This window comes from Paenibacillus sp. J31R122 (assembly GCF_056269185.1).
Map to the genome: position 1 here is coordinate 1 of NZ_JBWDNM010000009.1, position 57,671 is coordinate 57,671.

At 44.7% G+C, this 57,671-nt stretch carries 39 protein-coding genes (1 of these 39 running past the window's edge); 10 read left to right on the forward strand and 29 right to left on the reverse strand.

The features are described 5' to 3' along the window. Positions 1–1,055: 1,055 nt before the first annotated feature. Both AC0YN7_RS15870 and AC0YN7_RS15875 read right to left on the reverse strand, forming a co-directional pair. On the reverse strand, positions 1,056–1,847 hold the full coding sequence (locus AC0YN7_RS15870; RefSeq protein ID WP_475810995.1) for a Cof-type HAD-IIB family hydrolase: 792 nt from the start codon (positions 1,845–1,847) through the stop codon (positions 1,056–1,058). A gap of 283 nt (positions 1,848–2,130) precedes the next feature. After that, positions 2,131–2,580 carry an SRPBCC family protein gene (locus tag AC0YN7_RS15875; RefSeq protein ID WP_475810996.1) on the reverse strand — a complete coding sequence of 150 codons (450 nt, stop codon included), beginning with the start codon at positions 2,578–2,580 and terminating at the stop codon, positions 2,131–2,133. Between the two features lie 135 nt (positions 2,581–2,715). Between AC0YN7_RS15875 and AC0YN7_RS15880 the strand changes: the two genes are divergently transcribed. Both AC0YN7_RS15880 and AC0YN7_RS15885 read left to right on the forward strand, forming a co-directional pair. Then, positions 2,716–3,540: a DUF6597 domain-containing transcriptional factor gene (locus AC0YN7_RS15880; protein ID WP_475810997.1), complete on the forward strand. Its 825-nt coding sequence runs from the start codon at positions 2,716–2,718 to the stop codon at positions 3,538–3,540. Positions 3,541–3,688: 148 nt separating this feature from the next. Continuing rightward, positions 3,689–4,510, forward strand: coding sequence for a hypothetical protein (locus tag AC0YN7_RS15885; RefSeq protein WP_475810998.1), 822 nt, complete (start codon positions 3,689–3,691; stop codon positions 4,508–4,510). Between the two features lie 4 nt (positions 4,511–4,514). On the opposite strand, the gene AC0YN7_RS15890 is transcribed toward AC0YN7_RS15885, so the two are convergent. The 3 genes from AC0YN7_RS15890 to AC0YN7_RS15900 all read right to left on the reverse strand — a co-directional run bounded on the left by AC0YN7_RS15890 (position 4,515) and on the right by AC0YN7_RS15900 (position 8,276). Beyond that, entirely contained in the window at positions 4,515–6,098 is a 1,584-nt protein-coding gene (locus AC0YN7_RS15890) for an ATP-binding protein (RefSeq protein WP_475810999.1), read from the reverse strand. A 173-nt stretch (positions 6,099–6,271) separates the two neighbouring features. Continuing rightward, the gene (locus tag AC0YN7_RS15895; protein ID WP_475811000.1) at positions 6,272–7,393 is read right to left on the reverse strand and encodes a copper amine oxidase N-terminal domain-containing protein; all 1,122 of its coding nucleotides are present in this window, start codon (positions 7,391–7,393) and stop codon (positions 6,272–6,274) included. A gap of 121 nt (positions 7,394–7,514) precedes the next feature. After that, a complete protein-coding gene (locus AC0YN7_RS15900) occupies positions 7,515–8,276 on the reverse strand; it encodes a helix-turn-helix domain-containing protein (protein ID WP_475811001.1) in 762 nt (253 codons plus the stop codon). Positions 8,277–8,381: 105 nt separating this feature from the next. On the opposite strand from AC0YN7_RS15900, the gene pyk reads away from it, so the two are divergent. Continuing rightward, the gene (gene pyk, locus AC0YN7_RS15905) at positions 8,382–9,797 is read left to right on the forward strand and encodes a pyruvate kinase (RefSeq protein ID WP_475811002.1); all 1,416 of its coding nucleotides are present in this window, start codon (positions 8,382–8,384) and stop codon (positions 9,795–9,797) included. A gap of 64 nt (positions 9,798–9,861) precedes the next feature. On the opposite strand, the gene AC0YN7_RS15910 is transcribed toward pyk, so the two are convergent. The 4 genes from AC0YN7_RS15910 to AC0YN7_RS15925 form a co-directional block, all read right to left on the reverse strand. Next, entirely contained in the window at positions 9,862–10,311 is a 450-nt protein-coding gene (locus AC0YN7_RS15910) for a pentapeptide repeat-containing protein (protein ID WP_475811003.1), read from the reverse strand. Between the two features lie 32 nt (positions 10,312–10,343). Beyond that, positions 10,344–10,745, reverse strand: a complete 402-nt coding sequence (locus AC0YN7_RS15915) for a VOC family protein (RefSeq protein ID WP_475811004.1) — start codon at positions 10,743–10,745, stop codon at positions 10,344–10,346. A gap of 57 nt (positions 10,746–10,802) precedes the next feature. Further along, positions 10,803–11,714, reverse strand: a complete 912-nt coding sequence (locus tag AC0YN7_RS15920; RefSeq protein ID WP_475811005.1) for a DinB family protein — start codon at positions 11,712–11,714, stop codon at positions 10,803–10,805. Positions 11,715–11,902: 188 nt separating this feature from the next. Continuing rightward, positions 11,903–12,700, reverse strand: a complete 798-nt coding sequence (locus AC0YN7_RS15925; protein ID WP_475811006.1) for an arylamine N-acetyltransferase family protein — start codon at positions 12,698–12,700, stop codon at positions 11,903–11,905. A gap of 171 nt (positions 12,701–12,871) precedes the next feature. Between AC0YN7_RS15925 and AC0YN7_RS15930 the strand changes: the two genes are divergently transcribed. Further along, positions 12,872–13,168, forward strand: coding sequence for a hypothetical protein (locus AC0YN7_RS15930; RefSeq protein ID WP_475811007.1), 297 nt, complete (start codon positions 12,872–12,874; stop codon positions 13,166–13,168). Positions 13,169–13,337: 169 nt separating this feature from the next. Here AC0YN7_RS15930 and AC0YN7_RS15935 read toward each other — a convergent pair whose 3' ends face one another. The 9 genes from AC0YN7_RS15935 to AC0YN7_RS15975 all read right to left on the reverse strand — a co-directional run bounded on the left by AC0YN7_RS15935 (position 13,338) and on the right by AC0YN7_RS15975 (position 29,351). Beyond that, positions 13,338–14,765, reverse strand: coding sequence for an MDR family MFS transporter (locus tag AC0YN7_RS15935; protein ID WP_475811008.1), 1,428 nt, complete (start codon positions 14,763–14,765; stop codon positions 13,338–13,340). Positions 14,766–14,772: 7 nt separating this feature from the next. Continuing rightward, complete coding sequence (locus AC0YN7_RS15940; RefSeq protein ID WP_475811208.1) at positions 14,773–15,192, reverse strand: helix-turn-helix domain-containing protein; 420 nt, start codon at positions 15,190–15,192, stop codon at positions 14,773–14,775. 137 nt (positions 15,193–15,329) lie between these two features. Beyond that, positions 15,330–18,284: a GAP1-N2 domain-containing protein gene (locus AC0YN7_RS15945; RefSeq protein WP_475811009.1), complete on the reverse strand. Its 2,955-nt coding sequence runs from the start codon at positions 18,282–18,284 to the stop codon at positions 15,330–15,332. Then, positions 18,284–19,543, reverse strand: coding sequence for a TRAFAC clade GTPase domain-containing protein (locus AC0YN7_RS15950; protein WP_475811010.1), 1,260 nt, complete (start codon positions 19,541–19,543; stop codon positions 18,284–18,286). Before AC0YN7_RS15950 ends, AC0YN7_RS15945 begins: the two co-directional genes overlap by 1 nt. A gap of 230 nt (positions 19,544–19,773) precedes the next feature. Beyond that, positions 19,774–20,409 (reverse strand): beta-mannanase, encoded by a 636-nt coding sequence (locus AC0YN7_RS15955; RefSeq protein ID WP_475811011.1) that lies wholly within the window; start codon positions 20,407–20,409, stop codon positions 19,774–19,776. Positions 20,410–20,431: 22 nt separating this feature from the next. Next, positions 20,432–21,718: a vWA domain-containing protein gene (locus AC0YN7_RS15960; RefSeq protein ID WP_475811012.1), complete on the reverse strand. Its 1,287-nt coding sequence runs from the start codon at positions 21,716–21,718 to the stop codon at positions 20,432–20,434. Positions 21,719–21,786: 68 nt separating this feature from the next. After that, positions 21,787–24,159, reverse strand: coding sequence for a transcription initiation factor TFIID (locus tag AC0YN7_RS15965; protein ID WP_475811013.1), 2,373 nt, complete (start codon positions 24,157–24,159; stop codon positions 21,787–21,789). A 2-nt stretch (positions 24,160–24,161) separates the two neighbouring features. Further along, positions 24,162–27,551: a tubulin-like doman-containing protein gene (locus AC0YN7_RS15970; protein ID WP_475811014.1), complete on the reverse strand. Its 3,390-nt coding sequence runs from the start codon at positions 27,549–27,551 to the stop codon at positions 24,162–24,164. A 24-nt stretch (positions 27,552–27,575) separates the two neighbouring features. Beyond that, positions 27,576–29,351 (reverse strand): vWA domain-containing protein, encoded by a 1,776-nt coding sequence (locus AC0YN7_RS15975; RefSeq protein WP_475811015.1) that lies wholly within the window; start codon positions 29,349–29,351, stop codon positions 27,576–27,578. A 300-nt stretch (positions 29,352–29,651) separates the two neighbouring features. Here AC0YN7_RS15975 and AC0YN7_RS15980 point away from each other — a divergent pair, with 300 nt between their 5' ends. Then, a complete protein-coding gene (locus AC0YN7_RS15980) occupies positions 29,652–30,590 on the forward strand; it encodes a hypothetical protein (RefSeq protein ID WP_475811016.1) in 939 nt (312 codons plus the stop codon). A gap of 781 nt (positions 30,591–31,371) precedes the next feature. Here the strand turns inward: AC0YN7_RS15980 and AC0YN7_RS15985 are convergent. Continuing rightward, positions 31,372–31,764 (reverse strand): hypothetical protein, encoded by a 393-nt coding sequence (locus AC0YN7_RS15985; protein WP_475811017.1) that lies wholly within the window; start codon positions 31,762–31,764, stop codon positions 31,372–31,374. A gap of 171 nt (positions 31,765–31,935) precedes the next feature. Further along, entirely contained in the window at positions 31,936–32,454 is a 519-nt protein-coding gene (locus AC0YN7_RS15990) for an acyl-CoA thioesterase (protein WP_475811018.1), read from the reverse strand. A 154-nt stretch (positions 32,455–32,608) separates the two neighbouring features. Here AC0YN7_RS15990 and AC0YN7_RS15995 point away from each other — a divergent pair, with 154 nt between their 5' ends. Next, complete coding sequence (locus AC0YN7_RS15995) at positions 32,609–33,817, forward strand: MFS transporter (RefSeq protein WP_475811019.1); 1,209 nt, start codon at positions 32,609–32,611, stop codon at positions 33,815–33,817. Positions 33,818–34,501: 684 nt separating this feature from the next. Here AC0YN7_RS15995 and AC0YN7_RS16000 read toward each other — a convergent pair. Beyond that, positions 34,502–34,642 carry a hypothetical protein gene (locus AC0YN7_RS16000; RefSeq protein ID WP_475811020.1) on the reverse strand — a complete coding sequence of 47 codons (141 nt, stop codon included), beginning with the start codon at positions 34,640–34,642 and terminating at the stop codon, positions 34,502–34,504. Between the two features lie 296 nt (positions 34,643–34,938). Between AC0YN7_RS16000 and AC0YN7_RS16005 the strand changes: the two genes are divergently transcribed. Both AC0YN7_RS16005 and AC0YN7_RS16010 read left to right on the forward strand, forming a co-directional pair. Beyond that, positions 34,939–36,585 (forward strand): SWIM zinc finger family protein, encoded by a 1,647-nt coding sequence (locus AC0YN7_RS16005; RefSeq protein ID WP_475811021.1) that lies wholly within the window; start codon positions 34,939–34,941, stop codon positions 36,583–36,585. Beyond that, on the forward strand, positions 36,582–39,533 hold the full coding sequence (locus AC0YN7_RS16010) for a DEAD/DEAH box helicase (RefSeq protein ID WP_475811022.1): 2,952 nt from the start codon (positions 36,582–36,584) through the stop codon (positions 39,531–39,533). Before AC0YN7_RS16005 ends, AC0YN7_RS16010 begins: the two co-directional genes overlap by 4 nt. Positions 39,534–39,631: 98 nt before the next feature. On the opposite strand, the gene AC0YN7_RS16015 is transcribed toward AC0YN7_RS16010, so the two are convergent. The 4 genes from AC0YN7_RS16015 to AC0YN7_RS16030 all read right to left on the reverse strand — a co-directional run bounded on the left by AC0YN7_RS16015 (position 39,632) and on the right by AC0YN7_RS16030 (position 49,014). Then, on the reverse strand, positions 39,632–39,892 hold the full coding sequence (locus AC0YN7_RS16015) for a zinc ribbon domain-containing protein (protein ID WP_475811023.1): 261 nt from the start codon (positions 39,890–39,892) through the stop codon (positions 39,632–39,634). A 112-nt stretch (positions 39,893–40,004) separates the two neighbouring features. Next, positions 40,005–40,625 carry a hypothetical protein gene (locus tag AC0YN7_RS16020; RefSeq protein ID WP_475811024.1) on the reverse strand — a complete coding sequence of 207 codons (621 nt, stop codon included), beginning with the start codon at positions 40,623–40,625 and terminating at the stop codon, positions 40,005–40,007. Positions 40,626–40,956: 331 nt separating this feature from the next. Beyond that, a complete protein-coding gene (locus AC0YN7_RS16025) occupies positions 40,957–42,006 on the reverse strand; it encodes a copper amine oxidase N-terminal domain-containing protein (RefSeq protein WP_475811025.1) in 1,050 nt (349 codons plus the stop codon). Between the two features lie 405 nt (positions 42,007–42,411). After that, positions 42,412–49,014, reverse strand: a complete 6,603-nt coding sequence (locus AC0YN7_RS16030) for an S-layer homology domain-containing protein (RefSeq protein WP_475811026.1) — start codon at positions 49,012–49,014, stop codon at positions 42,412–42,414. 133 nt (positions 49,015–49,147) lie between these two features. Between AC0YN7_RS16030 and AC0YN7_RS16035 the strand changes: the two genes are divergently transcribed. After that, positions 49,148–50,008: a helix-turn-helix domain-containing protein gene (locus AC0YN7_RS16035; protein WP_475811027.1), complete on the forward strand. Its 861-nt coding sequence runs from the start codon at positions 49,148–49,150 to the stop codon at positions 50,006–50,008. Between the two features lie 247 nt (positions 50,009–50,255). Here AC0YN7_RS16035 and AC0YN7_RS16040 read toward each other — a convergent pair whose 3' ends face one another. The 3 genes from AC0YN7_RS16040 to AC0YN7_RS16050 all read right to left on the reverse strand — a co-directional run bounded on the left by AC0YN7_RS16040 (position 50,256) and on the right by AC0YN7_RS16050 (position 53,959). After that, on the reverse strand, positions 50,256–52,010 hold the full coding sequence (locus tag AC0YN7_RS16040) for a type 2 periplasmic-binding domain-containing protein (protein WP_475811028.1): 1,755 nt from the start codon (positions 52,008–52,010) through the stop codon (positions 50,256–50,258). Between the two features lie 91 nt (positions 52,011–52,101). Then, positions 52,102–53,007, reverse strand: coding sequence for a carbohydrate ABC transporter permease (locus AC0YN7_RS16045; protein ID WP_475811029.1), 906 nt, complete (start codon positions 53,005–53,007; stop codon positions 52,102–52,104). Between the two features lie 13 nt (positions 53,008–53,020). Next, entirely contained in the window at positions 53,021–53,959 is a 939-nt protein-coding gene (locus tag AC0YN7_RS16050; protein ID WP_475811030.1) for an ABC transporter permease, read from the reverse strand. Between the two features lie 562 nt (positions 53,960–54,521). Here AC0YN7_RS16050 and AC0YN7_RS16055 point away from each other — a divergent pair. After that, positions 54,522–56,819, forward strand: coding sequence for a helix-turn-helix domain-containing protein (locus AC0YN7_RS16055; protein ID WP_475811031.1), 2,298 nt, complete (start codon positions 54,522–54,524; stop codon positions 56,817–56,819). Positions 56,820–56,883: 64 nt separating this feature from the next. Here AC0YN7_RS16055 and AC0YN7_RS16060 read toward each other — a convergent pair whose 3' ends face one another. Beyond that, positions 56,884–57,671 carry the final stretch of an extracellular solute-binding protein gene (locus AC0YN7_RS16060; protein ID WP_475811032.1) on the reverse strand. 838 nt of this gene lie beyond the right edge of the window, so only the last 788 of its 1,626 coding nucleotides appear in the window; its start codon lies beyond the right edge, outside the window; its stop codon occupies positions 56,884–56,886.

Genomic DNA, 57,671 nt, shown 5'->3' on the forward strand with positions numbered 1-57,671 from the left:
TTGTGTTGTCCTGCAGTTCCTCAGTACTATGAGCCCCTCGGACTCCCTTCCTGCAAGTAGATCATTTCATCTTTTGGACTTATAGATCACTTCGTTACGGGTTAAAAAAAATTTCCGTGCAGGGGAGGGTCTCCCCAGTTCACTGCATCCTCTTTCATACCATGCCGATCCCCTTACGCCGGAGGATTCTTCACTACCGCTCCAAGTTCTTAGCAGTTTCCGTGGCCTTCACCCATTAAGCCGAGGTTCGGCTTCCCCTTGTCCCTCTTGCGAGGCCATTTTAACGACGCGGCAAGATTCACTTGATGTTACGGCCTGGCATGTTGCTCGCCCTGTCTCAGACAGGACTTTTGTCGATACGCTTCTACGCAAAGCTTTCACCGTACGCAGGCATCCTAGCTACATGGGGGCTTGGCCCCTCCCATGACCGGACTTTCACCGGCTAGAAGATGCGTGCTTCTGGGCACGCGCATAATGAAAAAAAGCCGACATCACAATATGTGCTGTCAGCTTTGTATTTAGGTACAAATATTACTGTTTATTAACCAATATAAGGAATTCAAAACCGGAAATGAATGCCGAGTTCCAAGGACAAAAGAATAGTCTCGACTATTCTTATCTTGACCGACAAGATATCGCTGAAAAGGTATATATTCATTTCTGGTAGTTTTGAGGCAACGTTAAATTAGCTCCAAAATGTGAAACTAATGAGAGGTATTATGGAAATATTGACGATTTAGTTTCAGAATATGCAGCTAATTCACCTAAAGGAGGGAGCAAATCGAGCTGACCCAGCAATTAAGTTCATCCCCTGAAACTAAATCGCAGCTGACCTTTTTGCATACTCCATTAATTACAAATATTGAAACTAGTCGGGCTCAGAAAAAGCATCTAATAGAGTAGATTCTGTGTTCTTCCGCTTCCGCTTCCTCTAACTTAGTTAGGCGATCGTGAGATACCAGTTGGTCGACGAGATGGTCGACGTCAAAAGTCGGTTTTGTCATCGCTCTTCCCATCTCCACTCTTAATCTCTTACGGATTTTATACAGAGGAGCTTACTGCTTAACTTTAATGCTAAGCAGGCCCGCTCTAACTAAGCCATTACGAATGCCTTGCTCATCCACATGCGTGGTAACATAGTCGGCAAATGGCAGCAGATCCGTGTGAGAATTGCCCATCGCAACACCAAAGCCAACGACATCCAGCATTTCTTTGTCGTTCAGACCATCACCAAAAGCAACTGCATCCTCTGGTGTAAGTCCCAGCTCCTTAAGCAACGCCTCAATCCCTTGTGCCTTTGATCCGCCTGCCGGGAGCACATCGATTGCTTGCGCATGCCAACGAATTAGCTTCAGCTCGGATAATAAATTATCATACAAATGCTCATCGTTGCTTTCACAGTGCAGGAATACTTGATAAATGCTGTCCGTCTTCCAAAATTCAGGGTTGTAACCAGGCAAGTCAACCTTCAATGAATTGACAGAATCAATGATGAAGGGATGATCCTCTCTATCGGCAAAGAAGCTGTGCTCCCCTTCAAATACAAGACCATGATCATGCTCTGCTGCTACTTTCACAAGAGCCTCTAGGCTGCTCTTAGCAATTTCTCGTTTATAAAGCGGTGTTCCCTTGTAAACAACGTATGCACCATTCATGCATACGAAAGATTCAATCCCAAGCTGCTCCGCTAATGGTTTAATGAAGTAAGGCGCTCTGCCTGTTGCAATAACTGGCTCGACACCTTGCTCCTTCAGCTCTGCAATAGCTTTAATCGTATCCGCCGGTATTTCCTTATTCTCATTAATTAACGTGCCGTCGATATCAAAAAATACTATTTTGTAACCCATGCGCTTTCTCTCCAATCCGTTATCGCAGACGTATGCCGCCTGTCCTTTTTATACAGTATAAAGAATTAGCCACCCAAAGGGAATCTTTCGTTGCCGCTTCGTTGATCAGATCAACCTATTGCTCATAAATAAGTGTGGAATCGAAAAAAATCCAAGCTAATAGATGAATGACAGCCCTATTCATAAGGCTGCTGCTCATCATCAACTTGGATTAAAACCTTTCAATTAGCTTTTAAATTGCGGCAAATAGGATATGTGCTTTTTTTTCAATTTACTCGCTATTTTACCACCCAAAATCGAGTGTCTTGCCCGATTCAACATAGGTTTTAACATTGCTTAGAATGATCCACCAGCTGTTATTCGTTCTCTCAATGGAGGGATGATTTTCGGTAAATTGATTATTGATTAAGGTCAGCTTCGTAGTCGCCCCCACCGTTTCTAGCGTGAAGGTGATCTTCGACTCCAGCTCCTTATGGTTATCATTATAGGAAGGACCCGGATGTTCAAGGACACTGAACAATTGCTGAGGCTCATAAGCTAAAATAGTACCGTAAACATGAACAGTTTCATCCCCCTCAGAGCCGGGACCTACATACGCGTAAGAGCTTCCCACTTCAAAGGTAGAATCAATCACGCATCCAAAAAATATTTGCCTTGTTCCCTCAGGTGAAACCAATGCATGCCATACCTGCTCGGGTGTTCCGCCTATATAAAACTCGTATTTCAACTCCATACCATTCATTCCTCCTATTATTAAACGATCATTTTCATTGCTGAGTCTCTCATCTCTTGCTATGATCAGTGTATCTCAAGTTAAATGGTTGGTATTGTAAAAACACGACAATTCGAGCGACTGGAGTGATTATTTATGCAATCAGCTGCCCAAAAGCCGAGTATGGGTATTTTGCAATTAAACGAAGGCGAGAAAAAGTTTCAGCTCTCCCGCTTTGCTCCATCTACGGCTCTCATTCCCTTCATCAAGCATTTCTGGATTATAAACTGGAATTTAGAGGGACAAGCTCCCTATTTGCAGGATGTTCTCCCCAACCCTTGTGTCAATATGGTTATTGAAGCACATAGAAGCGGCATTTATGGGGTCTCGAGCAGCAAGTATACGAAGCAAATTCAAGGTAAAGGGACCGTGTTTGGCGTCAAGTTTAAGCCAGGCGGCTTCTATCCCTTTATAAAATCTCCTCTCTCCGCGCTTACCGATCAGTCCATCGCCATCGATTCTGTTTTTGAGACCGACCCTGCAGCGTTCTCACAGAAGCTTCTCGCTGAAGAAAACCCGGCCAATATGATCGCGTTGGCTGAGGCCCTGTTCATGGAGAAGCTCCCAAGTACGGATGATCAAGTTGTTCTGATCAATGAGATTATTGATCACATTCATATAAATCGCGACCTAACGAGAGTAGAGCATATAGGCGAACAATTTACTATGAACACAAGAAAGCTTCAACGTTTGTTCAGCCAGTACGTTGGAGTGAGTCCTAAATGGGTTATCAAGCTCTATCGGCTCCAAAATGCAGCTGCGGCTATGGATACGGGGAAGCATGAGGATTGGCTGACATTGTCCACCGAGCTTGGTTATTACGATCAATCCCATTTTATTAAAGACTTTAAAGCCATAATCGGCAAAACGCCGGATGAATACGCCAAGGCCGCAATAAATAATTTACAGTCGGATACTTGACTCATTCAGGCATCATCCTGTATATTGGTAGAAATTAGTTATATACGAGCGGCTTACGATGGAAGCACCCGTAAGAGAAGGCGTACAACGCCTATCTTGCAGGTGCTTTTTTTGTGTTATTTGCCGTTAATTTGAGGAGGCCTAGCTAATGATGTATTCTGTCCAGAAGCTGCTTGTATCACTGTTTATCGTAGTATTGGTTGTCAGCAGTCCTATTGCCGTAATTGCCGCGTCATTTGATTTTACGATTACCGCCAAAACTGCTTTCGACAAAATGACAGCCGCCGCTACCAATACAACGGCAGCCAAGCTGACCCAGCAATATGCTGAGCTGCAAAATCTTCAGAAGCAAGATATTAATTGGGATACGACTATTAATGATCTCCATTACCGAAATGAAGAAGCCATTCTGTTAGCGCGTAAACACATCAAGGAGATTGACGCCGATAAGCTGCTAAAGCTCGCGGCTGAGGTTGAGCAAACAAAGAAAAAGTATGAGACGTTATTCAACACTCACGATACTTTGAATCAACAGCTAAAAATAGCAAAGTCCATTAAGAACAAGGGCTTAGTCAGCATTTTATCCCCACAGGTTGAAACGGTGAAAGCTGCCGTTCAGATTGCTAAGCTAGATATTCGCAACAAAGAAGCTATTCTTAAGTCAGCTAAAGCAGATACCGCTAAAACGATGAAGAATGCAAAGGATATACTTGCGGGCATTGATCCCCTCAAAGTAAAGATTAAAGCGGAGAAAAGCTCGGTTAGCAGCACAAAAAAATATTTCTCAACCGAAGCAGCTGTCATTAATCAGGTTACTAGAAAAGGAGATTCAACAGCCACTCTCAGCTCCTTCGTCAGACTAATCTCACTCCAGCGTCAAATTATTGCACATAAACAAAAAATGTATGCTTACGAGCAGCAAATAGCGGCCGTCATTGTGAAAACAAATGCTCATATAGCAGGGAAATGATATTTTACACACCAGGCAGAAAAATATCGACTGTTGTTCCTAAGCCTAGGTGACTTGCAATGACCAAGTTTCCATTGTGTGAATTCATAATTTCTCTGACGATCATCATGCCTAAGCCATTGCCATCCGGTCTGGTAGTATGAAACGGTTCACATATCCGCTGTAATACTTCATCAGTCATGCCCTCGCCATTATCGACGAACCGAATTAGCTGACAGCCATCTTGTACATCTAAATGAATATCTATAACGCCTCCAAAAGGCATTGCATCCATTGCGTTTTTCAACACATTAAGGAACACCTGCTTGATTTGATTGCGATCACATCGAATCGTAAGACCATCAGATGTTTTTGGGTGATTGATAATAATGCCATTCATACTCGCCTGCATATCAATTATACTCAGTACCTCATTTAAAATAGGCAAGCACAGTTCAGCTCTGAATTTTTCGGGCTGTGGTTTTCCTAAAATCAAAAACTCACTTACAATGGCATTCATTCTTTCCAGTTCAGACATAATTAAGTCGTAATGCAGGGACGTATTCTGTTTGCTGGACAATTGAAACATGCCTTTGACTGTTGTAAGCGGATTTCGAATTTCATGGGCGATGCTAACCGCTAGCTGTCCTGCTACTACGAGCTTTTCTGCATTACGCATCATTTCTTCTGCCATTTTCATCTCAGTGATGTCACGCAGACTGCCTGCCACACGAATGAGCGTTTGCTGACAACAATAGATCGGCACAACGTCTAGCATATAGTAACGAGTTAAATCGCGGAATGGAATGGAGAGCTCTACACCGATGCATTGTTCGTTGTGTACAATAACGCGTTCAAAGTATTCACCAATCGGAACCATTTCAAATACACTAAAGCCTAGACAGCCTGCTTTGTTGGTATGACCATCACATAAGATCTTAGTGCTATTTTCATTCATCTCAATGATGGTTCCAAGCTCATCCGTAATAATGACACCATAATAATTGGTTTCGACCAGCACTTGGTTCAAAATCTGAAGCTGGGTATTTTGCTTCCGCAGCAGAAGTTCTCGCTCGATTGAGTCAACAATCGTACATAAGAGTGCGCGCATATGAGGATGCGCAAAGCGAATATCCATCAATAATGTAAGCGACCCAATTACTTCTTCGTTAGTCTTGTTCAGCAGAGGGACGGAACAGCAAGCGATACTGTGCAGAACCTTATGATAGTGGTCATCTCCTAGCAGTAGAATTGGCTTCTTATAACGAAGGCATAAGGCAATCGAATTAACACCAAGCTCTTCATTAAATTGTACGCCTTCTATAATTCCCAGCTGTCGTATAGTGTTTATAATGGAGGGATCACCTTGAAACCCTAATATATATCCCTCTCTATCTGTTATTGCGATAAGGAACGGATCTCCAGAAATCGTGGAAAGAAACTTGTCCATGAAGAAATGTATAACATCAATAACCTCTTTATATTTGGCTTGCTGTGCTTCCAAACCTTTTGCGGAAAAACGTTCTGTATAAATAGGAAGCTCATTTGGATCAAGACCTCTAAGCAGGTCTTGCTGCTTAGAATTTTTAATTAATATCTCTTCCATCATGTGAGTACACCTATTTGCCTTTCCCTAGTATTAATACCCATTTTTTGCTTGCTAATCTTAATTCTACCTATAGCAGCCACTTTCCTTCTCATTTCTTCGAACTCAAGAAAAAATAAAGCGATTGCTAATCGGTTAAACACCGTTTAGCAATCGCTTTTTATTAACTCTTGTATTTAAGGAAGCAGTTCCAGTTTTATATCGTCTAGATAAAAGGTAGTTAATCCCTCATAGCCTGAATCACTCCCAATTATAAGAAAAAGCTCCCCTTTATCATTTGATTTTATAGTTGTAGAGTAGCTCATAGCAACTGGTTGATAGCCCTTGAGCTCATCGTTTGGCTGAACCATGGTACCCACGATTTTCATATCCTGACCTTCGTTGCGCTGATTGCCTTTATCTAGGTTTAAACGAAAATAAGGTTCTCCGCCATCATTCAGCTCAATGGCCTCAGGCTGCTTGCTCACAATTCCCGCTTTAATGCTGACAGCCTCGCCCGGCGCACCGCCCACACCCATCATCCCGCCTGCTTGATCCGTGTAGAGTTTAAAGGAAAGCTCTGCTTGGTAAGTGGTGTTTGGCGTTAATCCATCAACCTTCTTCGAAACGAACATGAACAGATCATCACTGCGATTCATCCCTTTAAGCTTTAAACCAAAGTTGGTTTTATTATCGGCTATAGGGAGGAGTTCACGAGCAAATTGCAGCTCGTAAATGTCTGGATTGTACTTAACCGGTAAGTCGGCGAAAGCACCCTTCCAGCCATCCTCGCTTTGATCAAACGTATAGCTAAAGGAAATCGCATCACTGCTTTCCCCAATAAGAACCTTCTTCTCTTTTTCATTCCAAGCAGTATTAGCCCCGAGCAGCTGTGCTACCATTTTGGCCGGAACGAAAGCATTGCCTTTAATAATTTTTACTTTCTCGGGAAGCTTAACGTTTTTAATAAACGTTCCAACTACCGCGTTGCTGTCAACGGTCAAATGAACGGTAAGACCACTTTGCGCCAGATCAATTTCTCTCGCAGCAGCATTCCACTCGATATCCGCTTGCAGGCCTTCAGCTAACGCTCTCACTGGCACCATTGCACTGCCATTTTGAAGATACGGTGCCACATCCAAATTATGTTCACCGCGATAATCACTTATTTTACTGCTTCCTATTTGAAATTGTACCCAAGGTGCCGCACTGGCTGATTCTCCATACGAAGTGCTCGTTGGAACGATTGTCGCAAGAAGCGCGGCTGCTATTATTGAAGATAAAGCTGCTCTTTTGCCCACTAAATGTTTAAAAGCCATAGGTACCATCCTCTTTCGTTAAAATGATGAATATACCTAATAACGTGTTAATGCCGTAATAGGTTGCGATATTAGGCTTCGTTAACAGCTTTTACAATTTATCATCTAAAGTATTAATGCCTTATAGAAATTCAGAAGGCGGACTTCCCAAAATGCGCTTGAATATACGATGAAAGTAGGAGACATCGCTATAGCCTAGAAAATCTGAAATCTCGCTTATTGTCAGCTCCGATTCCGTCAGCATATAAATGGCTGTTTTCATTCTTAGATGATGTACGTATTCGCTAATTGTTTGATTAGTGACTGCTTTGAACAGAGTAGCCGCATAGTTCGGTGTTGTATGGATCACATCACCAAGCTCCTCCTTCGTCACTCTCTCCCGATAATGCGTCTGAATATATTGCTTCATGCTATCGATGCGTCGATGCTTTTCTGAAGTAATAACACCCCGGTCTGTCTCCTGATTCAAAAAAATTAGAACCTCTGTCAGCAGTGCCTCTGCCATTATTTCATAATAAGGCGGACGATCCTTCCATTGACCCAGCATCCCTCTCATTCGTTCATGAATGATTTCGTAGCAGCCCAGCTTCCGCTTGAGCGGCTCCTGCAGCTGAAGGATGGGCAATCTTGCATCTATGCTGGTCTTCCTGAAATTAACGACAAACTTCGTATGTACAACAGTAGGTATACTCTTCCCATAGTAAGGAATATGCCCCGGGATGAGCAGCAAATCACCTTTTTCCAAAATAACCTTCTCATGATTTATCCAATAAACACATTTCCCATAAGTCATTAGCGTGAGGTGAAAAGCTAGATTATGATCGATCCCCTCCTCATACCAGTCAGCCCCATTATCTTGGTGCACATCTGAAATGACAAGCATGCTTTCGACTCCCTTAAATTGTACTATAGTACACTCATTATACTATAGTTCATAGTTACATTCGAGAATACACGCTACAATGGAAAAAATGAGGAGGCCTACAACATGCTGAAAACAAAAATTATTTGTACAATGGGTCCCGCTTGCGATTCCGTTTCGACCATTAAAGAAATGATCCAGGCAGGTATGACTGTTGGTAGATTGAATATGGCTCACGGCGAATTAGAAGATCACATAATGCGAATGGAAAACATACGGCAGGCAGCTCGTGAGCTGAATACGTTTGTCCCTATTTTGATGGATATAAAAGGACCCGAGGTACGAATCGGCAAGCTGAAGGCAGCTTCCTGCGAGCTGGTAGTTGGTGAAGAGCTCCTTCTAACAACGGACGATGTGCTTGGCGATGCCGGGCGTCTACCTGTTAATTATGCGGAGCTCCCGCTTGTCGTTAAGCCCAATGATCGCATCCTAATTGATGATGGACTTGTTGATCTTACGGTTCTTTCCGTGGACGGCAATGACATTCGCTGCAAAATCATTAGCGGCGGAACGTTGAAGCCAAGAAAAGGGGTCAACCTTCCCGGTATCAAAACGACGCTTCCTGGTGTGACAGAACGAGATATCGCGCATATTGCATTCGGGCTAAAGCACAATATCGAGATCATAGCAGCCTCTTTTGTAAGAAAAGCGGACGATATTTTGCAAATACGCCAAATTCTCGAGGACAATAATGCCAGCCATGTACAGATCATTTCCAAAATCGAAAACGAAGAAGGCATGACCAACATTGATGCGATCATTGATGCTTCGGATGGTATCATGGTCGCGCGCGGAGATTTGGGCGTTGAGGTTCCGATTGAGGATGTTCCGATGATGCAGAGGGAAATGATCAATAAATGTAATCTAGTTGGAAAACCAGTTATCGTGGCTACCCATATGCTTGAATCCATGCAGGTTAACCCGCGTCCGACAAGGGCGGAGGTTAGCGACGTTGCCAATGCGGTTATTCAAGGCGCTGACGTAGTTATGCTCTCAGGCGAGACAGCTGCCGGTAAATATCCGATCCAGTCCGTGCAAACGATGGCAGCAATTGCGGTAAAAGCAGAAACAATGATTGACTATAAGCAACAATTTGATAAAAGAAGAACCCAGCATAGCACGAATATAACCGAGGTTATTAGCCAAGGCGTAGTCAGCTCCTCTCTCGAACTGAATGCCAAAGCGATTCTCACATATACAGAAAGCGGCTTTACTGCGCGTATGATTTCCAAGTACCGTCCCACTGCACCCATTATCGCTATAACACAGCATGACCATGTTTTGCCTAAAATTTGTTTGCTCTCCGGTGTCATTCCGGTTAAAGGAGACGTCGTCACAACAACGGATGAAATGTTCGAATCGGCTACTCGCAATGCAAAGCAGACTGGACTTATTGAGACGGGAGATATCGTTGTCCTCTCCGCTGGCGTTCCGATCGGCCAGTCCGGCGCGACTAATCTCATCAAGGTGCAGTTGGTATAATCAATTATAATCATGTCAAAAGGAGCTGATCGATATCAATCGAGAGCTCCTTTATTGTTATCCATTACTTTAAATTATTTATCAGCTCATCAATTGCGATCCCATTAATGGTTAACCCCGTTATATCGCAATCAGTGATGACCATATTAGATAAATCGCTCTTGGAAATTATGCCGTTTCTCAATTTGCAATTCTCGAATACTACCGGCCTATAATTTTGTTCAGGATGATAATTGGCATCTTCACAATCAATGGGCCAGCCTATATTCCGAAATTGAGCACCAGTGAATTGTGCATTCTCAATCATGATATCACTTAAATTTGCGTTCGTTATTTTTGCACTTGTCAGGTTTACATCATTCAACGACAGCTCTTGCAAGTTAGCGTTGTTGATTCTCGTTCCGGCTAAATTCACATCATCAAAGTTAAGCCGCTCAGCATTTACTTCTTGAAATTTCGAACCTGAAATATCGGTTCTATGCAAATCCACTGCGCCAGTAGTCCATTCTTTCATGGTCATTTTCCTCCTAAATATTATTAAACCACTTACTTGGATGGCTGCTGAAATACTTGATATTTATTACCATCAGGATCCATGAAGTTTAATTGCAGCCCGCAGCCGCCCTCATCCCTTATATCTGTCTCCAGCCATGTGCCGGAATTCTTCAGGGAGGCGTACAAGGATTGAATTTTATCGGTCTCGAAGCATATGGGGAACATTTCGAACGACTCCCCATTTTCAGCCCAGCCTGTCGTATTGAAGGTAAGCGGCGTCATATTCGGGCTTGGAAGCAGAAACAGCCATCCCCCTTCATCCATGATCATAATCGCGCCTTTCCCCGGGTTAATCGGAGAACGGAGCTTCATTCCTAACACCTGTTCATACCACTCCGCCGACTTTTCCACATTCGTTACCGGCACATATGCGCAATCAATTTTTTTTATCATGGAAATTGATCCCCTTATTTAGAATGGAATATCACAGTCATAGTTTTCGTAAACATGCTACATAGCTGCTATAATCCGTTTCATCACATTCAAATGATACGTCTCCTCGCGCAGCATGAAGCCGTACATTTCCTCAATCGTTGCAATTTGCAGAAATGGCTCCGCAAGAGGTTCGTTCAGCTTCATTGCCGTTGCTTCGGAAATGTCATCCTTTTGTTGACTCAAGTACATAACAATTTCCTCGAGTGCCGGAGGCGGCGACTGCCAAGTCTTCGGACTTGAGCCATTGGGGAATAAATAATGGTAATGCTTCGGAACATGCCATAAGTCACCCAGCTTAGGAAAAATCGCATGATCCCAACCAACAAGAATATGTCCGAGATTCCAACGTAGGTTGTTATTGAAGCCTTCCGGTATCTCGTCAATCCATTCGGGAGGAATCGTCGCCGTCAATGCAAGCGTTTCGTCTCGAAGCTGTCTAAATTGCTGGATAACCTGCGGGTACTCCCGTTTCTCTCCATAGTGACGGAGCAATTCCGAAACCGGAATGCCGTTAATCTTCATCCCCTCTACTTGGCAATCGATCAGCTCCACACCGTTTAAGTTGCATGCCTCGAAAATCGCTTTGCTCAAATCACTTGTCCGGAATCTAATGGGTTCTATGTTAATCCAGCCGTCGGTTCCAGCTTCTGCTTCTAATCGGCTAGCTTCTGCATCTGGTCTTCGAATATTTTCGAACAGGGTACCGCCCATTTGTACTTCATTGACATGAACGTTCGAGAAAAAAATATGGTTCCACTTCGAATGAACAAAATTCACATGCACCAGTGAAGTGTCCCTGGCATCAACACCATAAAGCTCAGCACCCTTCAAGCAAACCATATGCAGCTTCTCATCCCGCAAATCCGCCAGCTCAAACCCACCCTTGTGATCAAACATTCGTTTCTCCGTCAAAGCCATTTCTCTCATCCCTCTCCTCGTGTCGCTACGAATTCCCGGGCATCACTTACCATAGACTACACTGCATTTATTAGGAAATTAACCCATAAAAAGATAATAACCCAGAACGTCTGTTCTGTAAATTATTTCTTTTTCTATAGCAGGTATGCTTTTTCTAATTTCTACATACGAAGATTTTGTTTGGCTAGTTAACTAGACTAATATATAACTTCATTAATAATTATGCCAAAATGAGTGCGTAAAGCTGCTTCATACTCTTCGTTTGTTTGCGGAGTGATCGTATGTACACCGTCTGGTTTAAAAATTCGAAACTGCTCACCGGCAATCGTGTTGCGTCCCTCTTTCGTTCGAATCGCGACAATTGGGCTTTTGGTGAAAGGTGAACTCGGCGCGTTTTCGCACCAAAAGGAGGCCATTATATAATCCCTCGACAGCTTCTTCTCCTCGGTAAAGGAATAAATCCATCTCCATTGACCGTGAGCCAGCTCGCACAGCACCCAGCCGAAGTTCTCGTCACGATCTAATCGATAGGTTTCATCACCCTGCTTTGTAGGAGCGCCTTCAATGATCGCAATCGGACTGCGGGGCACGATGCCGCCAACGCCCACATCGCATAAATAGAAAGTACCTTCAGCCTCAACTTTCAGCACATGATGACGCTGTTTTGGGGGAACATTGGTTTCATCACGCCAGAACCTTGCAAAGAGATCCGTCACAGGGTAACCGAGCTCTCGCAGCAGCCAGCCAAATAGCGCATTTAGCTCAAAGCAAAAGCCGCCCCGTCTGCGAACAACGATTTTATCAATAAGGTCGTTAATCTCGAGTGACAAAGGCTTTCTGTTCAAAATGTCAATATTCTCATACGGTACCGTATGCAAATGGCACTCCTGCAGCTTGGCAAGGGTTGCTGCATTCACATCAACTGGACCCTCATACCCAATGCGGTCCAGATAGGCTTGCACTTCAACCTTCAAATGCTTGCGGCTATCACTCATATTATTCCATCCTTTCCTATTAATCAGACTTTATCATCATACTGTAATAAGCTCAATCATGTTGTTAATGATTCGCCTTTATTCAGACAAAAGTTTGCTTCTTCATTTCAATTGAAACATAATATAATCATAACAACAGCACTTCATTATTTAGTTTAGGAGGAATCGCTCGTGAAAAAAGAACATACCGTCTATTTCAAGATTATCCGCCGTGATGAAACAAAAATGCTAACTGCCCTCATTTATTTAGAGGAAAATGAGGAGCCAACACTTCAGGACTTTGAAGATTGCCTAAAGCAGTGCGGCCATGATGTTCACATAGAGAACAGAGAGCAATTTATTTTTAGATCGAATAAGCCGGGTGAGGACTACACCATAGATGTTTTAGAAAACTATAAGCCGAACAATAAGGATCATCAAGCCGACAACTTAGCGAAAAGCTTCATGAAGCCGACTACCTTTCTATAGGCTTCCCTCAACATATTACATGTACGAGAACTACTATTTATAAACGCATGCAACCAAAAAGCTGTCATTTAAACAGATGATTCTGTTCAAGTGACAGCTTTAGCTGTTTTTGTGCGATTATATGTGCTCATCTGAGCTGCTGTGTGACTATATCATAAACATAAGCTGATTACTTGCCCAGTTGTACAACCGATTCTTTACGCTTCCGAAGCAGCAGCGTGAGCGGTATGGATACAACAATAATGATCGTTCCAAGGTGAAACACATCCTGTATGCTGAGTGAAAGCGCAACGGTTTTTGATACTTTCTCTTCTGCCAAATGCGCTATCGTTTGTGCGGATAGTATAGAACTGAACAAGCTAATCGACAAGGCTGCGCTGCCTTGTCTGATCCAGTTCATCACCGCAGACGCATGCCCGGAATTTTCGGGTGGTACGGCTGACATAGCGGCATTAGTCACCGGCATATTACTAAAGCCTATACCCACATAGCGAATAGCAAGCCAAACCGTAACGAAGAGAACGCCGGTTGTCACATTCACATAACTGAGCGCCCAAGTAGCGACTCCCATAAGAACAAGACCGACGAAAATCAATCGTGAAGGACCAACCTTATTATACAAACGGCCTACGATGAGAGAGATTAGCGCCATCGCAAGCGTGCCCGGCATCATGATCATCCCCGTAGTCAGGCTCGATGCGCCTTTAATATTTTGCATAAAAATAGGCACTAATAAGGTTCCCGCGTACAGTGATATTGTAATTGCGCAGTTCAAAATCAGCCCGTACGTAAACCTTGGAATTTTTAAAACCTGCAAATTCAATAATGGATTGCTGACCTTCAAAGTCCTGCGAATGAAATATCCAAGAATAAGAATAGCTACAGCAATAAGCCCTAACGTCTGACCGCTTGCCCAGCCCCAGCTATGCGCTTCGCTAAACGCGATGAGCAGAGAGCTAGTACCGATCACTACTGCCCCAAAGCCAATCCAATCGAGCTTCACGCCTCGGCTTAGCCTATAATTCGGAATGTATCGCATAGCAACAACTACTGCAATAAGACCGATAGGAATATTCATAAAAAATAATGACTTCCATCCATAAATCTCAGTCAGCCAACCGCCAATTGTCGGACCTAGCGCTGGTGCCAGCATAGCTGAAATACTCCAGAAGCTGATCGCCACTGCCTGCTTCTCTTTTTTGATCGTCTGATAAATGATTGTCATTGTAGTGGGCATAATAATACCGCTGAAAATACCCTGCAGAATACGGAATATAATCAAGGATTCTATATTCCAAGCAAACGTACATAATACCGATGCCAGTGTAAAACCAGCTAACGCGAATACATATAACCGTTTGTAGCTCCATTTATCGCCCAGAAAACCGATGATCGGCGCTATAATTCCGGTTGCCATCATAAAGCCAGACAGCATCCATTGCACCGTGTTCAGGCTTGCATCAAAATCATCCATAAATACAGGCAAAGCCACATTTATTGTCGTTGTACTTAGCGATGCCATGAAATTGCCGAAAAAAACAGCAATCATAATCGTCCAGAACGCCGTTGTTCCTTGCTCTTGTTCTATCGGTTTCATAAGGCTCCTATCCTTGAAGTCGTTCTACAGCTTCTAATATGCGTACTTCAAAACCATTCAGCTCTTCTTTAAATTGTTCCATTTTTTTTATCTTCGTATCAATTAATTCTTGTTCTTTCTTTAAGTTGATTAACATATGTTGCAGCTTAAGCTTCCGTTCCTCACGATCCTCTGACGATAATACATCGTTTCGCTGCTGCTCGAACATGGCCTTAAATGCAAGATGCTCTTGAATCTCAGCGAGCGAAAATCCTAGCACTTCTTTCACAAGCAGTATCTTCTTAATCTGCTCAACATCCTCTTCCGAATAGAGGCGAATACCGCCTGATGTTCTCTCGGGAGCTGAAATTAGTCCAAAATCCTCGTAATACCGAATTGCCCGCTTAGTTAAGCCAGTTCGCTTTGCAACTTCCTCAATCTTCCACATACTCAAAACGCCGCACCTCCATAATCATTAAAGTAAGCATACTCCTAGTAACAGTTAACGTCAACGTTAACTTATTGGCATTAAGTAAAAAAAAAGAGAGCATCTCTATTAGGATGCTCTCCCTCAACTATTTTATGTTACTTGTTTGAAGTGTTTTGAATTGGTTCAGTAAGCTTATATTCCGTTTCGCCAACCCGAACGATACTGTTAACCGGAAGCTCAACCTGCTTGCCTAAAGCAACAATAACTTTGCTCGTGTAGAGATCCTGCTCAGCCTTAGCGTCATCGCCAGTGTCAGCTCCGTTGCCAACGCTTGTATCTAATCCCGTGTCGGTTTGGGAATTGTTTGGCGAATCGGTTGGAGACTTAGTCTCCGATCCAGACTGTTTTGTCGGCTTATCCGTAGTGCTATCCTGTGTGCTGCCTTCTGTTGCAGTTGAAGGCGCGGGCGTAGCTTTCACAGTTGCAGTCTGGCATGCAGGCGCGTAATATAATCCCGTATATTCAAGCGATTCATTATCAGGCTTCTTAATCGTAAGACTCTCTGGCATGAAAGCCGCACATGCCGATGCATCTTTGAATAAGAAAATGAGCGAGGTTTTGGCCTCCACTCCTTCTGATGCCGCCGTTTGTTGAACATGTACGAGAGTATCCAGCTCCGTTTGAGCCGGGTTATCCGTAGGCGTAATCTCCGGTATAGACACATTTCCACCCGGCTTTTCCTTATCCCCCATTGACATAAGCACACCAACAACAACCAATATAACACCTAACGTAGTGACAGAGGTAATTACAGCCGCCTTCCGATTTTTGCGAAAAAACCTTGCGGTTGGCGAAGACAGCTCCAGCTCAGCCTGCTTATATATAGCTTTAAGGGCGGGGCCCGTTTTATCAAAATACAGCTTCCAATTGGCTCGTTTCTTGAAGGCGTCTCGATCATATTTCTTAAAATAAGCAATAATTGCCGAAGCATATGCAGGTACGAAGCCTCTAGATCTCATAAAATCAGGATGCTTCTCTGACCATTGGAAAAAGCGGTAAACCGTATCCTTGTTCTCTGTGTTTTTTGACAAAAAGTCGAGCAGTGCTGTGTAATCAATTATTTCTATATCCGAGCTATTACGAAACACTAATGTAAGTCGCTCGAAATGAGCCAGCTGCAGCTGTCCCTGTAATAATCGACGTCCTACTTCCTGCATCTGATCAATTTCTACCGGTGACAATCTGTAGGATAGCAAAGCATTCGGTTCAGGAAGCGTTAACCAATCATATAGCGCACTAAGCACGAGCGCCAGCGATTGCCAGCGTGGATCCTTCAAATGCTCATTCCACTGCTTCAACTGATCCTTTGCACCAAGAAATACAGCTTGTTCAAGCTGCGCCATCGTAAGTGTATCCAGATTAAAATCAGACAGCAATGAACGATAAGTTGTAAGCTCCAGCTCTTGATAAAAGCTCGAAGCTCCAGCAGCAGCCGGCTTCTTACCCAGTCCCGCCTCCCCTTTAAGCTTACTAAGCTGAATCAAGGTCTGGTTAACGACAGACATCGAACGGTGCTCGCGTTCCAGCTTATCCTTAAGCTGCTCGGAGGCAAGCTCTAGAAACGCTCTATAGTTATACAGCTGCGGATGAACAGCTGCCCATCGTTCAATCACTTGGAGCATACTCTTCACGCCTGGAGCCTGCTTCAGCTTCCCTTCAATTAAGGGCATGAAGAAGATTTCAGCATTTTTCGAATCATGAAGTACTTTATTGAAAAAAGCTTGGCTCAGTGCAGCATTGCTCTCTATTGCCGCGTAGAAGGAAGCAACCGCATCCGTTTTTCTTTGCGTTTTCGCGCAGTTAATGGACATCATGAAAAAAGCAATGATTTTCGATTCGTTATGCTTGCCATCAATGTGGTAATAATCCTTGAAGCTTTCCGCTATAAAGGCTTCCGGTACGATTCCTTGCCTCATCCGATCGTATTCGTAGTCGAATCGCGACAGAAAGAGATCATTCAGACGCATCTTCAAATTCAGCGAGCCAGTCGGCCGCAAATAATCGAGCATTCCACGCAAAACAGCACTTTTGTGAGTTTCGTAGAGCTCTTCATTGTTTTCTTCCATTTGAAACATAACAGCCAGCTCATGATAGCTGGAAACAGAAACCTGGCGCTCCGAATCCATATTTAAGAGCATCTGCTCGGCGAATTGATAAAATTGCTCTGCGCGCTCACCGCGCTCCAGGTTATCCCAAGCAAAATCCAAATACGGCTGATCCATTCCTTCCAGATCAACGTTAGTCATTCTGTCATTAACCAAATCAAATGTAAAATCCTTTTCGACATTTCGATCGCCAACACGCAGGCTGCCCTGCTCGACGAACGTAAGATGTATCGATTTGCGGCTTTGCGGTTCTTTGGCATAAGTAATAAAGCCTAGCTGTTTGCGGAATACATACGGCAAGCTCGCATAAAGGACCGTTAGCAATTGCTTAGCTTTACCTGGCAGCTCCGCGATTGGCACGTCCAAAGCTATATAAATTTTCTTTTTCCCGCCGACTGATGCCATCACTGCAAACAGAAGCTGCTTGAACAGCTTTTCTCCGATATGAAGTTCAGCTAATAGGGAACGATGGTCCACAACCGGAATGATTGTTTGAACAGGCAGGCTTACGAGTTCAGAGAGATCCATTCCATCGTGAATATCGTAGCTGTCGGCAAAGGAAGCTCTCAGCCATGTTTTATAATCTGAAGGTGAACGATGAGGCTCACTTCCCGGAAGGATATAGTTATGTGTGAAAAAAGCGCTGCGGAGCCCCGTGAAATCGGCCGACTTATAAACGCTGCGTCCTAACAGGATGTCGCCGTTTTCCAGATGAAGAAGATGCATCGTTTCTGGATATGCCGAATCCTCCTTCTCCCCGCGTGCGGCAAGCTCGGAAGGTGCATCGTATACGCAAAAGGGGTGGAGCTGTTTTTTGATAAAATTGTTATCTAAGCCTTTCGACTTGGCAATGGTATCATAGCCTTCCGTGGAGCGGAAAATACCGCGTCTTTCCCGTGCGTACATCTGCTGCTGAATCATTCTGCCCGGAGTAGAATCACGCACTATTCTCTTCTCCCTTCAATGAAGTTCAGCTTGTAAAGCAGCCAAATAAAAGGTTCATCGACCCGAATCGGACTGACGACGGTTTGCAGCTTCTGATCGACCGGATTGCTGCCAAGCGCGGATACCGCATAATAGGCCGTGTCCTTGAAGTAAACGTCCATCGTCCCTTTGAATGGGCGATCGACCTTCTCGATGAAGCGCCGAACTTCTCCGTCAATATTTTCAAATTCAGTTAGGTTGAAATAATCGCGATGCACCATATTGTTGAAAATATTGCTGTTCGACTTAATATACTCGCCGTCCTCATCCTTAAGCGAATGCAGCATATCACTCTTGGTCAGCACAACCGCTGTCGGTATATCTGTCTTACTATTGTCTTGATAAGCGATAAAGTCGCCGAACATCGTCAGTACAACATCACGCGGCTCGTCATATTGCGATACCCATTCACCTGGCTTGTCCCCGAGCTGAATTCGAATTTTCTCGCGAATCGAACGAATTTGCAGCGGATCTACCATCAGCAAAATTCCTGCAGAGTTTTTAATATGCTGCCCGTGCAAGCCGAGATAGTCCTGCTCCACCATACCTTCTCCCGCTACATCGAAGAAAACGAGCGTCAGCGGCGGCTTCGATTCATCTTTAAATACAAACTGAAAAATAAACGGCTCCTGCATTTTCTCCTTTTGAGTGGAAGCAAGCAGATCGCCCCGCTCGAATAACGGCTCCTCGTAATAGGTGCGGAACTTTCGACTGATCTCCGCATTAAGCGGCATGCAGGCCGCGTTAAAATGATCAGCTGTCGTATTTTGCAGCGTATGAATTAATGCCGTCATATACACCGACTTCCCTACTTGGGAAGCACCGATAATGGAGATAATGTTGCTTGGCACCTTGCCTGCCGTTACCGGAAGCTCATTATGACATCTTGGACATAGCCGTCTGCGAGTCAATTCGCCATAGCGATCATTGAGACCAATACGTACATGGTCTGAGTAAACATGCTGTTCCTCCGGTACGTCCTGCGGACGAAGCACGGCTTCCATATCATGAACGGAATCGAGTCCAAACCGCTCCCGATATTTGTTCAGCTCCTCATCCTCGCCAAGCGCGTAATCCTCATCGTCTTCACGGGAATGAGTGGCGCGAAATACAGCCTCATCCGGCGTAAATTTACTGAAACAGTAAGGACAGACAATATCGTAGAACAACGGCCTCGGCTTTGCCTCAGGTTTTTTTTTGAATAGATCGAAAATGCCCATGCGACCAACCTCCTTTATTAAGAAGAAACGACTTCGTCGTCCTTGTCTAAGGACAAAGCGTTTCTCGCAAAATATAAGCCAAGTATAGATAAAACTTATACTTTCCTATATTTCAAGCGTAAACGGCTGTCGCCGTCCTTACCGGCTAAACTCGTTTCGCGATGGTTATATAGAAATGGATAAGAGTGAAACTTATACATTCTATATCATTCTAAAATTTCTACTTACATTTATACCGAAATCAATTCATACATTTGTCCATATCTCCGACCATCGGTGAAAAACAGCCGAATATAATCCTTCTTGCCAACCTCGATCGCAGGCAATACATTTTTTCCTGAGCTAAAGGGAGTGACGAACGGATATAAGGTGCCGTCCTCTTTATTTGCGGGGAAGCCCCCCTGCTTCTTAACGTAGCAGAGTACATCCTTGGCAACTGGCACCTCGGTTGTCACTTGAATTTGAATCGTTTTGTATTTTTGAAAAAGGCCGCTCTTGGAGTGGATCGAATAGTGAATCTTTGCTTTACCAGCACTAATCTCAATCTCATTCTGCCCATTCGGCTGTTGAATGAGCTGAGGCCCATCCACTCCCTCTTTGCAAGCATATACGGTAAAGATATAACGTCCGATTCCTTCAATACGGCTGTGATAGCCGTTATTCGCTTTATATTCAGCCTTCGTATAAAGCTTTAAGCCCTTCGTGCTCAGATCGCTGCTATGCTCCTGATCAGCGGCCACCTTGCTAATGTAGACCGCCTCTATGCTTCCCGGCCAATGCCAGCGGAGCGTACAGATATCCCCCTCAATTGAGCGATTTAGTTCGCTGATCATTGGTGAATCCTGCTCCGCATCTATATAACGCATCTATGTCCGCCTCCAAAATCGTTTAAAATCCATGACTGCGGCTGTCTTTCCCACGTCCGATTCGGCCGGATGCAGCATGATCGCTCAAGCCTTTGTTTCTTCCGCCGCGCTGCGGTCTAGTGCTGTTATTTTCCCTAATCGGCACAATAAGCGGGAACAGCCCGATAATAAACGCGAGTATTAGATCAGCGGCAAAGCGGCTTATTCCGTCCCCGAACGACTGTCCTGTTAAGCCCGATTCCAACAGAAAGCCCGCTATTAGACCGCCTACCAAGCCTCCAATGCCAAAGCTTAACGCCAAGTAGCGATTGTCAAACACGATGCCGAGTGATACGCCAATAGCAATGCCAATAATCGCGATCGACAGAATTCGCAGTATTTTATAGATGACACTGTCAGCTGCTTGACCAGTTCGCTCCGTTAATAGCGTTCGATCATCGATTGTATCATAAATACTTTGGAACACGAGTGCGAGTCCTGTCGCTTTCGTTACATCGTGATAGCTTCCTCCGGTCTCTCCTGCGATTTGCTTCAGTAGCGCTGTGCCGTTTTCATTCACAACACTTAGACCAACCGTATTTATAGCGATTTGTTTCTGTTTATAAGTCGCAAGCAAATCGGTAATACTTGATTCACTAAATCCGTCCGACAGCAAAATAACCATAGTCCCGCGCTCTGCCAGTTCGCTGTTCTCAATCGTACTCAACGATTCAGAAAGCGCAGCAGCAAAGTCTGTACCGCCGATTGCTTTATCAAGTCCATCAATTACCGCATTAACGGAGTCTTTGCTGGCTTGATTGCTTACACTTACGAACGGCTGTACGAGCTCTGCCGTATCATTGAACACGACAACCGCAACCCTTTTATCTCTATCCATGTTATTAATCAGCTGCTTCGCGGCGTTATATCGTTCGCTAGTTGGATCGGTCTCCAGCATGCTTTCTGAATTATCGATCACGAGAACGATATCCTTCACCTGCTTTTGCCCGCCAAGGTGAAGTCCGTATATAAGCTGTAATAAGCCGCCGACTGCGAACAACAGCACAAGCGTTGCCGGCACCAGCAGCTTCCATGATAGACCTGTATAGCGTTGACGCCAAGAAGAGCCGCTTAGCTTAGGAGAGATCATTTCAGCAACTAGGCAAGCCAGCCCAATACATAAAGCAAGAACCCCAAAGTATAAGCCCATTACAACCCAGCGAGGCCAGCCTGGATATAGAGCGTTCAGTAATATTTCACCAATACCGAAGCCCACTGCGCCCCCTATTAAACTAAACAAGAGCAGTAACCCATTTATTTTCCGTTGCACGATGGCAGCATCCTTTCCAACCTTCTAATGAGGAACAGCGATTGTTGATGTAGCTTCCCGTTTTCTGTTTACCGAAGCTCAGGCAGAAGATCAGATTCAATAGTATGGAACTCGTACCCGTTCTGAAGATAGGTTTCGTAGTAAACCTTTCCGTTGCGGTAATACATCAAGTCTTCTAAATGGAAGCCGCCCATCAAATTCAACTTCTCTACTCCGCTGCTGCGCTTTTCGTGCACACAGCCCAGCTTGTAGATGCGGGAACCCTCATCAACGCCCAGGGCGTAGCGAATAAACTCGCTCTCGCCATCGCCGAATAAATATTTTTCCTCATGACGATGCTCATGCGTATAGTCGAATAGTCTAATGTTTATTGTCGCATTATCTTCCAGAGTCCGATAAAGCCGATTGAACAGCTCATCTCGTGTTAAAGCCTTCTGGTTGCTGTAAGCTACGGATACGTTAGCCCGCTGCAGCAGCTCTCCTTCGAACGTCTGGGCGAATGGCTCAGCCGTCAGAATATGCTTGCGGCATACGTCGATCAATCGCTCGGTAAGCTTATCGCTGCTGCTTGCGAGCTGCTCCGTCACGCTGCCGATATAGCGATCTTCGAAGAAAATCGAGGCTCCTCGTTTTTCTTCAATATCCTTCATAACGCCATCGGTTACCCGCTCATAATAATCGAATACGTTCTGCCCGATATAATCATCGGCCATGCGAATGCTTTGAAGAGCGGCTGCTCTAAGCTCCTCCTCCAGCATATCCATCTGCTGCACTTGGAGCCGATATGGCCCATGGAGACGCTCCAGCTCGGCCGCGAAGCGCCGATATAGCGCAAGCTCCATCTCAAGCTGCAGGATCTGCCAGTGCATACGATATACGGTATCGAAAAAGACGCGAATAAAGGAACGCATATTTTGCTTATCCAAAAGCGGTATACGCTTAAACTTTAAATCCTCTGCTCGAGCTGCTTGGCAGCGTTCAAGCTCTTCCCGCGCCATATCGATCTCTCTTACTAAATCACGCATTCTAGCGCGAACGCCTTCCTGCACGCTGCCGTCCTCATTTTTCTCGTCCGTCCATTCCGACAACTGATAGAAACCGATATTCGAACGTCCTTGCTTATTTCGGGAGATGGCTTGGTACAGCTCCTCAGACACTTTTATATGACTAAGACGTTCCTCCGCGATACGAGTGAATTGATTTTGGAAGAAAGAAGCACAGCCATCACCGAACAACGCGGCCTCCGCCTCACGCAGCGTCATGCGCTTCAGCTCATCGTAACGAATACCGCTCGTTAAGAGACCCATCATATCCGCAATTTTATCCTCACCTGGCACGATGCCGTTTACTCTTGCCTCCATCGTTGAAGCATCCAGTCCAAAGAAAGCAAGCTTCTCCTTTTCATTTAGCTCTGGCGCGCTCTTCAACCGCAGCTGAATTTGCATAAAGAAGTGATAAAGCACAGTCAAAGCAATCGAATAATTGGGACGTTTTACTTTAGACAGACCCGCAGAAACAAACCCTTGTCTGCCAGACTCGGACATCAGACTGTTCTTGAAGGACGAATTATTATAGATTCCGTCGTTCGACTGAACCTGGGCGTCCTTGCGTTTCCTATTCTTCAGCAGGACCGTATGGCAAATGATCTCATAGTTATCCTGCATGCCGTTAAGAGTAGCAATTCCCTTCTCATTACGGTCAGACAGCACATATACGAGATCGAATAAAGGAGAAGACTTGTGAACAACGGGTATCGCTAATCCATCGCTTGTAACCTGCAGGTTCGCAGAATAGCAATAATCCGGCCGCTGCAGCCGTTCAAGCTCACGTAAAAAGCTTATTCCGGCGGCGCCCGCATAACCAAACGTTTCCAACTGCTCACGTTCGTTAATTAGCGCGAACAAATCCATTTGCACCGATTTGAACAGCTGCAAAAATATAGCTTGCGCAAGCAAAGATATTTCTGGAACAACTATGTTCATCGGATCATCGACCCTTGTAATAACGGCTAGATGCAGCCGATCGAAGGATGCGTACAAGCGACCGTAATCGGCAATCTTATCACTGACCTGGCGCAGCGTCCGGTTTAAATCCGCAAGATGCTGACCCTCTTGATGGAAAGCAGCACCTATGTCTTTACGCACAGTTTTGTTATCGCTTTGAGCTGCGATAAGCCCGTTAAGCAGAGCCCGCATAACCTGCGGTGATTGAATGCCGCTATTCGATTCGCGCGATGCCACATGGACATACATAACACCCGCGTTATTGTCCCATTTCCATTCATTAGAATGCATGATAGGCTCAATCGCTTGCTCTGCCTCGTCGCCAATGAATAGAAATACGGTTGGATAGTGGATACTGCTCTGATCGTCATCCCGCCCGCTTATTTTCTGTTCGGCGGCCGAATAATCGGCCGCGAATCGATCGAGTTCTTTTCTCATAGCTATTTCAACTTTCTGCGAATTTCATTAAGCTTTGTCGTCATTTCTTTATAGAAACGATGCAGTTCCTCACCGTTAGCCAGTTCAACCTTCTCGTACTCCAGTCGCTCGCGCGCATCTAGGAATGTGCCAAACAAGCTCTCCAATTTATTTAAAAGCGGAGCCGTATCCTCCGAAGCCGTCAAGTCGGTCACTCTGCGTGACGCTTTACGCATCAACAAGCTGCGGCTCTTGTCATCCAGTCGACGGAAGCTCTCGAACACCTCATGCTCTACATAATTGCTGCTCTTCATCAAATTGGCGAAAGGAGCCCATGCCTCTTCCTCGGAATCGCGATCATACACGTAAAGCGCGCCTTTCTTACAGATCGTGTCCGTGTACAGCGCCTCAATAAACTGGTCTAGCCATTTATCCTCATCTTGATGCAGATTCAGCAATTGCTCAAGCTCAACGGCCTTGCTGCTGATTGACTCATATTTCGCCAATTCTTCACGGACGCGTCTCAGAAGCTCGGGAGAGCGAATCAGATTTTCCTGCGCAAGCTCCTCGGTAAAGCTGCCGAAAATATCCTTCGTCGTTTCAACCTCCAGCCCTTCCGCTAGAAGGCGCTTCAGCTCATTCAACGCTCGCTTTACCTCGCCTAAATTCGGCTTGGCTGAATTCAGCTGCATATTATATATTTTCAACTCAGCAGAAACGTCGAACGGCTTCGTAAACCTTACGGAATAACGGCTGCTAGTATTGCTGTCTACGCCCTTCTCCGCTATGATTCGGTAGCCTTCCGCTTGAACAAACTCTGCGCGAACCCGCGCGTTATAGCTTTGCACCCGTGAATTGACGTAGGTGTCGCCCCATGATTTCTCTGGGATTGGCGACGGAAGATACGTCCAGTTCACTCGATCAGTCTGCACCAAGTGACGGCCGATGCCTTCCTTGTCAAGGATCGTCCGCTCATAGCTTTCCTCATACACCTTAAGAGGGGTATATACGAATAAAGGTACACCATTTCTTGTGTTTAGCCAGAAAATCCGATTTTTCACTTCACTTTCCTTAATCGTGAAGTGGGATTTGCCCAACGCGTTGCTCTGGTAGTTCCGAATTCCCTTCAAAATGCTTGGCGCATGCACCGGTACCGATACGAAGCCCCAAGAAGGAACATGTAAATTTCCTGAGCTGTTGCTTAAATGGAATACCGGCACAGCTTCCTCATCCAGCTTGGTTGCGATATGACGCTCAACAAACTTCTCGATCGACTCGTCATTGCCGTATTTCATCACAAGGAAGTCTTCCATTGATTTCATAATCAAGTCACCGAATTTGTCGGTCAAAAACTCAGAAATCGAGCTTACGATATCAACTTCCTGTTCCTTCACCCATTGATTCGAATGGTCGAGCAGCTCCTGCGTAAAGTCGCGGATCAGCTCATCCCCATCCTTCTTATCCATTAACCGGCTGATGACATCCGAAATATCAGGAACACTGACGATATTCCAATAATAGGTTTTATTCCCTTTGTGATCAGCCTGCTCCTCCCCACTAGTAAGAAGATCACCGTTTTTGGCGAAAATAGAGTTGAGCACATTCAATATTTCCGTAAATACGCTATAAATCCGATTGTTCTCCGCATTAAGCAGCTGATGCAGATCCTCATAAAATTCAATTAACTGCTCCATACGCTCGACATCGGCAAGCAGCCAGTACTCATTGATTTTTGCTTCAATATAGTTGTTTTTCTTCTTGTCCTTGGATACGAAGGCGCTTTTGGCATCGCCCATCCGCTCATCCGCCTGATCTCTGGCTGCTTCAATTTCCTTCGGAAGCCGCTGCAGGTTCTCACGAAGCGTTTCAATATAAGAAAGCAGCATTTTCAGCAAGCAAAAGCCTTTCTCTGTATATAATAACCGAGACACATAAAATGGGCCTTGCTCCGGATGAAGGAAGGTACGGCGAATCTGTTCGGTAAACTGTCCGACAATCTCTCCCGGCAGCTGCTTCTTCGCCTTAATATATTCCTCGCGGGCACGAGCCAAAAAGTTTTGCTCCAGCTCGGTATCCATATTAACGGCCTGCATTTTAATGACGTTATTATAGCTTAGACGCTCGCTGTTCTCGTAACCAGGCAGCGGCTCAGGAATACGTGAATCGAAGGTTTTGCCCATGGTATCTAGATCGATGCCAAGCTTGCGCGCAAACTTCTCCACCTCATCTTGGGTGGGAGCCTTCTCGAACATTTTGTCCATTTTATTAAACAAGCGGTAAGCCAAATAAGTCGTCATTTCCTCAATCGGTAATACCGCCGAGGAAGCTCCGATGATATTATAGTCGTAGTTGGCTGGGTAAAGCTTGTTCATCTGTGCAATGTTCGTACGAATATTGCTTATATAATCATGAATAGCGAACTCTTCTCCGGACTGTTTATCCTCACTCGCCATAAAGTTCGTAATATTCTCGGCAGTAACGTTCATGCAGTAATCGTAGGCATTTTCAAGGAGCTTGCCCTCTGCATTCGTTGCCGATATGAGATGGCAGAGATTAAACGGCGGAAGCGGCGAATTAACGGACAAAATGCTGCCATACTGCTGCTTAAACCGCTCGCCACGACTGTCCACGTTCATCCAATAATCCAATTCCTTTAGCGCCGCGTAGCCATTCTTCTTAATATACTCACGAGTATGCTCACTCAGACTTTTGTTCGCTAGGTTGATATCCGGCGTAAACAAATAGCCCAGCGTGTTCACCCGATCAATTCCTGCGGAGCCATGATCACGTTCAATAATTCCTCTTACGATGTAGGAAATGTCGAGAAAACAGCCGCTTCCAGTACCGCCGGACAAGCCGGTCAGCAGAAATACCATCAGTTTTTTGTTCGTGCCGACAGATAACGTCTTGATCTTCTTATCGATGCTTTGCACGACTTGATTAATTTTCGTAAACAGCAGCAGCCGCCCAGCTTGGCGAACGCCAGCCGCGCCATTCATTCCGTCAGTAATGCTGAGCTCTGGGGACAGCCAATCGGTAATATACGGCTCCAAAATACTGCGGTTTTGCAGCAGCCCTCCAACTTCAGCGTTGGACAGCAGTACAAATTCGTTGATTGGATCTAAGCCGATCCCTTTATATTTTTTGTTGCGGTCCTGCTCATTTGTTTCAAACGCAAGAAACTCTACATTATCGGGCTTATCCCGTTTTCTCTTGGAAATAGGGTCCTCCGGCAGCTTGAAGCGGCGGTTTATCTGGTATTTTAAACGCAGTAGCGCATCAATACCTGTACCTCCGAGTCCAATAATGAGTATAGGGTTATCAATGGTATCGACCCGTATTTTCTCACTGACAATACCTCCGCCAAGTGATACATCCAACTGCTGAATATGCTCTCTTACAATCGGCTTCATATATTTCTACCTCCAGGGCTCTATTTAAACGAGAAATTCAATAAAGATTGTTTTGTCTATTTGTTGTAAAGGGACTACGATACGGTCTCCGCTCTTCAGCTCGAAATCGCTAGTGGCATTAATTGCCCGTCCTGACTTCTCAATCGTGCACGTTGAGCCGTTTTTCAGCAGAATCCGATCATTGTTACCTGGCCTGAAAATAATAGCTTCCGTCTCCTTCAGCTCCGGAGCGAGCTGCAGCAGCTGATGCAAATTAAACTTGCCTTTAAAATTTGTCAGCTTCTTATATTGCGGGGAGGTTTGATCCCCTGTATTCTCATCTCTGATTTCTATAATAAGTTGACCTACAAAACCGCGGTTCGCCTGCTTTAGCATCCGCTGTACATAATAAGCTGCCGCAAGTATAGCGGCAAGACCGAGAACGCCGGCAACGACCGGTACGATAGGAAAAGGTTTTTTCTCCTCGGCTGGCTGGGTCGGCGTTGTTTGGCCGGCTCCCCCTGCTTTGGCGCTAATCGTGATTGCTTCCGTCTCTCGGAAGAAGCTTTTCTCCTCGGCCTTTACTATAATTTCGTAATCATGCTTATCGGCAACTTTATAGGTTCCTTTAAAATGATCACCCGCATTCTCCATCTTCACTTCTTCTGTTTTTCCTGTATCCAAATCCTTGACGTGCATAACCGCGTTCATGTTGCGGTACTGCTCGCTATCTTTCAGCTTTTGTCCCCCGCTCATCAGATAAGAGCTGATATTTACCTTATCGCCCTTCGAGTAAGCAGTTGATGCAAGCGGGTCTATCGCCAAGCTCAAGTCATAGTTGAAAATTAAGTTAATATCGATTTTATCCTGACTTACACCTTTAACCTGTAGAGTCCAATCCCCTTCAGTCGGCTTAAGCAGCTTCATTAACGAATAGCTCTTCGACTTCGATAGCAGAACATCATCTGACGGAATCGAAACCTCCTTGCCGGAAGGGTCAAGCAGCTTCACCTCTACCGGCTTCTCGGACATAATCGAAATATTCGCTTCCAGAACATTAGCATTAGGAACAGCAATTTTCACATTCTGATAGCTTCCGTTGGCCGTGAAGGAATCAGCAGGAACAACGTTCAGATCCAGATGGCTCGCAAAAATTTCACTTAATATTTGAGGGAGATCATCCGCTGAATTCGTAGAAAATGATTTACCTCCGGTCTGATCCGATAGCTTAGCAAGTGCTTCCTTGTTCAGCTTGCCATCGGCATTTAATCCAATCGTATAAATCGGCAGTCCGCGATCATTCGCCTCTTTGAGCGCCTGCTCCATATCCTTATCGGATTCAGCCTGCGTTCTACCCGCTTTATCATCAAAATCATTATTGCCGTCGGCCAGCACGATGATCATCGGTTCATGTCCCGGATCTGCGCCGTCCTCTAATATTTGTACGGCTTCCTTCACTCCGACAGATATATCGGTGTATGAACCACGGTTTAATTCATCGATAAAACCCTTCAGATTCTCTTTATCTCCCGAAGACTTAATTTCAAGCAGCGCTTTCTCACGTTGTATTCTATCTGTATAGGCAACAATTCCTACCTGATCGCCCTGTGTGGAAAGCATGTCGATGAACATCTTCATCGCTTCGTTGCCGATTTTTCCCGGATCACTTTTACTCATGGAATGACTCACGTCGAGCACTAGCACCGCATCAATTTGCGAAGCGTTTGGCGCGGCATGCACCGTTGCCAAATGTCCGAACGGCAGTAATAATACGGATACCGCAACGATAAGATTTCGAGTGAAACGTTTTATTTGAATCATGATTATACTCCTTTGTGAAGGGACTGTCGGATAATCCGCCTTAGTCCATTAGTCGCTGTTAGTTATTGCTCCTGCTATGATGCTATACTATACAGTAAGTATACCTGATAGATTCCCATAAATCACTTTTACTGTAAGAGAGGAAACCCATATGGTTACATACGTCTGTCTAGGACTATTGTTTCTTTTTGTAGTTATTCGATCAGCTTCTTATTATTCTCGTCAGAAGAGAGCTCCGTCTCCCGAGCAGTTAGATAAGCAAGTGCGGTCCATTCTCAAGAAAGGGCAGCGTGAACAAGAATGAACAAAAAACTAGCGATTCAATTCAACCCCTTTATTAAAACACGTTATGCTTATTTGAAGCTTAAAATATGCCGCAAATGCGAGCACTTCACTGTTTTAGGTGAGGAGCAATGCGGCGTATGCGGCAAAAATTCTCTTATCAGTATCGATAAGAAAGCTGACATCCTGCTGCTGCGTTCCATGTGGAAGGCTAGAGGTATTGTCTTGCTGCTCTTGCTCCTTGGTCTGCTTTTCAGCCAGTCTCCCACTGAGATTGGAGCTTGCGCCGCAGGCGGCTTGCTGCTGCTCGCCCTCTTATGGGTTATTCAGAGGAAGACAGCCTCCTCCGAAAAGCTGCTGCTGCTGGAAAAGCTGTTTCAACAAGGGGCTTCCCAGCTGACAGCCGGCCTAACCGCTGACCGCGATGCTGCCATTGAAGTCTTTCAAAGCGGAAACAAGCCTCTCACGTATGAGATGCTTCGTGAAATTGGAGCTCTCGTTCAAACCGACCAGCTTCGAATAGAACAAATATTGCTGCTGCAAACCTTCATACTGCGCAAGGATATGGATTTGATGCTGGATCCGCTTCTAATGGACCACTTCAACCCTGACCTTGCCGAATATATAGGAGAGCTGTCGAAAATCAGACGAGATCTCCTTAAGGAAAAGGCATTCCGTTATGTGCTTATGTACGAAGCCCAAATTATTAAAATGGAAAATGGCGAAAGCATCCTGATCGGCGTTGCAGGGGCCGCTGTCCGAATGAAGCGATATGTGTTCATGTACCAGCATTTAGTAATGCGATATGCCCGCAATCTGCCTAAAGACCGCTTTCTCCGACTGTACCACATAGTTCTTAACAATCCCCATGCAAATTGGGGGCAATTATCTGAAGAAGTTCTTAAGATTTACAATGAAAAATACAAATGGGATGAAGATTTTCAAACTTTAAAGTAGCAAAATTATTTTGACTGTATTTCATACAATCAACGCCACTTCAAAAACGTTTTATTTGTCCCAGCCTGTATTTCATACAGGCTAATAACCTGTTACGTAGATAAAGAGCTTCAAACAACCTATTTGATTGTATCTTTTCCATTCAAACACATTAAAACATGGGAATATAAGCTGTTTGAATGTACAATATCCATTCTAATCGCCGATCTAACCTATATGCGTTAATTTAGTTTCACATTGTGAAACTAGTGAGCTGCTTTACACAAGTAGAGACGCATTAGTTTCAGAATATGCAGCTAATCCACCGGAAAGAGAGCGCGGATCGAGCTAACCCATTCCATTGACACTAAATTACAGCTGACCCTTTTGCAGCCTCATTTAAGTGCAAATATTGAAACTGCGCGGGCATAGCAAATAAGGCTGCGGACACAGAAGCGCATATTTGTGTGTATTCCCCTATTCGGAGATGCGCGCGTACAACAGATCCTTTATTTTTGTTAAAAGGATCAGATAGTCCCCGAATAAAGAGGAATAACAATAACGGAACCAGAGCCCGTTTGGCTCCATTTCGTTCACTGTTCCCAAGTCGCTAACTCCGTAGACTTTCTATACGGCACATTTTCGAGCAGGACAGTTATGTACAAACCACTTTTTTTGTCTTTATAGCTTGTTGCTTTTTTCAGAATTAAAACAGACATCTCTTATATATAAGCAAAACAGGCTATCCACTAAGGTTTCTATGCCTTGAGGGATAGCCGTTTTTTCCTACTGCTGCGCTGCCTTATCTCCCTCGCAGCCATCTGCTCCCGAACAATATGCCTTCAATGACCAAACCTAACACAAATCCGAAAATGATCGCCTGCAAAAAAACAAGGACGCTGATAATATCTCCCCAGCCCGTTATATCACGTGCGTATACAGCCATCATTATCAAGCCAACGGCAATGCCTAATGTAGAAAACAACCAGATCCAGCGAGTGCCGAGCCAGCCTGCAAAGTTCGCAATAAAAGAAATGATGACAGCCAGCAGCATAAAGCGAAAGGCGTGCGTAACTGTAAACGTCTGATATAAAACGCCGAAACGGAGGAGCCACAACAGCAGTGTAATAATTATTGATGATGCTGCAGTGAGTATCCACCATTGGCTGCTTCGTGCAGCCGGTATGAAACGCATAAGCGGATCCCCTCTCCAATGATTCACTATTCATATAAATAGTAGACGCATTAGCATTCAAAATAGTTTCTTTTCCGCGCTCCATCACCTTATGCAGCTTAACCAAGCAAACGAAAAAGGCCATATTTCTACAAGCAGTAGAAGTTGATGGCCTTTTACCTGGTAAACAGCTTATTCCCACGGATATTCGGTTAACAAATAATCGGCAAATTTTTCACTTTCTTCTCTGCGATGCTTCCGCATTTCTTTCCGGTACGCGGCGGTTTCATACAACTTCTTCTCTTCTTCTGTCTCCGGTATTACCTTCGGAGCGATTATCGGTCTATTGGTCTTTTCGTCCAACCCAACAAAGGTAAGAAAAGCGGTCGCAGCAATTTTCCTTCTCCCGCTTCGCAAATCCTCCGTAATGACCTTCACAAATACCTCCATAGAGCTCCTGCCTGTCCAGGTTACGAAGGATTCTAATGATACAGAATCAGTCGGCCTGATAGGAGATAAGAAATCAACGGAATCCGTAGATGCGGTAACGGCTGTGACCCGGCATAGCTTTGAAGCTGAGATCGAAGCAATGTCATCAATATACGACATCAAACGACCGCCAAACAATGTTTCATGATTGTTGACATCAGTAGGGAACACTCTAGAAATTTTAAAACAACGTGTTTCCTTCACATATTTCATATCTGTCATTATTCACACTACTTTCTTACCAGTTACATGCACTTCGACTATTTTCCCCAACTTCAGATCTGTTATGCTTCATTTTTTTCCATTATAGATAGAGTTTCTTCCATGATAGGGCTACAATAGAAAGAACTACATAAGCAATAGGAAGTGACAGCATATGAATTTTTCATGGAAACGCAACTTATTTGTTTTGTGGACAGGCGTCTTCTTTTGCAGCACCGCCTATACCATTTCAATTCCGTTCATCCCACTGTTCTTAAGCTCAGAGCTTGGCATAACGAATCATTTGGAAACTTGGTCCGGCATCTCCTTCGGCATTACGTTTCTAGCGAGCGCTTTAATTGCCCCTTTCTGGGGATCATTATCCGACAAATACGGTCGAAAGCCGATGCTCATTCGATCGGGCTTCAGCTTGGCCGTCATGTATTTTCTGACCTATTTCATTCATGATCCTTATTTATTCCTAGTTCTGCGGATCTTTCAGGGGCTGTTGGCCGGCTATGTTCCTGCAGCTATCGCTCTAGTTGCTACCAATACGCCGGAAGATAAATCCGGATATGCGCTTGGCATAATGGCAACCGCTGGAGCAACCGGCGGTATTATGGGACCGGTGGTCGGTGGGATCGTCAGCCATCTCATAGGTAATCGTGAGGCGTTTATTTTTTCCGGAATCGTTGTGATGGTCGCAGCTCTAATCGCCACGTTATTCGTGCATGAGAAAAAGTTCAATCGTTCAGCCGTCCGTTCCTCAATAAAAGAAGACATCAAGCACGCGTTATCCAATCGAGCCTTCGCGACTTTGATTGCTCTAGCTGGGTTAGCGACGTTCTCTGTCATGATTCTTGAGCCTTTGCTAACTGTATACGTCATGCAGCTTGGTGTTACTCCAAGCGAAGCGGCGTTAAAATCGGGTATTGTTTTCTCGGCCATGGGTATCGCAACGTTAATAGCTGCTCCGCAATGGGGTAAATTAGGCTCACGTATCGGCTTCTCTCGTGTATTGTTCATAGGGCTGCTTGGCGGAGGAATCGGCAATTGCCTGCAATTTTTCGTAAGCGGCTATGTACAGTTCGGTATTCTACGTTTTATGTACGGATTGTTCTTCGCCGGCGTCTATCCTTCCATCAATGCCATGATTGTCAAAGTGACGGAAAGTGAATTCCGCGGACGCGCATTCAGCTTGAACCAATCGGCCACTCAATTTGCGACAATGCTCGCGCCCATGATCGGTGGGGTGCTAGGAGGGATTTTCCCTATACGCTGGGTATTCGTCATTAATGGGGTGCTGCTTATTACGGCAGCCATTCTTGTACGCAGGCAGCTGCTGGAGGATAAGCTCAAAAGAGGAACAACAGTGACTTCCTAAGCTTTTACTCTTTGATTACCGTGTAACATACGGGGCTTAAGAGACAGACGAGAGCGCCATGGCGCCCATTCTGGGCGCACACAAAAACAACATTGTAGACAACTTGTCTACAATGTTGTTTCTAATTCATCAATATCATGCACTATAACCAAGAATTCCAGTGATGTACGACTATGAATAATAGGATGATAACCGCAGATAAAAAACACCGATCAATGATCAGTGATTTTTATCTGCGGTTTATATGGCTCAACCCCAAAATCAGAGCTTGATTACATGAAACCCTGTGCGGACGGGGCAGGGATAGGCAGGACAGAACAGAGTAGGGCAAGTCAGGTTATCAGGTTACTATCGTTCTAATTCGACTAACGTAAAGATATGGGCGTTTAGAATGGATATTGTCCATTCAAACACCTAATACTTCCATCCCCCATGTATTTGAATGGAAAAGATCCAATCAAATTGGTAGTTAGAAGCTCTTTTTTTGCGAAGCAAACGATTAGGTTGGATGAAATACAGTCTCAGTCGATTATATCGTTTTTGATGTAGTTTTGATTGGATGAAATACAGTCAAATACGACAAATGAAGTGTAGGCTTTCCTCACTTTCCGTAACCACTGATTTTGAGGTCGAGCGGTTTTTATTTGGAACGTTTATTAGTCTGTCCCTCTACGGCAACACGAATCAATGACTATTTCTAGCAGAATGTAATTCATGCTCATTTTGATGCAGCTCTTTCAGCATATGCTGATAGAAATTGCTCTCTTGCGAGCTTAGTCCTTGCTTATTATTTTTCTTAATCATCGTATCAATATTTCGTTTCAAAATGGCGCTCCGACGTCCTAACATGTCCGTATAACCCAAGTAAAATCACCCTCCAGTTTATGTCTTTCAATCGGTCTATTTAAGTATAGCGAATGTTCAAACAATTGAAAAACCGCCTATCCTAGCCTTTTCTTCGATAATGAGCGCTGAGAATGGATGAGATTTAACCACCCTAACCTATTCGAAAACATCCTGCCATATCCTCCATGTAACGTTATTCATCGCCATCATTAGGTCAAACTTTTACTACTTAAGTGGTATAATAAGAGGAATACAATCTCAGGAGACTAATTATTATGAACCCTACCTATACAATGGATGATACGCAGTGGAATATGCTCATTCAAGATGTGGCCGACAATTTCGATCAAAAAACGATAAATCGCGGGGCTCCTTATTTTAGACAAGGACGCGTACAGCAGATGACCCTACCAGAACCTCGATTGGTTCATGCGGTCGTAGATGGAACCGAGAGATACTCCGTTAAGATGAACTTGGACTTTTTTTCAATTAGTCATTGCAATTGCCCGGTTGGCAGGCCCTGCAAGCATATGTTTGCCGTTCTTCTCGCCTATGCCGATCTGCAAGAACGGTCTGCCCCTATGCTCATCAACGCCGCAGAATTTACCGCTCCTAAAATAATAAAGAAGCCTTCGCCACAAAATGCTGCCTATCAGCAGGCACTCCAAATAGCAGAGAAAAAGAAGGAAAATCAAGCGAAATTAAAAGAACAAGCAGACCGAATCCCGACCATGAGTGTTTCAGAATGGCATGAGCTGTTTGAGCTTTGCAGCTCCTCATTAGAAAATAACACTCGAAACAGCCAGTACGTCAAGGATGCTTTGGCATCTATAAAGAAATTAAAGCCTAAGCTGCCACCGGTACTGGACCAGCTTTTTACTCTGCATGCTCACCTCTTCACGCTTGAACAGGTCACTCAGAAAGCTGAAATTCCTGGATTCAACTACGGGTCTTATATGCTGTTCCATACGCATGTTGCTGCTTCAGATTTACAAAACTCGATAGAGATTATCTTCGCCAATATGCCTAACATAACTAGAGATTCCGAGCACTGGCCGTACGTCCTCGAAACGTTGACCTATTTGCGGAGGCAAATGTTGACGGAAACCCAGGAACGCACTTATTTTCTCAATCAGTATGATCAGCTCTGGAAAGAATGGCTTAATCCTTGTTTAACGAATGGTCAGATGTATGAAGAGGAATTACAGCTTTTGGTTGCAGCAGAAGCCGATCTAGGCACCGAGCTTTATCGCGCCCCATGGCTGTTAGCTCAGAGCTGGATGCATTTCTATTTATCGCAGGATCAAGAAGCTTGGACACTGTTAATGACCTTAAGCAATAGATTTAAAATACAGAGTGAGCATTTACTTGGATTCCTCTACGTTTTAGATGAAGCTGAGGAGTGGCAGCGGTTAAGCAAATGGCTGCCGGAAGTCGGCAACCTGATGGAGCACCGACGTGACGGCTTGAATGAGTATGCTGATTTTTGGGATCGTGCAATTGAACATTTTCCCGATGCTGAGCAGCAAATGTGGGAATCGCTAATCCAAATGCTGCCTACTTCCTATTATGTTTATGAAGTTAAACTGCTTTCTAGGGGCAAATGGCAGCAATGGATCGACTATCAATTAAGCTCAGGAGGTGAGCCCTTAGATTTTCGCGCCACTGTATTTGCGCCCATAGAAAAAAACGCACCTGAGGTGCTGCTGCCCTTTTATCATCAGGCCGTTGAGAGGTATGTCCTGCAAAAAAATAGGGACAGCTATAAAGCAGCTGTTAAGCTGCTAAAGCGTTTAGCAAAGCTTTACAAAAAAATGAAAAAAGAATCAACTTGGGAGCTGTTCTTCGACGCTTTTACCTTGCGCCATAGTAGGCTGCGTGCGCTGCAGGAAGAGCTGCGGAAAGGAAAGCTGATAGCATGAGTATGTATACAGAAACCATATCTGTCCACGTTGCCTTAAGTACGCAGGGTGATGCCCTTATTTACGGATCGACATTAATGAATGGCGATATGTCTGGTTTACAATTAAAGCATCGGTTATTTGCTTGGCACGAGCCTTCTTTCTACGGAACGGAGCTGGTCGTACAGCAGGTTCAAGATATCGAGCTCGTTATCCTTCCTGCCGAGCACGTCATTTCATTTTTCGCGGAATCCATTCTTCTGAGCCATTTGGAGTGGGTGTGGGATGGTGATGCCCCGCAAATCATACGACAAGCTTCCGTGCTGGCTGCATGTATCGACCAAAAAAAATATATACCCAGCTTCTCCTCCTTTCAGCAAGGCAAGCTGCAATGGATCTGGGATGCAGCTGCTTTAGATACGCAAGCTCTCGATTCGCTGACAGAAGCTAGCGGCGACGCTCGTTATTCAGAAGGTTTAATCGCGGCATTCTCTGCCGCTGTATTTCTTCGCTATTATGGAACGGAAGCTGCTTCTACCGATTTACGGAGAGAATTTCCACTCCTTTTCGCTAAAGCTGCCGCGAATATGGCAGGCTTAGATGAGGAAGCTTGGCTAGTTGCTATTGGATGGAAATCGGATATCGCGCCTTTTAGGCCGCTGCTGCAGCTGCTAGAGCCAGATGACATAGAGGCGGCTTGGCGACTTAAGCTTGTTCTGCAGGACAAGCAGGACGCTGCAGTACTTTCAGATATACGCATTGGTGAGGACGGCGCAGCATTTGGCTCCTGGCCCGCCGCATGGTCGGCACTCATACGCGAACGTTCTGCCGGTTGGCTGAATCATTTGCGGTCATGTCTGCCTGCCGAAAGATTAGCAGGTTCTAAGGAAGACTTACTCCACAGCCCTTTATCAGACGAAGCTGCTTGGAGGTTCTTAACGACAGACAGTCTTCGACTGTTAGATGCCGGTTGGCAGGTTCTTCTGCCTGCATGGTGGGAAGCAGCCAGTCGGAAGAAGCCTCGGCTGCGTGCCAAGGTCAGCTCGGGAGCAGGAGGCGGCGCAAGCCAATCACTGTTTGGACTGGATTCGATCATTGATTTCGATTGGCGGATTGCTATTGGTGAGACTGATCTCACCGAGGCTGAGTTTGCTGAGCTCGTTGCTCGCAATGAACGGTTGGTTCGTTTCAGAGGACAATGGATATCGCTTGACCCTTCCTTACTCGCCCAAATTCGTAAAGCGATGGCAAGCGTCGATCGTACGCAAGGCTTATCCTTTCAAGATGTGCTTCAGCTTCATCTGCTTGGGAACGGAGATGACACGCAAAATGCTGCGTCTGAGCCATCTCCGGAGGACTCGGCGCGAATCAAGCTTGAGATCGAGTTGAATGAGCATCTGCTTCAACTGATTAGCCAGCTCAGTCAACAGTCGCAAATGCCAGCTCTTCCGGTACCTGCTGGGTTGCGCGCAGATCTGCGTTCCTATCAGCACGACGGATACGCATGGCTTGTCTTTTTGCGTCGTTTTGGGCTTGGCGCATGCCTTGCGGATGATATGGGGCTCGGCAAAACCGTACAGCTTATTGCTTATTTATTGCAGCTCAAGGAATCGGCAGATACCGATAAGGTTACCAATCCTCCTTCTCTTATTATTTGCCCGACTTCAGTGCTCGGTAACTGGCAGAGGGAAATAAACCGGTTTGCTCCGTCAATTAAAATCATGCTCCACTACGGAAGCAAACGTCTTAGCGATGAGACATTTTATGAAGAGGCCAGTCAAGCAGATGTTGTCCTAACCTCCTATTCCGTATCAGCACTCGATCAGGAGCTGCTCGGCAATTACAAATGGTCTTCCATTTGCTTGGACGAAGCTCAAAACATTAAAAACGCTCAAACCAAGCAATCCTCTGCTGTACGAAGCTTCTCTGCGAAGCATCGTATCGCGCTTACAGGAACACCAATCGAAAACAGACTATCCGAGCTTTGGTCGATCTTCGATTTCATCAACCCAGGCTTTCTGGGCAGTGCGCATGGCTTTAACCAACGGTTCACTAAGGCTATTGAATTGGAGCACAACGAGCAGCGTACGGCTGATTTACAGAAGCTGGTCAAGCCGTTTATGCTTCGTCGCAAGAAGAAGGATCCCGCTATTCAGCTGGATTTGCCTGATAAAAACGAGATGAAAACGTATATTCATCTTACGGCCGAGCAAAGCGCCCTCTACGACCAAACGGTCAATCAGCTTATGGAGCGCATGCAAAAGCTTGAGGGAATTGAACGGAAAGGCGCTATTCTTGCCGCACTTACCCATCTGAAGCAGCTTTGCGATCATCCGATGCTCTTAACGAAGGAGCCTATCCCAGATCGAATCACTTCCGCAGAGGGTGAAGTGGATATAGAGACGTTAATCACACGCTCTTCCAAGCTAGAGCGGCTGCTTGCAATGGTTAAGGAGCTGCGGGAGGAGGGCGAGCGCTGCCTGATCTTCACGCAGTATATCGGGATGGGGCAGCTCTTGCAGCTTGTGCTTCAGAAGGAGCTGCAGGAGCCCGTTCTTTATTTGAATGGAAGCATCTCCAAATCAGCGCGTGACGTAATGATTGATAAATTCCAATCACATACGCTGCCGCCTGAAGAACAGCCTAATGTGTTTATATTATCAATCAAAGCCGGCGGTGTCGGTCTTAACCTGACAGCAGCCAACCATGTGTTTCACTTCGACCGTTGGTGGAATCCAGCAGTTGAGAATCAAGCTACCGACCGCGCATACCGTATAGGTCAAACCCGTGACGTGCAGGTGCACAAATTCATCTCGATGGGTACGCTCGAAGAGCGCATCGATGAAATGCTTGAGAACAAGCAGCAGCTTAGCGACAATGTCATCTCCAGCTCCGAAGGCTGGATAACAGAGCTTTCCACAGAGGCGCTTAAGGACCTATTTACTTTACGGAGTGATTGGGCGGGCTAATAACGGACATTCGGCTCGATAAATTAATAGAAACAAAAACAAACCCCGACCGCTTGCGGTTGGGGTTTTAATGAGGTGAATCAGGTGAATCACAGCTGCTAATTCCACCGTTTCAGCTTGTAAATATTTTTAGTAAAGAGGCCAGTCACGAATTTCGGAAAACCGAACTCCATTAGTTTCCCCTTTACCAATTCTCTCATCTGTTCAACAGTTAAGTCCGGCTGAGTAAATCGACCGTTCTCATAGCAATGACTGCAGTAGACTGTACTCTTTGAACCGTCAGTCTCCATTCCGCCGCCTTTCTCATCCTTCGACAGCGGCATACCACAGCTCTGACAATTTTTATAGGCTTGTCCCATCAATTAACCTCCGCGAGTAAAGTTATTTATACTTAAAACATAACATGTTTCCATAAACTAAATCCTTTCCGATTAAATTCTCTCAATGGTTAGAAAGTAGCCTCTTCGCGTATCATTTAGCAAACTGCAAAATCGCTATAGCAGCCCGTTCCCGTCGTTCCACGTCCTCGCTTCGCATAGCTATTCTCAAAATTTCTAACGCATCCTCAATCGTCTTGCTATCCACCATCACTGGAGCACTTGTCTCTTGTGCATTCTCCATCGGTTTAGTCATCCAATGCTCCAATTGTTCAACAGACACAGGACGTTCGAACCTCGTAATCGCTCCCGGCTTATCTAGAAATTGTTGCAGCTCCTGCGTTAGATCTCCTCGCATAACACTCTTCAACCAAGTCACGCCTCGCCGATGGCACATAACGTTTTCCGCATTGTCCAGCCGATCTATGTAATAATAATCGCCAAGATCTCCGAGATGGACCCATTCGTCATGCTCAACTAACAGATAATCGCCGTCCTGCATCATATGTACGAAGGTGCTGACCTCCTCCGATCGATCATTCAGCTCCTGATCCTTGTACTGATATACCTGAGTTAATCGCTCCTTAAGTTCATCCTTGCTGACATTGTCCAAGTCCCCTATATCCGAGCAGCCAATAGATACAAAATTGTCCCTCAAGAACTCTGTCATTCCGTCCTGCCCGCTAAGGTCTGATTTCATTTTAAATAGATGCATGGATCGTCCCTCCACTATCAGTAATTCTATTTGAAATCGATCTCTATTTGTCTAGTTTATCATCGTCCTCCTAGGGTTAACAGCTCTGTCACCTTTCTCTCTGAAGATTAGTCACCTCAACAATTAATTACTCAAAATATATACGAACTAAAATACAAAAAACCACAACCTAAAATGAACTGCACCTCCAATGTTAGATGGTGTCTAACAATTGGGGTGCAGTTCAAAACGGTTGTGGTTTTTGTTGATAGAGACGAAACATGATTGTGCAGAACCACGATTCGCCTCGACATGATACTAAAGAGTTACACTTAGAATTTGTAGCTTTTTATTACTCCTGACCTAAGTAAACGACTTTTGAAGCTTTTCCGATTGGAGGCAAGCTTTTCGTTAGTGCAGGGCTATAGAAAGCGAGAACTTTCCCATCCTTTTTCAATTCGCTTTTCTCCAGCTTTTTACCGTCTTTATCGACTATGATAGTCTCCGGCTGAATCATTAATACAACTTCAGTTGGTGATCCCTCTGTCATACCGAGCCCTTTAACCACAATACTCGTGTTGCCTTTATCATCAACCTGTACCTCTTGGATCGCTCCGGATGTTCCAATATTATCTGCTGCTTCCGTACCTGATTGAACGGTAATTTCGTAAGCGTACGTTTGTCCAGGCAAGCTCATTGTCATAGCTAGACTGTGCACAGCTTGAATATCCATACCGAGCGACAAATCTTTAAGCTCAATCTTCTCGCCATCAGCGTTGCGGATGACCGTTTTCTCGTCAATATTAAAAATCAAGCCTTCCGTACCTGCTCCATCTATGTGTATGGATTTGTAGTCTTCTTCGTTATTAATGCCCGTTATAACGCCATTTCTGGTCATTGTCTTAGCTTCCTCCGTTTGGGAAACAATGGTCACTTGGCTGCCATTCACTGATACTTTTGCCTGCAGCACTTCACTAAAGAAATTAGAAGGGACATATAAGTTACCCCCTTTAATTACTGGTGCAGAACCGAGGGGCTTGTACATTTTGTTAATCGTATAATTGTCCTTGCCCGTCTGAACGAGCGTCCAGATCGGAAATTTCGAATGAGACAGTTCTGCTGACCTGTTCTCTACGTTCCATTTGATTTCGAATCCAAGTGCTTCTGATAATTCGCGCAGCGGCAGCATAATTTGCTGGCTGTCCTCATTTAGAAATCCTGTATTCAAAGCATCCTTACCGTTAATCGTGATAGCATATTTAATAGCTGACGAATTGATAACCGATTCTTGTCCAGCCACAGGCACAATATCCGTGCTTGGCGCCGCATAAACAGCTCCCCCCGACACGACCATTGTCGCTACTAGAATAGTTGCTGCTTGCTTTTTCAGTTTCTTCTTCATGCTTATCATCCTCTCTTGTTGTTAAAAATATGACTACTATTCTATTGACGTAGTAAACCATCAAGATGTTCCAACATTTTCATAAAAGTAAAAATCCCCGATGCATTTATACTAGTAACTCGTACTTCTTTCTACATCACATTTCCCTATCTTACTGGATGTTATACCTATTAAAACCTGCACTAATCTCCATCGCAGGCCGAAGATCATTGCAGGTCATCACCGTTTGGATAATCTGATTTATAGCCGCGATAGCCAGATTTTTACAATCAAATAAGCTGGAAATAAACAAACGGCCAGCGGGCTTCCGTTTTTAACGAAATAACTCGCATGACCGCTTGTTTGTTAGCTTCCTTTGTTCACGGAAAGCTGTTTTATCTACCTTAGCACACGCTTTTCATTCCTCTAGTCCATCTTGGTTGTTTTTACTAGCACATTCATAAGAAACTGCGCTGCTTCAGCTCGTGTTGCATGATTCAAAGGATTTAGCTTACCTATGGATCCGTTCACCAAGCCCATCTCATACAAAGCAGAGATGCTGTCGCGGGCATAGCCGGATATCGAATTAGCATCCTTCAACCCACTAAGATCGGCATTGCCCGGTTCACCGTCCAACATTTCCAGCTTGCGCAATGCGCGTTCAACGATGACGAACATTTCCTGACGTGTTATTTGTTCTTTCGGTTTGAATTCATTTTTTCCGGTACCTTTTATTAGCTGTAATGCTTTGGCAATAGCGACCTCTTTGGCATAATAATCGCCGCTGCTCACGTCGCTGAAGGAATCCGTCGCCGCGCCTTTCAGTCCCAACATGCGAACGAGCATCGTTACAAAATCCGCGCGAGTGACCGTTGCATCAGGCAAGAAGGTGTTAATCCCATTGCCTTTAATTACATCTCGCGCAGCCATATACTTCACTGCTCGATCGGACCAATGCCCTTTCGTGTCCGTAAAGGACTTCTCATTATTAATGACGTCGAACGTTCCGATTTTCGCGGTCTGGAACGACACTTTGCCGTTTGCGTAAACACTTTGGGGAATAATTGTTTTCGCCCCGCCGCTCTCGCGATAAGCAACGATGTAATCGCTGTTCTCTCCCGGTTTGCTATCATGCTTCACCTCAACAATAAGCAGATGCTCTTCATCCGTCCAATCGACAGGTTTATCATTGACCAGACATTCGATGATTAAGCTTCCTTTCCGAATGATAAGCGTGATTCGATCGGCAGCGTTCGTTGCAAGCTTCCGGATCGATTCTATGTTCACTTTCACCGTACCAAAGTCGGTCATAATAGAAAGATTTGTACGTTTATCCAAATTGGACAGCCATTCCCTGACATCCGTTAAGGTTACTTGAACCTCCTTCATCGCTTCATTCTTCGTATAGTCCAACACGAAGTCAACGATCCCGTTTTCATTCGGCTTTGCGGCTGCGAGCAGCTCCTTCAGCTTCTGAGGAGTAAGGGATATTTTCAGACTACTGTTTATTTCAATTATATTCGTCACTGGTGGTGGATTCGATCCAGACTCCGTAATTTGAAAAGCCGTTGTTTCCACCGTATTGCCATAGCCAATCTCTACCGTATATAACCCTTTATCAACTGCAGCCGGGACGGAGATCGAGACAGACAATTTATTGGTGTCTACTGTCCCTCCTGATATCGCGAAGTTTTGCACGCTTCCGGAACTATTTTTCACGTTTGCCGTCAAGCTTTCGCCTGCCATAATGCCGGCAGTCGTAACGGGAATCGTAACTGTACCTGGGATCCCCTTAACCAAAGCCTGCGGGGTGGGTTCACCTAGCTCGATGGAGACATGTTCACCCGCTTCAACGAAGTAAAACTTGTCGACGTAGATCGATTCGATATTCGACTTGTTGTTTGCAGGCGAAACATAAGCGAATGCCGCTTGCGGGGCGAGATTGTCCGCAGCCGCCGTAAACCGGCCGACTTTCACGTCCGTCCAGAACATGTTTTCCATGGTGTTCGCGGCAACGTTTGTCGGAGACAGAATTGTACCTCCTGCGCTATAGTCCATACCTACCGTAAATGCACTTCCTTCCGGCTTCGGAAAGGACGGACCATTAGCCAAGTCAGCCAATAACCCCGTTTTGTAATTGACCTTTACTCTTGCATACACATCATATGTTTGACCGGCAGTTAGCCCTACGTCACTTGTGTAGCTGTAGAAGTCCATCGGACCATTGCTATCTCCGATAACCTTCATTGCCGTCTTATTGTCCGACGCGGAAATATCCGCATTGCCTCTGGTGCTGCCCGCTCCCCATGTTCCGAAGAGCTGATCTTGAACTTCTTTGACAATCTGTTCGTCGTCCCTGACAAGCTTGAATATCTTCCCGTCTCCTGCCGCAAAATTCACATCAGAAAGGATATAGCTGTTGGCAGTCGTCTGAAAGCCAACTTCCGACTCGCTACCGTCCACTTTACTCACTTCCACAATCGATTTGACATTCATTCCGAGCTTCGCACGATCAATCGTTATCGTTACGTCATCATCCGCTTCCGCATTATGGTTAACGACCACAATATACTTATTCGAGGTACTCACGCTTTCATGGGTCGTAACATCAGCGCTTGGGTAACCGGGATCAAATGGCTGCGTCGTAGCCCCGCCGCCACCGCCTGTTGTTGCAGCGACGTTCGCGATCCTTCGCATATCGAGAATGGTTGGCTTCAACGAGTCAATCTCGCTCATCAGTTGTTTAATGGTTCCATAGATGTGTGGCCGGTGTGTATAATCATAGTCGACCATCCCTCTCCAGACGACTGTGGATTGATACAGGAAGTACGTAAATCCTCTTGCTCCTCTACCGATCGCTTCATAGGTCATTGCCCTTATCTCGGAAGGAATAGGCTCCCTCGGCAATCCCCCGACTTCTCCATGGGCCTGCAAAATCATCCAAACCGGCGTATCGTTCGTAAGCTCTTTACGAATCTGCAATGTAGAAGCATCCAAGCTTTCTTCATACGAAGCATCTGGATACGTACCAATATGCTTGAAATTTCCCGGAGTAGGATAGTGATTAACAACTGGATACAAATCCAGGCTCATGGCTTGCGTTTGATTCGATGGATAGAAATATGCTGCATCCTCTGGCATCGTATAATCGATAACGGTAAACCGACCCGGATCGATACTCTCCAGCATCCTTCTCATAACGGATAGATTATCCCGGAACCGCTCCCTATCTACCACATACAAGCTTCGCGGCTCATCGAACAAAAGATATCCGATCAGTTGATCCGCATGTTCAGAAAGCAAGGCCTTATTTGTAAGTTCAACTAAAGCGTTGTGCATCTGAACTTCATCATTACTATATAAAGCCTCCGAATCGAAATAGTTACCGCCCCAAAACTTGAACAACTCATGTCCGTCAGGCAAACCGATCATCTTGAGTCCATATTCGGCCGCCTTCTCCAAAGTTATTTCATATATACCCGGCTTTCCGTGCCAATTTGCCAGAAATACAGTGTCAACTCCTGCTTCACTAATATCCTTGAATGTTCGATCCAAATATGCAGCCGCATCCGCTTGGATATATGGTATGTTTCCGGCTTCAAACCAGACTCCTTTAGGAAAATCATCAAGCGCAGGATTCACGGACGCCTCCGTCAACTGTACACCACTTATGACCTGGACGTTTCTTCTTAAGAAAATTCGATTATCCGATCGTTTCACTTCGATCGTATAGAGCCCATTTGCAACCGTGTTACCCTGATCATTGGTACCGTCCCACTTTTCCTTCACATACGTCCAATCTTCCCTGGCCTCTACGATCTTCTTGATTGTATTTCCTTGCTCATCATAAACCTTAACATCAATAGTTTTCCCTGGCTCATACAACCCGTGGATACTGTAATAAATGGTAGCCAAATCATTAATGCCATCTTGATTTGCCGGTGAAATCTTGTAAGGGTAAACATTGTTATACTTATTCGAATCATAATAAATTTCCGGAAGTACCCTAGTCAGCGTTACGCTATCCACTCTAAATGACGGGAAGTCCGCCTCATTCGAAGTCGAATAAACTTTAATGAGGTATTCATGAGAGGGATCAATATGAATCGGCATCGTGATCGCCCCGAAGTATTCAAGCTTCATATTAAAGGGTGAGTTCGCCGTACTATAGATTTTTTTAGGCACCAGCACTTGACCTGTCGTCTTATCATGCAACGATAAGCCCATTACATCTCCGGTAGCATCGTCCCAATTTGAACCCGGCACTCGATCAGGGTTTACCAGCAGCATTAATGTATAGTCACCGGCAACCAAACTGTTTCCGGCAATAGGGATTTCGATAGATGGCATATCTTCGTTCACCCCATTTAATACTTTCACAGCACTGTTGTCGGGCGTTAATCCGTCAGGTACGTTTGATGCATTGCTGCCGAGCGTAAATTGATCATTCTGGATCACATGGGGTACAGCTTCTTTTAACACAATATGATCCACATAAACGCCGGAGACACCGTCGTTCCCCATCCCTTCGACATAGAACTCAAGCCGGTTGACGCCGTAATTCGGATTTAACGTACCCACTCTGAATTCTTTCCACTGCTGGTCCGTTGTATCAGACAAGTCGATCGTTCGGGGAGGGAGCAGATCCTTTTGTTGCGTCGCGTCGTATACGCCTATTCTCACGACCCCGCCGCTGCTGTTTGTGCCGCGATCGATTTTCAACTTGAAATATACATCATACGGGGCAGCGTATTTCAGCATGCTGAAATTCCAGTCCCTGTATATGATATCCCTGCTTGCACTGTCTCCTGCCATAGTTGCCGAGAATCCGTCCGATGCCGTCCCATCAATTGCGCTTGCGGCGTTATTACTGTAATTAAAGCTGCTGTCTTCAATCGTGTAGTCGCCGGTCACACTGGCGGGAAGAGCCCGTACACGAAACTTCGTACTACCGAGCAGGAAACCGTCATAATGAATATTCACCGTGTAAATGGCTTCCTGAGTTGCATTCGATTCAGGCACAATAACCTTTACATCAGCCTGATTTGCGGCAACCTGATTGCCCGTGATCGTGAACAATGAAGTCCGATCCGTTCCCGTATCGTCCTTAACGGTAATCGACAAATCCTCGTTGTCCCCGATATTCAACGTCGTTATCGGAATATTCAGGGATCCCCCGGAATAAGACACCGGGTTACCAGTGACGGGCAGAATGTCGGCTGCGGGAGCCCCCTGCACTGTGAAGCTCGTTTCACTTTTGACTGCGCCCAGACTTTCCAGTTCTACCGCGTATACACCTTCCGGCGTACCGTTCGGAGCGGTGATCACAACATTGGCTGCATTAGCCATAATCGTATTTCCTGAGACAGCAAACGATAAAGTCTCTGTCACATCTGCTCCGGTATCGTCTTTGATCGTTACTGCTACTTCAGTTCCATCCGCTACATTAGCCGAAGTAACGGGCAAGCGGATTTCCCCGCCTTTGTAAGAAATAGGACTGTTCATGACTTCGCCTGCTTTAAGATAAGGGACTCCCGTAACGGTAAATGCAACTGTGCTGGACGGGATATTCGCGTATTTAATTTCCGCAACATAGCTGCCATCCGATGTTGCAGGCGGGATCGTCACATGAATATTCGCCTGCCCGGACTCAACCGTCGTTCCCGTTATCGAGAAATTTTGCGTTTGCCCGCCTTCATTTCGAACGATTACGACAACGCTCTCATTATCTGCAATATTTTGCGTTGTCACCGGAATGACAATTTCCCCACCAATGGAAGAAGATATTGGATCTCCAGTAATGGACCCTAACGTTATTAAAGGCGCTTGCTGAACAACAAACGTTCCCTGGTGAGTCGTGTTCGCATAGGCCAATTGCAGGGTGTATGTTCCAGCTTGCGTGAACGGCGGAATCTGAACAGTCATCTCCACAGAGTCCCCTGAAACGGTATTCCCAGTGAATGTGATGCCTGAAGCCTGAGTCACATCATTGCCATTCACATCGTAAACTTGAGCAAGAATGGTCTCTGAATCCTCGATATTCAAGGTGGCTGCGCTTATATTTAACGTGCCGCCATTGTAGGAAACGGGAGTCCCTTGAATGTTTCCAATCATGATTAAAGGGGCGTTCGTTACTTCAAAGGTTGATCTGCTGATCTCGGCATTCTGATAGCCTGCTTCAACATTGTAAATCCCACCCTTGGTACGCTGAGGAACGATGATTTTAATATTGGCGATATTTCCTTGAACCGTATTCGATTGAACTGCAAAATTTTGCTGTTCGCCGTTGCTATTCGTTACCTTCACGTCCAAAAGCTCGCCGTTCGCAATATTAACGGTCGTAACGGGAATCGTTAACGTCTCTCCGGCATGGGATACAGGGGAATTCTGAAAAGCTCCGCCAAGATTGACTGCCGGCACACCAATTGGCGCCTCTTTATAATAGAACTTGTCGACATAAACTGCCGATATTACATTCTCCATGTGATTTGTAGGAGCCAGATAGACGGCTTCCCTCCCAATCAAAGATGGGATATAGGTTCCGACCTTAATATCCGTCCATTCATTTGAATTCAATTGGGACAAAGGCATTCGAATTCCGGGAAGCGGATAGTTGTTCTGAGTAATCGAATAGACTCCTACAGCGAAAGCATAACCTTGAGCATCTTCATTATTAAAATCCACTTTCACTCTTGCGTAAAGCTCATACGCCTTCCCTGGAACAAAAGGAGAAACACCGGTCGCATTGCCGTTTACATCGTTTGTAAAAATTCCGTTCGTCATGCGCAACTGGAAATCCCACGTATTTGTCGCTTTAAGTACTTTTTTAGCAGTCATGCCGTCAGACGCCGTTGCATCCGCTATGCCCACAAGGGTATCCGGTGTATCGTTGATATAGAATAGCGAATCTTGCCCAACGTATTCAAATTGGCTATCCTCTGCGAAAGAAATGACCGGTACCGTGAACATACTGACGTTTAATAGAATAAGAGCTAGAGTTAATATTTTTATCATCCACTTTTTGAACAACTGAAACACCTCCGTAGGATTGTAAACTTCTTTCGATCCGACTGTATGATTTATTGCCCGCTTTATTTACAGTACGAATGATCCATACTACAATTAGGTTTAATCGAAGCGACAAACACGAAGGAGAAGCGGTATGCAGATAAGAACCTTTAAGTATGTTGAGCACAATTCCTCGTCGGACTACAGAACGGGAGGAATTCATCCTTCGTTCGAGATATTGTATCTAGCTACAGGCAAGTATCAGATGAATTGGTTGGGAGAAAAGTACGATATTAAACCCAACTCTCTATTTTTTATTACGCCCAACACCCCCCATGACGTAACGATCTTATCGAGTAAAGCTACGTTTTGGTTTATAGAACTTAACGAAACCCACAACACTTCATGTTTCCCGACTTTAGAAAATATTCTGATCTGGAACCGACTGCAATGCGAGTCAGACCTCTCAAATCTGATTCCCAATGCGATGAAACATACCATTGACGGAGTTCACAATCTCCTTCACAGCCAATTAAAGGAAATGGCTTGTAGCGAAGAAATTCTGTTACTTGACATAAAGAAACTTTTCTTAATGATTCACGAAATCTTACAATCGTATAAAAAAGATTTAAGCTTCCAAGAAAAGCTCAAACTTCCGTTAAGTTATACCCCTACGCAAGATATCATCAAAACGTTAATTCTCATCATGGAGACCACTTATAAAGAGAACATTACATTACGTCATTTATCCGATATATCTCATTTCCAAGCTACGTATTTAATCAAAAAATTTAAAGAGTACAGTGGATTTACACCGATTGAGTATCTGAATGACCTTCGAATGAGAGCGGCAGTCAATTATCTATCAACTACAGATATGAAAATCAAACAAATTGCAGAAGAATCCGGATATGCGAATATACACCACTTCAGCAATGCTTTTAAGAAAAAGACGGGTAAAAGTCCTTCAGATTGGCGAAAAAGTCAACCTCAAGCTTTACAACCCAGCCCTTAGTACACGCTTGATGCTCTGATTGAATGTTCATTAAATTCGGCGGGCAGCCCTTTCGCCACGATTCGCTTTGATTGATTAGGCGGATCATAATTCTTCTAGCATCTCCGCGATTGTATCCAAGCAGCATTCCGATGTTTTTGGGAACGCTTTCATAATCGGACTCCGATACACGTTCAAGGCTTTAATCGTGGCGGTGACAAGGAAGAAGCATGAGAATATGCCTCTACCTTGTTCCTTGACCCATCCGTTATTTCATGCTTATAACAGTCGCTTTCGCATCATCCCAAGCCTTTTTCCACCATGCGAAAGAAGTTTCCGCACCGGCACTCTCCAACTGCTTTAAGATATTGTTCATATTCTTCTCATAGTCTTCATCGGACTTGGAAAGGATTACTTTAGGCATACCCTTCATCATGATGTCGTCCAGTTTGGCATCAATTCTTGTAATATCATCCGGAGTCTGTGGTAATACATTAGGAATTTCGGTCATCTGATTGGACTGATCGAAAGCCTTTCCTTCTTTCATTAGCTTCTCATGTACTTGATAAGGCATCTCCACTCCGTAGTGACTGCTGAAGTCTCGTTGCGTCGGAGTCAGGGATAATTTAAGTACGTCGATGCTTTTGCGAAGATCAAGGAGACTTTCATCCGTCGGATGAACATCCGCACCCGTGATCCCTACAATATTATTAAGTACGCCAAGTCCTCTCTTTTTATCTTCATCCTTAGGATTTTTAAGCCGTTCGATTGCAGCCGGCAGCATTTGAGCTTTGCCGTCAACGACATCCCAATCTTCACCTTGGATACCGCTTAGCGCTGTACGTACTCCATCGTAGGAAAACAGATAATCGATAAGCTCGACCGCTTTCTCCGGATTTTTTGCATTCTTCGTCACACTAAGCAGAAACCCTGGCCATCCAGTTGAACTTGAGGAATTTGCCCATGCCGTAATCCCCTCGACAGGTAATGAGACGTATCCTTTAAGTGAGTTCGGATCCTTCTGCACGCTTGCAATGGAATAGGCATCAATCCACCAGGTCGCCATGGCTGACAAATACTGCCCGGCTGTAGCTTTGGCTGCGTAGTCTGCGCTCTTCATCGTAAAGCTGTCCGGGTCGAGAAGACCTAATTTATTCGCTTTATACAAATATTTCACGTTTGCCCATAGTGGACTAGAAGTGTCTGTATAGTTTGCGGACATCTCATTCGTATGAACATTGGTTATATAGGCATGAGGCGCCCAGCTTGCATACCCCATGTTGGCTCCATGACCGACCCAATAGGCCCATGGACCCCAATCATTGAATAATCCCATTCCATAAACCTTTTTACCATCATCCGTTGTCGGATGCTTCTTCTGCATTTCCGCCAATACGGCGAGATGATCATCTTCGTTCTTAATAGTAGGATAGCCCAGCTCTTTATACAGATCCCATCTTACAATGAAACCGTTCCACCACCAGTTCGATAAGCCCGTTGGTCCTGCATTCGTATTGAGAAAATACAGATTCCCGGTATCGTTGCTCAAGAACTTCTTAGAGAACGAAACCCTCTTCGGATAATTAGCCGCAATATTTTTCCCGTGATCTGCAAGGTAATTATCTAATGCAATAACATTTTTCCCTTCGACTAACTGTTGAATGTAACTGTTGTTCGTAACGAGAATATCGGGTAGCTCTCCACTAGCTAGAGCAAGCTTCAACTTCTCATCGTCATATTCAATGACTTCGATCTCTACGCCCAGCTTTTTCTTTATTTCATCGGTAACCAAATTCGGCCAATACTGTTCTTCAATCTGAAACAACGATGTGATGCTTCCAATCGTAAGCTTAACTGGCTCAACCGGCTTTTGGCTTTCTGACGATTGATTTGTGGCCTGTCCAGAGTTCACTTCCTCATTCTTTTTGCCAGACGTGCAGCCTGTAACCGTTATTACTACAGCCATACATAACACCAAGATGAATTGAAGCTTCTTAAGTCCCCATAAGCCCCTTGCCTTCATTTGACCTTCCTCCTGTTTTTTTGTCTATTTATATATACGACCCCAAAATGTAAGGTCAAGTATATCGATCTTAGCACCATCCCCCTTGCTGCTAACCCTTAACTGCCCCCATCATGATTCCTTTTACGAAGTATTTCTGCATCATAGGATAGACAAGCAAAATAGGAACGACTGCAATCATCGTGATCGTCATTCTGACGCCTTCCGGCGTCAACACCATTTGGTTAGCTGCGTCTAGCAATTGTTGAGTATTCATATTCTTTATGCTGTCTGCTATTCTCTGAGATTCAGTGAGATATTGATATAATAAGTACTGCAACGTTTGTAGCTTGGGATTGGATACATACAGGTAGTTATCAAACCAGGAATTCCATTGATTTACCGCTGAGAATACCGCAATTGTCGCAAGTATCGGTTGACTTAATGGAAGAATGATTTTCACAAATACCGTAAAATAACCAGCACCGTCGATCAACGCCGCTTCCTCAAGCGAGATGGGTAATTGCTCGATGAATGTCTTGAGCAGAATTACAAAATAAGCCGAAACTGCAAAAGGCAAAATATAAATCCAGAAAGAATTGATTAGTCCATATGACTTCATCGTAAGATAAACGGGGATGAGTCCAGGATTAAAGAACATCGTAAGAATGACGAATCGATAAATAAATTTACGGAAGTAGGTTTGCTCTTTGGTAACCGTATAGGCAAATATGGAGCAGCAGAACAGTGTAAATAACGTCCCGACGACCGTTCTAATCGTAGAATTCAAAAATGCTCTAAAAATGCCCTCAAGCTTAAATATGGATATGTAATTATATAAAGTAAGGCCCTTAGGAAACCATGTAACCCCTGACACCACTTTCGCCGGATCGCTGATTGAAAATATAAACACATAATAGAAAGGGTATATACACAGGATCGTAAACAAGATTAACAAAGAGTAATTGATTGTAGTGAAGCAACGATCCGATATTTTACGCTTCTGAACATTATCCATTTCCTGCACTCCTTTATACGATGGATTGGCCTCTTACTTTTTTGGCGAATGTGTTGACAGAGAACAGAAGCACAATTCCTACGAAGGTTTTGGCAACGCCGATTGCTGTTGCATAGGAATAATCATTGGTGGCTATGCCTATTCGGTACACATAGAGATCGAGAACCTCGATATTATCTGCCACTAATGGATTTTTGAAGGCATAATATTGGTCAAACCCAATTGCAAGAATATTGCTAACAGATAGCAGAAGAAGTACGATGAACGTCGGCATGATGCCTGGGACTGTTACATGCCAGATCAGCTTGAGCCTGCCCGCTCCATCCATTTTGCCTGCTTCATAGATCTCTGAATCTATGCCGGTTATCGCCGCCAAATAAATGACCGAAGTCCAACCGAGACTCTTCCAAATGAGTAGCGCAGTCTGAAAGTACCAGACGGCATTCGCATTGCCTAATAGATTCGTAGGTTCATCAATGAACCCAAGCGAACCCATAATCTGATTAAAGAGTCCCTCGTTCGAAAATATGGAAAAAGAAAGGGAGAATACGATTACCCAACTGATGAAATTAGGGAAAGTTGCCGAAGTTTGTACTAGTTTTCTAAAAAATTTATGTTTCACTTCATTGAGCATAATGGCGAAGATGACCGGAAGAGGAGAACACAATATCCCAAGCAAACCCATCGCGAACGTGTTTTTGAGTACCCTCGCCATATCTCCCCCATCATGGAGAATGAGCTTAAAAAATTTCAATCCGACAAATGGGCTGCTAGATAGGGGAATTCCCGGCTTATAGTCGAAAAAAGCGTAAATCCACCCAAACAATGGGACATAATTAAACATAAAAACAAGGATGACGAATGGTAATGCCATCAGTGACAGGATCACGCTTTTCTTTCCTTTTCCATTTATTACTTTCTTATTAAGCAAATTAGTTTCTACGGACTTCACGCAATCACCTCAAGGTTTTCTTTAACAACATTGCTATCCCCAATTAATATAGCGTTTTCATTACTCCATTTTCATTATTGTGAAGGTTGATTTCACTTTTTTATTATAATCAAACAAATCGCTTTCGTATTTACAAATAATTATTCTCTTCAAAGAATGACCATGCATTTTTTAGCAATACACGGTATCCGTTTATACAAATATTTATACATTATTTCACTTCACGTTTTCAGGAATATTCATATAAGCGAAAAAAGCCGAACGAGACACAGGATGGCTACCTGCAGCTCGCTTGGCTGGACCCTGTACAGGGTGTATTCTTGATACCTGCCTTCGAGTAATAGGCAGAAATCCCTAAGCCTTTTGCACGGAATGCATCAAAAAGCTGCTTGCAGAGGCCTTCATGATGCTTAGTCGTGAAATTTAAAAAAATATTCGGCATCTAGCATATTATCCCTTATGCCCCTCGCTCTATGTCCAAACGGTAAATTTGTTGATATCATTAGAAAGGCTCATCCCTATCGGCAAACAACAGGAGGTACAACAACAGGAGGCACACACAATGAATCGTAATTACTTCAAATCCAAACTATTTCTAAAATATATCTGGTCCTACTTATTCATTCTGCTTCTCCCCTTAATCCTCATTACCGTATTTATTTATGAGAACGCTGTCAGCAATTTAAGGTCAGAGATTGAACAGTCTCATCTTAATCAATTAACACAAACCGAAAATATAATTAACGGCCGAATGAAAGAATTGAGCGAAATCGCCTCTCGTGTCTCCTATGACGAAAGGCTGACCCCTTTTCGAGTCCATGATTCCTATTACGGCGGAGAGGCTATTCAAGCGCTGGATCAATACAAAGCAACAAGCTCTATCATTGGCGAAATGTTTCTGTATTTTCACAACGATGAGAAGATCTACTCTTCCGAAGGAATGTCGAGTCTTGACGTGTTTGTCAATAATTATAGCTTCCATAATTGGAAGCAAGAAGACCTCGTCAAAGATTTGAACAGTGTCGTATTTCCATCCATGCGGCCGGCCGATCTCATAAATCGCAGCACCCACTTGCAGCAATCGATGTTGGCTTATCTGGTTCCAATTACACCAAACAGTACTAATCCGCACGGTACGATCATGTACTTGATTCCAGAATCCGAGCTAACCGGCTTGATCGATTCGATTCTAGGCAAGTACAAAGGATTATCCTATATTTTCGATAACAACGGCCAAATTCTGACCAATAATCAACAAGGTGAATCCCTTATGGATGCAGAGGCCAAATCTCTCTATAAGCTATCCTCAGGCATTCACAGTAAAACCATTAATGGTAAACAGCATTCTATCGTATCTGTAAAGTCTGAGGAAAACGGATGGACCTATATGACAATGATGCCAAGCTCCCAATTCTTCAGCAGCGTGCTGCATGTTCGCAGCTTCATCATCATGTTATTCTGCATTGTCGTGCTTGTGGGTGCAGCGATCGCGCTCATGCTTGCTAGAATGCAATACCAACCGATATCCATGCTCGTTGAGTTCGCGAACTCCAAATCCAAATCAAAACATTCGGCAGGCGAATCCGCCCCATCCGGCAATGAGCTTGAGCATATCCGGACAGCGCTGCAGGATTACAGCTCGCGGGTAGATCTTCAGGAGCCCTATGCCCGCAATCACTTTCTGTCTATGCTGCTGAAATACGGAAACGCCCAGAGCATGACACCCGATCTTCTGGAAGCATTCGACCTTCAATTCAACCGTTCTCATCACTTCGTGATGGTTATCGGATGGGCCCAATTTCAAGATCATCCGGACGACAGACAAGATCGACAAGAAATAATCGAGTTGCTTGCCCAGGTGGAGTTTCCAGAGCTGATCGCGCATGCCTATGGCGTTGAGCTCCCGCAACCGGATCAGCTGGCACTCATAGTCAGCTTTAACCTTGATAGTAATCTGGAGGAATTCACTCATGTCCGCCATATTGTTGAAGCAATACGTAGCAATATGCTCGAAATGTTTGATTTGATTCCGATGATTGGCGTCGGACTCTGCTATTCGAATCCTGACCAGATTAATCAGTCCTTTATTGAGGCCTGTTCCGCATTTGAGCTTCGTATGTCGACCGGGAATGGCGCGGTCACTTATTTTGAGAAGCTGTCTTATACGCCAGATCACACCTACTGGATTCCTAATAACGTGCTGATGAAGCTCTCGCAAAGTTTGAAGCTAGGAAGCTATGATGTGGCGGCTCAGATAATCAGTCCGACGATCCGAGGTTTGTACTCTTCCGATCATTCCACATTGCTTATGCGCTGCATATGCTTTGACATTCTGAATACGATGTTGAAGACCGCATCTGAACTCGGCATCCATAACGTCATGCAGGAAATTGCCCCCCATATGAATTTCAATTCATTGGATGAATTAGAGCGTAATTTCCTGAATCTTGCTTCCCGGATCTGCACGCAGGTTGAGCGCAATACGAAAAAGGAAGAACATTCACTAATGGACCAAGTAGTTGCTTACATTGATAGTCACTTCATGGATCATACACTCAGTCTTGAGACGATATCCTCTGAGTTCGCCATATCGCCTTCGCATGTCAGCCGTTCATTCAAGGAGAAGATGGGCCTGAACTTCATTCCGTATATATGGAAAAAAAGGGTGGAAGAGGTCATGCACCATTTAAAAACAACGAACGATCCGTTAAAAGATATCATTATACGAGTCGGTTACCTCGATACGCCTAACTTTATCCGTAAATTCAAAAAGGAAACTGGCTATACCCCGGGCCAATACCGCAAGCTGTACTCAGAGAACGAGCAGACAGATACAGCACTCGACCTCGATGAAGAATAACAAAATAGGATGCAAAATACCCGGTCACCATTTAGCGTGACCGGGTATTTTAGCTTATTGCATTCTACTTGCTCGAATCGTTCCAGCGATCGTATGCGCCTTGATAAAGCTCTACTATACGATCACCACCCATTTTCTTGATTTGAGCCGTATAATTATCCCAGTTAGAGATCGGTTCATTACCTGTTACGAACTTCGCTTCCATCTGTTTAACATACGTGTTTAGATCGGACAACAAAGCGGAAGCTTCGGACTGTTCTTCATTCGTTAAATAAACGTTAGGGAAAGGCGCTTTGCCGATTGGAGTAAGCTTTTCCGCATTTTCCTTATCAATCCATGCGTCGAAGTCGCTTCTAAGTCCTTTTGTAAGCTCAGTGTCGTTCATACCAGGAGTGAGGATACCATAGTTCGGTGTCATCGTACCTCGGTATTCTTCACGATCCACGCCGCCAGGAACCGGGAGCCATTCTTTCTCGTGTGTATCCTTGTTTTTATATTTCCACAGTAAGTTCTCAGGACCTTGGGTGAACAGTGTAGCGCCTTCATAGCTGTATAGGTAGTCGATCCAGCGCATTGTCGCTTCTGGAGCTGGGTTGCTGCTCGTAATTGCAAAGGTACCGTTCGCAGAGATACCAGGATGCTTGCCATAGACTGGGGAACCAGCTATTTCACTCTTCACAGGAGTCATCAATGGATTGTCTTCACTTGGTTCACCGCCAAGCGTGAAGTAAGGGAAATAATCATTGAACACTGCAATTTGATTATTTTCGCCTTTAGCTTTCTTCTGATCATTTGTTTGAGAGAATGTCTCGTGGTCGAGCAAATTATCATTCCACAGACGATTCAAGAATG

Bases quoted from the DNA above. Each gene is read 5' to 3' on its own strand.
- AC0YN7_RS15870 (WP_475810995.1), bottom strand. From the start codon at position 1,847: ATGGGTTACAAAATAGTATTTTTTGATATCGACGGCACGTTAATTAAT.
- AC0YN7_RS15875 (WP_475810996.1), bottom strand. From the start codon at position 2,580: ATGGAGTTGAAATACGAGTTTTATATAGGCGGAACACCCGAGCAGGTA.
- AC0YN7_RS15880 (WP_475810997.1), top strand. From the start codon at position 2,716: ATGCAATCAGCTGCCCAAAAGCCGAGTATGGGTATTTTGCAATTAAAC.
- AC0YN7_RS15885 (WP_475810998.1), top strand. From the start codon at position 3,689: ATGATGTATTCTGTCCAGAAGCTGCTTGTATCACTGTTTATCGTAGTA.
- AC0YN7_RS15890 (WP_475810999.1), bottom strand. From the start codon at position 6,098: ATGATGGAAGAGATATTAATTAAAAATTCTAAGCAGCAAGACCTGCTT.
- AC0YN7_RS15895 (WP_475811000.1), bottom strand. From the start codon at position 7,393: ATGGCTTTTAAACATTTAGTGGGCAAAAGAGCAGCTTTATCTTCAATA.
- AC0YN7_RS15900 (WP_475811001.1), bottom strand. From the start codon at position 8,276: ATGCTTGTCATTTCAGATGTGCACCAAGATAATGGGGCTGACTGGTAT.
- pyk (WP_475811002.1), top strand. From the start codon at position 8,382: ATGCTGAAAACAAAAATTATTTGTACAATGGGTCCCGCTTGCGATTCC.
- AC0YN7_RS15910 (WP_475811003.1), bottom strand. From the start codon at position 10,311: ATGAAAGAATGGACTACTGGCGCAGTGGATTTGCATAGAACCGATATT.
- AC0YN7_RS15915 (WP_475811004.1), bottom strand. From the start codon at position 10,745: ATGATAAAAAAAATTGATTGCGCATATGTGCCGGTAACGAATGTGGAA.
- AC0YN7_RS15920 (WP_475811005.1), bottom strand. From the start codon at position 11,714: ATGAGAGAAATGGCTTTGACGGAGAAACGAATGTTTGATCACAAGGGT.
- AC0YN7_RS15925 (WP_475811006.1), bottom strand. From the start codon at position 12,700: ATGAGTGATAGCCGCAAGCATTTGAAGGTTGAAGTGCAAGCCTATCTG.
- AC0YN7_RS15935 (WP_475811008.1), bottom strand. From the start codon at position 14,765: ATGAAACCGATAGAACAAGAGCAAGGAACAACGGCGTTCTGGACGATT.
- AC0YN7_RS15940 (WP_475811208.1), bottom strand. From the start codon at position 15,192: ATGTGGAAGATTGAGGAAGTTGCAAAGCGAACTGGCTTAACTAAGCGG.
- AC0YN7_RS15950 (WP_475811010.1), bottom strand. From the start codon at position 19,543: ATGGGCATTTTCGATCTATTCAAAAAAAAACCTGAGGCAAAGCCGAGG.
- AC0YN7_RS15955 (WP_475811011.1), bottom strand. From the start codon at position 20,409: ATGCGTTATATAGATGCGGAGCAGGATTCACCAATGATCAGCGAACTA.
- AC0YN7_RS15965 (WP_475811013.1), bottom strand. From the start codon at position 24,159: ATGAGAAAAGAACTCGATCGATTCGCGGCCGATTATTCGGCCGCCGAA.
- AC0YN7_RS15970 (WP_475811014.1), bottom strand. From the start codon at position 27,551: ATGAAGCCGATTGTAAGAGAGCATATTCAGCAGTTGGATGTATCACTT.
- AC0YN7_RS15975 (WP_475811015.1), bottom strand. From the start codon at position 29,351: ATGATTCAAATAAAACGTTTCACTCGAAATCTTATCGTTGCGGTATCC.
- AC0YN7_RS15980 (WP_475811016.1), top strand. From the start codon at position 29,652: ATGAACAAAAAACTAGCGATTCAATTCAACCCCTTTATTAAAACACGT.
- AC0YN7_RS15985 (WP_475811017.1), bottom strand. From the start codon at position 31,764: ATGCGTTTCATACCGGCTGCACGAAGCAGCCAATGGTGGATACTCACT.
- AC0YN7_RS15990 (WP_475811018.1), bottom strand. From the start codon at position 32,454: ATGACAGATATGAAATATGTGAAGGAAACACGTTGTTTTAAAATTTCT.
- AC0YN7_RS15995 (WP_475811019.1), top strand. From the start codon at position 32,609: ATGAATTTTTCATGGAAACGCAACTTATTTGTTTTGTGGACAGGCGTC.
- AC0YN7_RS16005 (WP_475811021.1), top strand. From the start codon at position 34,939: ATGAACCCTACCTATACAATGGATGATACGCAGTGGAATATGCTCATT.
- AC0YN7_RS16010 (WP_475811022.1), top strand. From the start codon at position 36,582: ATGAGTATGTATACAGAAACCATATCTGTCCACGTTGCCTTAAGTACG.
- AC0YN7_RS16015 (WP_475811023.1), bottom strand. From the start codon at position 39,892: ATGGGACAAGCCTATAAAAATTGTCAGAGCTGTGGTATGCCGCTGTCG.
- AC0YN7_RS16020 (WP_475811024.1), bottom strand. From the start codon at position 40,625: ATGCATCTATTTAAAATGAAATCAGACCTTAGCGGGCAGGACGGAATG.
- AC0YN7_RS16025 (WP_475811025.1), bottom strand. From the start codon at position 42,006: ATGAAGAAGAAACTGAAAAAGCAAGCAGCAACTATTCTAGTAGCGACA.
- AC0YN7_RS16035 (WP_475811027.1), top strand. From the start codon at position 49,148: ATGCAGATAAGAACCTTTAAGTATGTTGAGCACAATTCCTCGTCGGAC.
- AC0YN7_RS16040 (WP_475811028.1), bottom strand. From the start codon at position 52,010: ATGAAGGCAAGGGGCTTATGGGGACTTAAGAAGCTTCAATTCATCTTG.
- AC0YN7_RS16045 (WP_475811029.1), bottom strand. From the start codon at position 53,007: ATGGATAATGTTCAGAAGCGTAAAATATCGGATCGTTGCTTCACTACA.
- AC0YN7_RS16055 (WP_475811031.1), top strand. From the start codon at position 54,522: ATGAATCGTAATTACTTCAAATCCAAACTATTTCTAAAATATATCTGG.